Origin of the sequence: Sphingomonas sp. (assembly GCF_026460985.1) — a bacterium.
Lineage (GTDB): Bacteria > Pseudomonadota > Alphaproteobacteria > Sphingomonadales > Sphingomonadaceae > Sphingomonas.
In genome coordinates this window covers 1-57671 of the sequence record NZ_JAPKNM010000064.1, presented here as the reverse complement: position 1 = coordinate 57671, position 57671 = coordinate 1, and the positions used below count along the sequence as shown (strand labels likewise).

Sequence of the window (57671 nt, the reverse complement as noted above, 5' to 3'; positions counted from 1 at the left end):
TCCAGCGCTTGGCGTGGAGGCCCGAGTCGACGACGAGGCGGCAGGCGCGGAAGCCGATCGACTGGAGATAGCCGAGCCGGCCGACGGGATCGTCGTCATAGACGCCCAGCTCGCCGGCCAGCTGTTCGGCATAGAGCGCCCAGCCTTCGGAATAGGCGTTGAACGAGAGCAGCGTGCGGATCAGCGGCAGCTTGAACGCATATTCGCCCTGCCAGACATGGCCGGGGATCGCCTCGTGATAGGAGAGGGTGGGCAGGCTGTAGCGGGTGTGCAGCCCCGTGGTGCGCAGGTTGATCCAGAACTTGCCGGGGATGGTGCCGTCGATCGAGCCCGCGCCGCCATAGGCGCCGGGAGCGCCCGGCTCCTCCTCGGGCGGCATGCGCCGCACCTCGACATTGCCGTCCACCAGCGTGTTGAATGCCTGCGGCATGCGCTTGCGGATGTCGGCGATCCGGTCGTTCAGCAGCTTGAGGATCTCGGCGCGGCCCTGGTCGTTGTCGGGGAAGAGGAAGCGCGGATCCTTGCCGAGCGCGGTCATCCGCGCGCCGACGCTGCCCTGCGTGTAGCCCAGGCCCTCGAGGATCGTGTCCATCTCCGCCTGGATCGTGCGGAGCTGGTCGAGGCCCATCCGGTGGACCTCGTCAGGGCTCATCGTCGTGGTCGTGCCCGCGCGCAGCGCCCAGGCGTAATAGGCGTCGCCGTCCTTGAACTTCCACACGCCCGCGTCCGGAGTGGCGCGCTTGCGGTGGCGTTCGAGCTCGGCGATCTGGCGATCGAGCGCGGGCGCGACCTTGTCGTTCGCCAGCATCCATGCCGCATTGCCGAAATCGCCTTCCATCCCCGCGGTGCGATTGGCGAGCGACGTCACCAGGCCCCAACCGGCGGTGTTGCCGCCGCGGGCGATCTTCAATTGCCTGAGCGCCTTGTCGATCAGGAAGTCGGGCGCGATCACGCCCTTGGCTGCGGCGAGCTGGAGCCGTTCGGTCTCGCTGTCGAGCTGCTCGGCATAGGATTCGACACGGTCGAGATAGGCGTCGGCATCCTCGCGCGTCTTCACTTGGTGATCGGTGTCGAGCATGCGCGGCACGTCGAGATAGGCGCCGACATTCTGGACGACGACATAAGGCGTGTTACGCCAGCTGCCGACCGCGACGTCGCCATAGCCGAAGCCGAAGCCTTCGAGCCCGTTGCCGTACGAGGCCTGCACCACCTCGACATTGGTGCGCATGATCGGGCTCAGCGCCGCCGCGTCGAGCTTCCCCAGGTCGGCGAGCGTCTGGCGGAGATGCGCTGCGATCTTGCGCTGGCCCGCGGCCGAGCGATCGGCGAGCTGGTGCTTGAGTTGCGCGCGCTTGCCCTTGTCGATGCCCAGCGACGTGGCGTTCTCGGGATAGAGCTTGAGGAAGGCCTCCGCGGTGCGCGTGAGGAGCGCTTCGGCGCCCGCATCGGCATCGGCGAACAGCGCCTGCGCGGGACGGGGCAGGGCGGCGGCGGCGAGGGTGCCGGCGGTGCCCAGCAGAAGCTGGCGACGGGTTGTGTGCATGGTTACTCCAAGGGGGATCAGGCGACAACGGGCTCTACGGTGAGCAGGGATCCGGTCGCGCCGACGATGCGTACATGCGCGCCGGCGGGGGTGTCGGGGCCGGAGGCGAGCCACTCGCCGTCGCCGACGCGGACCTTGCCCTTGCCCGCCTCGATAGGTTCGACCACGGTCACCACCTCGCCGATCAGCCGTGCGGCGCGATCGTTGAGCAGCGGATCGGCGCTCGGCACCGGGTTGTTGAGGTACCAGCGCCGTCCGAGCCCCACCGCCGCCGAGGTGGCGACGATGAACACCGCCACCTGGAAGGTCAGCGCGAAGTCCGGGATGATCAGCGTGACCACGCCGGTCACCGCCGCGCCCGCCGCGACGAACACCAGGAAGATGCCCGGCACCATAAGCTCGGTGAGCGCCAGCAATGCCGCGAAGATCAGCCAGGCGAGCCCCGGCGTGGCGAGCAGCGCGTTGAGCGTGGTCATCCTAGCCCTCCTGCGGCCCGAACGGCGTGGGGCGCGGACGCGGCGCCGCCGGCGGGGCGGGGGGCTGCGGGTTCCGACCCAGCGCGTCGCGGGCGAGCTCGCCGATGCCGCCCAGCGTGCCGATCAGCTGCGTCGCCTCGACCGGGAACAGGATCGTCTTGGCGTTGGGCGATGTGGCGAACTTGCTCACCGCCTCGACATATTTCTGCGCGACGAAATAGTTGATCGCCTGGCTCGATCCCTTGGCGATCGCGTCCGACACCAATTCGGTCGCCTTGGCTTCCGCTTCGGCCGAGCGTTCGCGCGCCTCGGCGTCGCGGAACGCCGCCTCGCGACGCCCCTCGGCCTCGAGGATCTTGGATTGCTTCTGCCCCTCGGCGCGCAGGATTTCCGAGGCGCGCGTGCCTTCGGCCTCGAGGATGTTGGCGCGCTTCTCGCGTTCGGCCTTCATCTGCCGGCCCATCGCGTTGACGATGTCGGCGGGCGGGCGGATGTCCTTGATCTCGACGCGGGTGATCTTGACGCCCCAGGGCGTGGTCGCGTGATCGACGACATTGAGCAGCCGCGCGTTGATCTCGTCGCGCTTCGACAGGGTCTCGTCGAGGTCCATCGATCCCATCACCGTGCGCAGGTTGGTGGTGGTGAGCTGGAGCAGCGCCAGATAGAGGTCCGACACCTCATAGGCCGCCTTGGCCGCGTCGAGGACCTGGAAGAACACGACGCCGTCGGTCGAGATCATCGCATTGTCCTTGGTGATGATCTCCTGCCCCGGAATGTCGATCACCTGCTCCATCATGTTCACCTTGCGGCCGACGCGATAGAAGAAGGCGGGATAGAAATTGAGGCCGGGCGAGGCGACCGCGGTGAAGCGGCCGAAATATTCGATCGTATATTGATAGCCCTGGGTGACGATCTTCACGCTCGAGAAGAGGTAGAGCAGCACCGCCGCGACCAGCACGACAAGGAATACGTTCAGCACGTCCATCTCGACTCCCCCTCGCAATTCCGCCGCCTTGCTAGCATAGACTCGTGCCATGACCACAGCCCGTCTGGCCCCGCGCACCGCGCTGTTCCTGCCCGCCTCCAATCCGCGCGCGATCGCCAAGGCGCGGGGGCTCGCCGCCGACATGATCATCCTCGACCTCGAGGACGCGGTGCGCGACGATGCCAAGGCGTCCGCGCGCGCCGCGGCGGTCGAGGCGGCGGCGGAGGGGTTTGGCCATCGCCTGTGCGCGATCCGCGTCAACGGCGTGGAATCGGCCGAACATGCGGCGGATCTCGACGCGGTCGCCCGCTCGGCCTGCGACTTCCTGGTGCTGCCCAAGGTGGAGACGGCGGAGGATGCGGCGGCGGTGGGCGAGGCCGCCGGCAAGCCGCTGCTCGCGATGATCGAGACGCCGCTCGGCGTGCTGGCGGCCGCCGACATCGCCGCCGTTCCGGGTGTCGGCGGGCTCATCGCCGGCGTGAACGACCTGTGCGCCGCACTCGGCATCCCCGCGGGCGCCGGCAATGACGGACTGATGCTCTCGCGGCAGATGATCGTGCTCGCCGCCCGCGCCAGCCGGGTCTGGGCGATTGACGGCGTCTTCAACACCCTCGACGATCCGGGAGGTCTCGCCGCCGAATGCCGGCAAGGGCGCGCCTTCGGCTTCGACGGCAAGTCGCTGATCCACCCGAACCAGATCGACGTGGCGACGGCGGCATATGGCGCCAACGCGGCGGAGCTTGCGGAGGCGCGCGCGCTGGTTGCGGCGGCGACCGGCGGCGCCGAACGCTTCGAGGGCCGGATGATCGAGACGATGCATGTCGAGCAGGCCCGGGCGTTGCTCGCACGAAACCGAGGGTAGCTCCGGGCGTTCCCCTTAATTGTGGGAAGTGGCGCGTATCGCCATGGCGGGAAAAGAAGAAGCCTGAAAAGGGTGACGCAATGTCGGACTTGCGGACGCTGCACGAACAGTTGCTTCAGATGCTGGATGAACTCAAGGACCTGACCGAACGCTCGGCACCCGACGAGGCGGCATTGGCCGCGCTGCGCTATCGGCTGACGCGCGCCAGCGGAGCGCGCCGCAGGCTGGTGGACTCGCTTTGCGTGGAACTGCAGCTGACGCTTCCCAAGGAGGAAGTCGCCGCGGTGCGCGCGCTGCGTGTGTCCAGCATCGCCGCCATGACGTCTTCCTCGGATCATATCGGCACGTGGAGCCTGCGCCAGGTCGCCAGGGACTGGCAGGGTTATTGCGAGGCCTCGCAGCTCATGCGGCAGGCGATGCGCGAGCAGATCGAAGCGGAGAAGGCGACGCTCTATCCCCATCTCTGAGGTCGGCATCGCTGCGACCGCAACCGATATCCAGAATGGCGCCGCCGCGCATTCCCGGTTATCGCTCCGCTTCGATAAGCGGGAGGGGTGCTGGCAGTGAACGGTGGCTTGGGCGTGAGAAAGACAAAATACCGCCCGACTGGCCCGTGGTCAGCAACTCTCATGTGCCGGCTTGCATGCAGCGTGCTGACGGTCGCGGCGTTCGCGCCCCTCGCGTCGCAGGCCCAGGAATCGCGGTCGACTGGCGGCTACGACGTGCCGCACAGCGGCAATCCGCTTCTGCCCGGCTATTTCGCCGATCCGTCGATCCTCCGGCAAGACGGCAAATGGTACATCTACGCCACGATCGATCCCTGGGGTGGCGACCGGCTCGGCGTCTGGGAGTCGGAGGATTTCGCGAACTGGACCTTCCGATCGATCAACTGGCCGACCAAGGCCGCCGCGACCAGCGCCGAGTCGAGCGACGCTATGGTCTGGGCGCCCTCGGTGGTGCGTGCGCGCGACGGGCACTTCTGGATGTACGTCTCGGTCGGAAGCGAGGTGTGGGTAGGGACCGCCGATCATCCACTCGGCCCCTGGCGCGACGCCAATGGCGGGAAACCACTGATCGGCCGGAACTACCGGCCCGGTTTCCACATGATCGACGCCGAGGCCTTCATCGACGATGACGGCACCGCCTATCTCTATTGGGGATCCGGGCTGAACTGGGTCAACGGCCATTGCTTCGTAGTGAAGCTGAAGCCGGACATGGTGAGCTTCGACGGCGAGCCTCGCGACGTCACGCCCGGCCATTATTTCGAGGGGCCGTTCATGTTCAAGGCGGGGAAGCGCTACTTCCTCACTTATTCGGACGGAAAGACGACTTCGGATACCTATCAGGTCCGCTACGCCGTCGGCGACTCGCCGCTGGGACCGTTCACCGAGGCGGGCAACAATCCGATCCTCGCAACCGATCCCGCCAAGCAGATCATCAGCCCCGGCCATCATGCCATCTTCCGCGACCGCGGCACGCCCTATATCCTCTATCACCGTCACGGGCTGCCGTGGCGCGAAGGCGGTCCAGTGCTCCGCCAGGTTGCAGTCGATCGGCTCGAGCTTGGCTCGGACGGCATGCTCCGGCGGGTCATGGCCGATCATGCCGGCGTTCGCCTGGGAGCGCGGTCGCGCGAACGGGGCATAGCCTATCGCGCTTCGGCCTCCGGTAGCGTGGACGGCCGCTTGCCGGCATATGTGGGCGACGACAATTATGCGACATTGTGGCGCGCTCCGGCAGGTGCGGGCGCCTGGATCCAGGCCGATCTCGGCCGTACCCGCACGCTCTCGGAAAGTCTGGTGCGACCGGAATTCGCGACGCGGCGCTATCGGTTCCGCGTCGAAGCCTCCCGCGACGGCCGGATCTGGTCGACAGCCCTGACGGATTTCGAGGGCTCGGGCTCGCCCCTTCGCCTGCCGCATCGCATCGAAGCGCGATATCTCCGCCTGCACGTCGAGGACGGGGCGGGCATCTTCGAATGGGCCATTCGCTAGAGAGCGGCTCCTCTTCCAGATGATCCTGAGCAGTCACCCGATCGTCGCGGCCTGGCATCAGCCACTCGGCCTTTGCGGGCCACAAATTTTCCTTTGCTGCTAATTCCCATCAAATGAGAGGACATTGAACGGGCTATCTGAAGGGGCTCGTTCATGCGTTCGATCACAATCGCCTTGCTCACCAACACCGCGGCCGCCGCGCTGACCGTCGCGCCGCCCGTATATGCCCAGGAAGCCCCGGCGCCTTCCGATCCCGTGCCGGCCGAAACCGCGCAGGACGAAGGCGAGCCGATCGTCGTCACGGGCACGCGCGTCCAGGGCCGGTCGCGGCTCGACACGGCTTCTCCGGTGGACGTGCTGAGCGGCACCGCGCTGCGCAACCAGGGCACGACCGAGCTGGCTTCCGCGCTGGCCAGCGTCGCGCCGTCGATCGACTTTCCGCGCCCCTCCGCCGTCGACGGCACCGATGCGATCCGCCCGGCGACGCTGCGCGGCCTCTCGCCCGATCAGACGCTCGTGCTGGTCAACGGCGTCCGCGCCAACAGCTCGGCGCTGCTCAACATCAACGGGTCGGTCGGCCGCGGCTCGGCGGCGGTCGACCTCAACACCATCCCCACCGTCGCGCTCGACCGGATCGAGGTGCTGCGCGACGGCGCCTCGGCGCAGTACGGCTCGGATGCGATCGCCGGCGTGATCAACGTGCGGCTGCGCGAGGCGCGCTCGGGCGGCGGCGCGACCGCGACCTACGGCTTCTACGCGACCGACATCGACACCGCGCGCGGGCACCGCTCGATGATCGGCGAGCCCGCCTTCACCGCTTCGGCGTGGCAGGGCATCGGCTTCGGTGAGGACGGCTACGTCACCCTCTCGGGCGAGTATCTGAAGCGCGAGCCGACCAACCGCGCCGATTACGACCCGCGCGTGACCCCGACCCGCATCACCGGCCGCTTCGGCGATCCCGAGGTCGAACAATATACCGGCTATATCAATGCCGGCACGAGCCTGGGCGACAATTGGAAGTTCTATGGCTGGGCGGGCTATCAGGACCGCGACAGCCGCAGCGCGGCCTTCCCGCGCCTGCCGGCCGCCGCGGCGGCGGTGTCGGGCATCTACCCGAACGGCTTCCTGCCGATCATCAACACCAAGTCGACCAATGCGAACTCGGCGATCGGGCTGAAGGGCGATGTGGCGGGCTGGAGCATCGATCTGAATGTCGCCTATGGCCGCAACAGAATCGAATATCGCACGCTCAATTCGGCGAACTACGCCTATGGCAATGCGTCGCCGACCGACTTCTACGACGGTGCGCTGATCTACGACCAATGGGTCGCCGGGATCGACGTGACCCGCAGCTTCGATGTGTTCCAGTCGCTCAACCTGGCCTTCGGCGTGGAGGGGCGGCGCGAGGGCTTCAAGATCACACCGGGCGAGCCCGCTTCCTATGGCTATCCGGCCAGCGGCGCGGTCGCCGGCCAGGCGCCGGGGGCGCAGGGCTTCGGCGGCTTCTCGCCGCTCAACGCGATCGAGCGGAGCCGCAAGAACGTCTCGGGCTATGTCGATATCGAGGCGCAGCTGACCGACGCGCTGCTGCTCGGCGTCGCCGGCCGCGCCGAGCATTATACCGACTTCGGCGACACCGCGACCGGCAAGGTCTCGCTGCGCTACGACGTCGCGCCCTGGCTGGCGTTACGCGGCACGGCCTCCACCGGCTTCCGCGCGCCGAGCCTGCAGCAGCAATATTTCACCTCGGTCGCCTCGGTGATCCAGAACGGCGCGCCGGTGCTCACCGGCACCTTCCCGTCGACCAGCCCGGTCGCGACCGCGCTGGGCGGGAAGCAGCTCGAGCCGGAGAAGTCGACCAACTTGTCGTTCGGCACGGTGATCCGCGCGGGCGGCTTCGATCTCACTATCGACGCCTATCAGATCCGCCTGCGCAACCAGCTCGCCTTGTCGGAGAACATCCAGGCGTCGTTCAGTCCCCAGGTGGCGGCGATCCTGGCGCCCTTCAACGTGCCGTCGGCGCGCTTCTTCATCAACGGGCTGCGCTCGCGGGTTCGCGGCGTGGACGCGGTCGCGCATTACCGGCTCGATGCCGCGGACGCCGGCCGGTTCGACTTCACCGTCGCGGGCAATATCAACCAGACCGTCGTGACCGGCGTTCCGACCTCGACCGCGACGGTGAACCCGGCGCCGGTGCTGTTCGCGCGCAGCCGCATATTGACCATTGAAGAGGGCACGCCCGGCGAGAAGGTGAGCGGCACGGTCGACTGGTCGCTCGGCGACCTCGGCATCCTCGCGCGTGCCACCTATTACGGGAACGTCAATCAGCCTGGGACCGCCGCGAACGGATCGGCCGACATCAATACGGGCACGCACACGATCACCGATCTCGAGCTGCGCTACCAACCCCGCAAGGGCGCGCAGTTCGCGCTGGGCGTGAACAACCTGTTCGACATCTACCCGGATGCGACGCCCGCGGCGCTCAACTCCACCGGCGTGGTGGGCTTCCCTTATTACTCGCCCTTCGGGTTCGGGGGGCGTTACCTCTATGCGCGTGCGGGGCTCAGCTGGTGACGCGCGAGGTCCGGCGCCTGCCGTCCTTCGGCGTCCAGGTGCTGATCGGCATGGCCGTCGGTCTGGCGTTCGGGCTGGCCGGGCGTGAGACCGGCTCGGCCGTGCTCGGCGAGACGCTGCACACGATGGGGCAGGTCTTCGTCCAATTGCTCAAGACGCTGGTGCCGCCGCTGGTGTTCACGGCGATCGTCGCCTCGATCGCGGCGCTGCGCGACCTCGAGAACGCCGCGCGGCTGGTCACGCGCACCTTGCTCTGGTTCGCGCTGACCGCACTGATCGCGGTGACGATCGGCATCGTGCTCGGCCTCGCCATCCAGCCCGGGTTACACGCCGGAGTCGACCTGGCGGCGGCCAGGGCGCCCTCGAGCAGCGGTTCCTGGCTCGATTTCCTGAAAGGGCTGGTCCCGGCCAATTTCCTCGGCCTGACCGCGTCGACGACGATCGCGGAGGGCCGGGCCTCGACCGGGCTCGGCTTCAACGTGCTCCAGATCATCGTGGCGTCGATCGCGGTGGGCGCGGCGGCGGTGCGCATCGGCGCGGCGGGCGAAGCCTTCCTCGCCTTCAACGCCTCCGCGCTCGCCGTCTTCCGCCGGCTGCTGCGCTGGGTCATCGCGCTGACTCCGATCGGCACCGCGGCGCTGATCGGCGACGCCGCGATCCGCTACGGTTGGGGCGCCCTGTCGACTCTCGGCGCCTTCGCCGGAGCGATCTATCTCGGCCTGGGGCTCGTGCTGTTCCTGGTCTACCCGCTGCTGCTCGCGGTGAACGGGCTCAGCCCGCTGCGGTTCTTCGCCGCCGCCTGGCCGGCGATCCAGCTCGGCTTCGTGTCGCGCTCTTCGATCGGCACGCTGCCGGTGACCGAGGAAGTCACCGAGGCCGGGCTCGGCGTGCCGCGTGCCTATGCCGCCTTCGCGGTGCCGCTCGGCGCCACCACCAAGATGGACGGCTGCGCGGCGATCTATCCCGCCATCTCGGCGATCTTCGTCGCGCAGTTCTTCGGGCTCCCGCTCCACCTCGCTGACTATGGCCTGATCGCCTTCGTCTCGGTGATCGGCTCGGCCGCGACCGCCGGGCTGACCGGCGCGACGGTGATGCTCACGCTCACGCTCTCGACCCTGGGCCTGCCGCTCGAGGGCGCGGGCCTGCTGCTCGCGATCGACCCGATCCTCGACATGGGCCGCACCGCGGTCAACGTCGCCGGCCAGGCATTGGTCCCGACGATCGTCGCGAAGCGGGCAGGCATCCTCGATCTCGATCGGTTCCGCGGCACCGCGGAGCCGGCCCTGCAACCGGCCTGACTTCAACCAGTGGAGGCACCCATGTCGCTCAAGCTCTTCGACACCGTCCCGGACTTCACCCAGGAATCGACCTTCGGCACGCTCAACTTCTATGACTGGGCGGGCGCGAACTGGGTGGTGCTCTTCTCGCACCCCAAGGACTTCACCCCGGTCTGCACCACCGAACTGGGCGCGGTCGCCAAGCTCAAGCCCGAGTTCGACAAGCGCGGGGTCAAGGTGATCGGCCTGTCGGTCGATCCGGTCGACCGGCATCTCGACTGGGCGAACGACATCGCCCGCACCCAAGGCGCGTCGCTCAACTTCCCGCTGATCGCCGATGTCGACCGCCGCATCGCCGACCTGCTCGGGCTGATCCATCCCAATGCCTCGGACACGGCGACGGTGCGCAGCGTGTTCGTGATAGATCCGGCCAAGCGCGTGCGGCTGACGATCACCTATCCGGCGTCGACCGGCCGCAACTTCGCGGAGATATTGCGCGCGATCGACAGCCTGCAGCTCACCGACAATCACAAGGTCGCCACGCCGGCCGACTGGAGCCAGGGCGACGACGTGATCATCCTGCCCTCGCTCGGCACCGAGGAGGCTCGCGCGCTCTTCCCCCAGGGCTGGACCGAGCACACGCCCTATCTGCGCACTGTGCCGCAGCCACGATCCGCGGGCTGAGCACGTGACGGTTCCTCTCCTCTCGTCACCGTTCACGGCGGAGATCGCGGACGCGGTCTCCGCGCTCAACGCGGCGCGCTCGGCCTGGCGGGAGCGCCAGGCCGGGCGCCAAGCGGTCACACGCTTTCCCGCGCCGGACGCTCTGGCGCTTGCCGTGCAGCATCTGTCGGCGGCTTTGTTCCCCGCAAGGCTCGGCGGCTTTCGCGGCGGCGCGGCGCGCGAGGACGATTTCGTCGCGGACCAGCTCGGACGGGCGCTGGCGATCCTGCGCGAGCAGATCGCGAGCGAGCTCGATTACTGGCAGGCCGAATGCAGCCAGGCTTTCGACGAGGATCAGCCGGACACGATCGTCCGCCTGTTCGCCGCGGCGCTGCCCGAGATCCGCGCGCTGATCGACGCCGATGTCGAGGCCGCCTTTGTCGGCGATCCCGCGGCGCGCAGCGTCGACGAGATCCTGATCAGCTATCCCGGCGCGCTCGCCATCCTCCATCACCGCATCGCGCACCAGCTGTTCGCGCTCGGCGCGGTGATCGTGGCGCGACTGGTCTCCGAGCTCGCCAACGCGCGCACCGGTATCGACATCCATCCCGGCGCGACGATCGGCCCCAGCTTCTTCGTCGATCACGGCACCGGGGTGGTGATCGGCGAGACCGCGATCATCGGGCGCAACGTGCGGCTCTATCAGCATGTCACGCTGGGCGCGCGCAGCCCGCTCGGCCTCGCGCCGGCCGGTCCGCGCGAAAGGTTCCAGCGCCACCCGATCGTCGAGGACGATGTCATCATCTATGCCGGGGCGACGATCCTCGGCCGCGTCACGATCGGGCGCGGCAGCATCATCGGCGGCAATGTCTGGCTGCTCGACAACGTGCCCGCCGGAAGCGTCGTCGTGCAGCCTGGCGCGGTTCGGCTCGACGACGATGCCGGTAACCATGTCTCCGCGCGCCTGAAGGAACATCGCGCCTGAGATCCGTCGCGGCGGGCACGATCGTCCCGCGCGCCACTAGCACATTGCGCTGACCGCGGTTACATGGGCCGCCATCCTCCGACTCAGGACTTTGGCGCACCCCATGGATATTCCCCTCGGCCTCACCTTCGACGACGTCCTTCTCTATCCGGGCGAGTCCGAGGTCGTGCCGAGCATGGCCGATACCCGCACCTTCGTGACGAAGGGGCTCGCGCTCAACATCCCGATCCTCTCTTCGGCGATGGACACCGTCACCGAAGCCGACATGGCGATCGTCATGGCACAGCTGGGCGGGATCGGGGTGCTTCACCGAAATTTCGATATCGAGGAGCAGGTCGAGGCGGTCCGCGCGGTCAAGCGTTTCGAGAGCGGCATGGTGGTCAATCCGATCACCATGGCGCCCGATGGTACGCTGGGCGAGGCGCGCGCACTGATGGAGCGTCACAGGATCAGCGGCATCCCGGTGGTCGAGGCGAGCGGCAAGCTCGTCGGCATCGTCACCAACCGCGACGTCCGCTTCGCCGAGAACCCCAACCAGCCCGTTTCCGAGCTGATGACGCACGACGATCTGGCGACCGTCGCCGCCGGTGTCGGCAAGGACGAGGCGCGCCGGCTGCTGCACCAGCGCCGGATCGAGAAGCTGCTCGTGGTCGACAATGACTATCGCTGCGTCGGGCTGATCACGGTCAAGGACATCGAGAAGGCAGTCAATTTCCCCAACGCGACCAAGGATCCCGCCGGCCGGCTCTGCGTCGCCGCCGCCACGACGGTGGGCGACAAGGGCTTTGCGCGCACCGAGGCATTGGTCGATGCCGAAGTCGACCTGATCGTCATCGATACCGCGCATGGCCACAACAAGGATGTCGGCCGCGCGGTGGAGCGCGTGAAGAAGCTCTCCAACCGCGTCCAGGTGGTCGCGGGTAACATCGCCACCGCGGAGGCGGCCAAGGCGCTGATCGACGCGGGGGCCGACGGCCTCAAGGTCGGCATCGGCCCGGGATCGATCTGCACGACCCGTGTCGTCGCGGGCGTCGGCGTGCCGCAGCTCACCGCGATCCTGGAGGCCGCCGGCGAGGCCGCGAAGTCGGGAGTCCCGGTGATCGCCGATGGCGGCCTGCGCACCTCGGGCGATCTCGCCAAGGCGCTCGCCGCCGGTGCCTCGACCTGCATGGTCGGATCGCTGCTTGCTGGCACCGAAGAGGCGCCGGGCGAGACTTTCCTCTACCAGGGCCGCGCCTATAAATCCTATCGCGGCATGGGCTCGGTGGGCGCGATGGCGCGCGGTTCTGCCGACCGCTATTTCCAGCAGGATATCAAGGACCAGCTCAAGCTGGTGCCCGAGGGAATCGAGGGGCAGGTGCCGTTCAAGGGCACTGCGCGCGACGTCGTCCACCAGCTGGTCGGCGGCGTGAAGGCGGCGATGGGCTATGTCGGCGCCCCGACCATCCCCGAGTTCCAGAAGCGTGCGCGCTTCGTGCGTATCACCGGCGCGGGTCTGCGCGAGAGCCATGTCCACGACGTGACGATCACTCGAGAGGCACCCAATTATCCGACGCGCTGAGCAACCCCGACGCAATCTCGGCTTCCAATGTAGGATTTCTTCTGCTTCGGATTGGCGATGCGTCGCGCGGCAAATCCTGGCCTGCTTTTCGAGCGCACGATGATCCTCGATCCAAAGTTTACGAATGAGGCGCATCTCCCGCAACTTTGGGGGGCTTGCCGGTGACGCCGGCTGCCCGGACCCAGGCGGCGATCGAGCTGCTCGACCGCATCGTGACGGCGGCGCGCGATCAGGGAGCGGCGGCCGACACGCTGATCGCGCGCTGGTTCGCCGAACGCCGTTATGCGGGATCGAAGGACCGGCGTGCCATCCGTGAGCTGGTGTACGACGCGATCCGCTTGTGCGGCGAGCGCCCCGAGAGCGGTCGCGCGGCGATGCTGGCGCTGGTCGCGGCGCGGCCGGAGCTGGCGGAGACCTTCGACGGTTCGCCTTACGGCCCGCCGGCGATCCAGACCGGCGAGCCGGTCGCCGTGCCGGGCCATGCGCCGGGCTGGCTCATCAAGAAGCTGCGCGCGTCGGATATGGGCATCGAGGAGCAGGCCGCGTTGCTCGGCCGCGCCCCGCTGGATGTCCGGGTCAACCGGCTCAAGGCCTCCAGGGACCAAGTCGCCGCCGGGATAGCGGGTGCGGAGGCGCTCGCTTTCGCGCCCGACGCGCTGCGGCTGCCGCATGACACCAAGGTCGATCAACTTCCTGCTTATGGCGCGGGCGAGATCGAAGTGCAGGACGCCGGCAGTCAGCTGGTAACGCACGCGGCTAGCGTTGCGCGCGGCCATCACGTTATTGATTTGTGCGCAGGCGGCGGCGGCAAGACCCTGGCGCTTGCCGCATTGATGGCGAACCATGGCAGCATCCTTGCCTGCGACATTGATCGTGGGCGTCTTCAGCGCCTTCCCCAGCGCGCCGAGCGGGCAGGGGTCACCATCGCCGAGATCCGGCTGCTCAATCCGCAGCGCGAGGCCGAGCAACTCGGCGACCAGCTCGGACGCGCCGATCTGGTCTTCGTGGATGCACCCTGCTCGGGCACGGGAACCTGGCGCCGCAACCCCGAGGCGCGCTGGCGGCTCACCCACGATCGGCTCGCCAAGCTGATCGCGACGCAGCGTTATCTATTGGGGCTGGCCGCCGAGCTGGTGCGGCCGGGCGGCGCATTGGTCCATGTCGTCTGCTCGGTCCTGGACGATGAAGGCGCTGGCCAGGTCCAGGCATTTCTCGATGCCCATCCGGGCTGGAAGGCCGAGCCGCTGGCGCTCGGCGCGGGCACGCCGCGCGGTGCGGGGATACGGCTCACGCCGCTGGCGGACTCGACGGATGGCTTTTTTGTCGCGAAGATGGTCCGGCCGTGATAGCCGTACGCCCCTCAGTTTCGGAGATTTTCATGCGGATCACTGCGATTTCGGCCGCCGCCGCGCTGATGCTGCTCTCGGTTTCGACGTCGTTGATGGCGCAGCGGCCCGACGATCAGATCGATCCCAAGTCGCTCGCGTTGCTCCAGGAAGGGCGTGCCGCCAAGGCCGCCGGCAACCTGGATGGCGCGCAGGACGCGCTCGAGACCGCGCTGGCGGTCGATCCGCGCAACCGCGAAGCCTTCGTCGTCCTCGCGGAGATCGCGCGTGTGCGCGGCCTGCCCGGCAAGTCGATCCGCTTGTATCGTGAGGCGCTGGCGCTGGAGCCCAATGACCTCGTGGCGCTGCGCGGGCAGGGCGAGGCGCTGGTCGCCAAGGGCGCGACCACCAAGGCCAAGGAGAATCTCGCCAAGATCAAGACGATCTGCAACGGCGAGTGCAGCGACTCGACCGCTCTTGCCGCGTCGATCGCCAAGGGCCCCCCGCCCACCGCGACCGCGCAGGCCGAACCGGCCAAGGCCGCTCCCGCCAAGCCTTAACTGAGAGCGCGCGCGAGCGCGACGAACTCGTCGACCGAGACCGTTTCGGCGCGGCGGCTCGAATCGATCCCCAGCTGTTCCATCGCCTCGATCGCGCCGGCCACACCCTTGAGGCTCTGGCGCAGCATCTTCCGGCGCTGTCCGAATGCCGCGCCGGTCAGCGCCTCGAGCACCGGCAGCCGCACCCCTTCGGGCTGCTCGCCGGGAACGAGATGCACCACCGCCGACATCACCTTGGGCGGCGGCGTGAAGGCGGAGCGATGCACCGTCATCGCGATGCGCGGCGTCGAGCGCCACTGCGCCAGCACCGCCAGCCGGCCATAGGCTTCGGAGCCGGCGGAGGCGACGATCCGTTCGGCGACTTCCTTCTGGAACATAAGGGTGAGGCTCGTCCACCAAGGCTGCCAGTCCGAGGACAGCCAGCCGACCAGCAGGGCCGTGCCGACATTGTAGGGGAGGTTAGCGACGACATGGGGCTTGCCCTGGAACAGTCCCGGCGCATCGACTTCGAGCGCGTCGCCCTCGATCACACGGAGCTTGCCGGGGAAGTACTCCCCCAGTTCCGCCAGCGCCGGAATGCAGCGGCGGTCACGTTCCACCGCGGTGACCGAAGCGCCTGCCTCCAGCAATGCGCGGGTCAGTCCGCCTGGGCCTGGCCCGACCTCGAAGACCTCGGCGCCCACCAAGTCGCCGGGCACCTTGGCGATGCGGGCGAGCAGCTGGTGGTCGAACAGGAAGTTCTGTCCCAGCGCCTTGCTGGCGCTGAGATTATGTCTGCGGATGACGTCACGAAGCGGCGGGAGTTCGCTCACGGGGTTCCGACGGTGGCTTCGAGCCGGCGTTCGGCCTGCGCCGCGGCCATCCGGATCGCGGCGATCATCGCGCCCGGATTGGCCTCATCGCGGCCCGCGATGCCGAAGGCGGTGCCATGATCGGGCGAGGTGCGGACGATGGGCAGGCCCAAGGTCGTGTTCACGCCGTCGTCGAAATGGAGCGTCTTGATCGGGATGAGCGCCTGATCATGGTAGAGGCACAGGGCCGCGTCATAGCCGGCGCGCGCCCGGGCATGGAACATGGTGTCGGCCGCGAACGGGCCGACCGCATCGATGCCCTCCGCCCGCAACTGCTCGATGGCGGGGGCGAGGATGTCGATCTCCTCGCGGCCGATCGCGCCGCTCTCGCCGGCATGCGGGTTGAGCCCGGCAAACGCCAGACGCGGCTTCTCGATGCCGAAGTTGCGATGCAGGCCCCGCGCGGTCACCCGCGCTTTGGCGACGATCAGCTCGAGCGAGATGAGGTGCGGCACCTCGGCGAGCGGCACGTGCACCGTGATCGGCACGACGCGCAGCGTGGGGCCGGCCAGCATCATGACAGTGTTCTCGCTGGCCACGCCGCAGCGTTCCGCCACGAACTCGGTCTGCCCCGGATAAGTGAAGCCGATCCGATAGAGCTGCGCCTTCGACACCGGCCCGGTGACCAGCGCGCTGGCCGCGCCCGAGCGAGTCAGCCCCGAGGCCAATTCGAGCGATTGCAGCGCGCAGCGGGCGCTGTCGACATCGGGCGAACCGGGGAGGACCTCTCCCGCATCGCCCAGCGCGATGACCGGGAGCGCATCGGCGAACACGTCCGCGGCTTCGGCGGGGTCGCTGATCCGAACCAGCGGTCCGTCCCATACCTTCTCGACCGCGCGCGGATCGCCGACCGCGAAGAAGGGCGCGAGCGCGTGGAGTTCGCGCGCGCTCCACGCCTTGGCGGTGATTTCCGGACCTATCCCGGCGGAATCGCCCATCGCGATGGCGAGCGGTATGGTCATCCGCCCGCCACGCGCCTCAGCGATATTCGACCAGCGCGTCGCGGCGCAGGTCGCGCAGCATGCGCTGGGCGCGCAGGTTGGTGCGCTGCTCTTCGAGCTGCTCCTGGACCTGCTGAACCGAAGGCTCGTTCGCTTCCTTGGGATCGTCGCGGCCGCACAGCACCAGCACCCGGACGCCGTCTTCGATCGATCCGAAGGGCGGGGTGACCTGGCCGACCTGGAGCGGCAGGATCATGTTCTGGAGCGCGGGCGGAAGTTCCTTGATCGCGATCCCGTCGCGATCGACCACCTCGGCGCCCTGCGCCTGCGCGACCTTGGCGACGTCGCCGCAGCCCTTGATCGTCTGCGTGGCCGCAGCGAACTCGCCTGCGCGCGCGGTGGCCTGTGCCTCGGTGGTGCCCTTGGGGAACGTCACGGCGACCTGGCGCAGGCTCAGCTTGGCGTCCTTCGGGTCGGCGGTCAGGACCTTGCGTTTCTCCGCCAGGTACAGGATCGAGAAGCCGGTGGGCAGCTGGATCGGGCCGGCGACCTGACCGGGCTGCATCTCCTGTGCGGCGCTGGCGAGCTGGTCCGGCAGCATCGACGGCCGGACCCAGCCGAGATCGCCGCCGACCGACTTGGTCGAGGCCTCCGAATAGGTCTTGGCGAGATAGTCGAACGGCGCGCCCTCGCGCATCTGCTGGATCATGCGCTGCATGCCGGCATGGACTTCCTGCGCGCGATCGGGCGTCGCGTTCATGTAGATTTCGTAGACGTGATATTCGTCGCTGCCCTTGGCCTGGCGCATGCGCTCGAGCATCGCGTTCACTTCGGCCTCGCCGACATTGATGTTCACGCGGCGACGCAGCAGGCGGTTCCAGGCGATATCCGCCTCGATCTGCCGGCGCAGCGTACGCTCGGAAGCGCCGACTTCCTTGAGCCAGGCGCGCATCTGCTCGGGCGTCCGCTGGAAATTGCGCGAAACCCGGCCGAAGCTCGATTCGATCTCCTTGGGATCGACGGTGATCTCGTTGGCCTTGGCCTCCTGGATCTGCAGCGCCTCGTCGATCAGCTGACGGAGCATCTGGAGCTTGAGCTGGTCGCGCTCTTCGGGCTTCAAGTTGAGCTTGCTGATGCCGACGACCATCGCGACGCGCTGGTCGACGTCGGTGCCGGTGATCACGGTGTCGTTGACGATCGCGGTCGGCTTACGGATGTTGGGATCGGTCTTGCCGAAGAACTGGAAATTCGCAGGGAGATCGAGGCCGGTGTTCGGCACCTGCTGATCGGGAACGGTCTGCGCCAGCGCGATCGAAGCGACGCCGGCCAGGCCGAACGCCAGAATAGTCTTGCGGCCGAAGCGAGCCGCCTTTGCAACACCCATGTTCACGTGGAGCAATACCCTCATCCATCCCGGGGAGATCGTGGCGCATACTCGCCAATTGTGCCTGAACCAAGGCTTGACGGGATTCGGACTACGCCCCGCCGGACGCCACGCTAGCGCCCCAGATTCTTGAATGCCAGCGACAAAAGATAGCTGTTGCCGCGCCGCGCGTCGCCGGTTGTCTCGTAATCGCGCTTCCAGGTTAGGCCGAGGCGAAGGCAGTCGTCCTCATAAGTGACGCCCAGGCGGTGGCGGACGGGATCGAAGCCGTCGGCCTGCGACAGCGCGTCCTCGTCGCGATTGGTGAGATCGACCAGGATCGATCCCGAAACCGACCAGAAACGCGCGATCTGCACGCGGCCGCCGATACGGGCCTCCTCGCGATCCTGAAGATCCTCGAGCGTCGCGCCGATATTGCGGTTGAGGCGGAGATAGCCGATCTGGAAATAGGTGCTGCGCGAGCCGACGGTCGCGTCGATCTCGTTGCGGCGAATGGAGAAGTCGTCCTTGTCGATGCGGTAGCGATGCGTGAAGCTGATGAAGTCGCGGAACCGCACCACGGTGCGCCCGACGATGTCGGACACGCGGTCGGTGAGGCCGGTGCCGTCCGGGAAGATCGTCGGCCGCGACGACAGGCGATAGCTCTGCCCGACATTCGCGTCGACGGTAAACCCCGGTAAATACAGTGAATAATCGACGCCCCAGGTGAAACGGGTCGAATCCTCGAAGCGATCGTAGCCGGGGAAGCGATTGAGCGCGAAGAGGTTGGAATCCTCCAAATCGACCGCGCGGGCGTCCTCGTTCGGGACGGCGAGGTTCTCGAGCTTGGGCGCCGCGACGATCTGCACGCGCGGAGTGATGCGCTGGGTGCCGCCGAGGAACTCGCCGACCAGCGGCCATTTCACGTCGATCGCCGCCGCCGCGATGCCGCGGAACTGGAAACCCTCGTCGCCGCGATAGCTGGGGACGGTGGTGAGCAGCGTATCGTGGGTATTGTAGGCGTCGGCGCGGCCATAAGCGGTGAAGGTGACTTCCTGGCCCCAGGCGGTCAGCTTGCGCAGGTCCCAGCGCGCGCTGGCGAAGGCGCGCTGCGAATCCTGCCCGTCCGCGCGGCCGATCGCGAGCGTGTTGACCTGGAACTCGAAGCGGCCGCCGAGCAACCCGTCGTCCATTCGCCGGCGATAGTCCAATTCGGGCAGGACGAAGGGCTGGAGGCCCTGGCGCTCGCCCACGCGCAGGGTCTGCACCGCCCAGGCGTTGATCGAGAAATAGCTGTCCTGATCGATCCGCTCGACCCGGACATTGTTGCGCAGCCGATCGTCGCGCGAGATGTCGTAGCGCCGCAGGAAGGTACGGTCGGTGGTGATCCGGAGCGAGGTGCTCGCGCTCCATTCGGGCGAGAGCTGGAAGCGGCCGACGGCATCGAGATAGCCGCGGAAGTTGTTGCTCGACGTGGCCGGCGTGACCGGTACCGTCAGGTCGTCGGCGCGGCGGCTATAGGTGCCATAGGCCGACACGCGATAGGCGCCGAAGCTCTCGAGCGCGCGATAGTCGGCCTGGAGCATCGGCAGCGTGTTGGTGAACACGCGCGGCGTGACGGTAAGATCGCGATTGGGCGCGAAGCTGAAATAATAAGGCAGCGCGATCTGGAAGCCGTTGGTGCGATCCAGGCGCACGTCGGGCGTCAGGAAACCGTCGTCGCTGGTCCCGCCCGCCGGATGCGAGAAGGCCGGGAGCGGGATCGAGGCGAAGCCGAAGACCGAGATGCGCGCGCCGGTGTAGCGGATCCGCTTCCGGTTCGGATCGTAGACCACCCGCCGCGCGGTGATCTTCCACGAAGGCTCCTTGGGGCAGTCGTCCGTGTCGACCACCGCGCAGGGCGTATAGGCAGCGTTCTCGACCGTGATGATGCCGTTGTCGCGACGCCCGCGCTGTGCCGCGATGCGCCCGCCGGCCTCGAGCACGACGAGCATGTTCTCGACCGCGCCGTCCTTGAGCGTGTCGGTCAGTTCGATGCGGTCGCCATAGGCCGCGTCGCCCTCGGGATTGACGATGACGATATTGCCCTCGGCGACGACCTGCCCGGTCTTGCGGTTCCAGACGATCCGGTCGGCGCGGAGGCGATCGCTGCGCCGGTTGAGGCGCACGTCGCCACTCGCGGTGACGACGTCGTTTTCATAGTCGTAGTCGAGTTGGTCGGCAGTGAACTGGACCTCGTCGGGATTGGCCGAGGCGGCCTCGACCGAGGGAGGTGGCACCTGGGTGGCGCGGTCCTGAAGGTCCGGGCTGGGCACAGGCTCGACCCGGGGCAGGGGCGGCGCCGTCTCCTGCGCCTGTGCCTGCGCCGCGAGGCACAGCCCGAGCGCGGCCGACAGCAGCAGCAGTGCCTTGCGCGTAACGACGATTCCCACCTTTTCCTTCACTCCCGGGCACGCGGCACCGCCCGCCCTATCGCAGCGGTTGCGGCATCGCAACGTCACGTGCGTTGGCCCCAACGCTTGGACAGGCTAACAGGGGCCATGCAGGTCGACTTCTACCACCTCACCCGGCTCCCGCTCGAGCGCGCGTTGCCGCAGATCGCCGAGAAGGTGCTCGCGAGCGGCGGGCGCCTGGTGATCGTGGCCGGAGACCCGGCGCAGCGGACCAAGCTCGACCAGTTGCTCTGGACCTATGCGGCCGAGAGCTTCCTGCCGCATGGGCAGGCCGGCGGCGAGGACGATGCCGCCCAGCCGGTGCTGATCACCGAGACCCCGGAGGCGGCGAACGGCGCCCGCAACATCGCGCTGGTCGACGGCATCTGGCGCGACGAGGCGCTGGGCTTCGACCGGGCCTTCCATTTCTTCGACGAGGAGCGGATCGCCGAGGCGCGGGCAGCGTGGAAGGGACTCGCCGAGCGCGAGGGAGTCACGCGGAACTATTGGAAGCAGAACGATTCCGGACGCTGGGAAAAAGCGGCATAAGTTCCACGCTCCGGAGAGCGGAATGCCACGCGATCCGTGCGTTTCGAAGTCCGATGTTCACTTTCTGGCGATTCGCCCTCGGGAAAGTGGAACAAGTGCGTCGCCGATGTTGACACGCGGGGCGGGTATTGAGTGGACGTCGCCCCTCGCGCCCGGACAGCCGGCGCGCATTTTCCAACCCCACGATTGCAAAGAGCGGCCCCGATCGGAGCGATTGGAACATTAGCAGAACATTCGCGTGCAGTAAAGCGCTAGATCGTATCGACATTCGGCTAAATAGCCTCTCCCCTTGATAGGGGAGTGCAGGGTCGGATCGCGCGGGGCGCAGCTCCGCGCGGCTGCTGCGCAGCCGCACCCTCCTCACCCAGCTCCGACTAGGACGGATCGACATTCAAAATCCTCCCCCGCCAGGGGGAGGTGGCGCCGAAGGCGTCGGAGGGGGAGGTAAGCAGCACCCTCTCCAATGGAGTGCAGTGCTTCCGCCCCCTCCGTCACGCTGCGCGCGCCACCTCCCCCTGACGGGGGAGGATTGAAACGCCTCGCTCGCCTGAATGTCGATCCGACCTCGCACTCCCCTTTCAGGGGGCGAGGGAAGATAGAGGTTGAACGTCTATACGCGCAAAGGCGGGGCGCGGCTTGCATAGAGGGCACGCCCGGACTAGGGAGCCCGCGACTTTCCACAACCTAAAGACAGGAGCCGCACGGCCATGGCCGCGACCCGGACCTTTTCGATCATCAAGCCCGATGCCACCCGCCGCAACCTGACCGGTGCGGTCACCAAGATGCTCGAGGACGGCGGCCTGCGCGTCGTCGCCTCGAAGCGCATCCAGATGACCCGCGAGCAGGCCGAGGGCTTTTACGCGGTGCACAAGGAGCGCCCCTTCTTCAACGACCTGGTCACCTTCATGATCTCGGGCCCGGTGGTGGTGCAGGTGCTCGAGGGCGAGAACGCGATGCAGCGCAACCGCGACATCATGGGCGCGACCAACCCGGCCAACGCCGAGCCCGGCACGATCCGCAAGGAGCTGGCGGAATCGATCGAGGCGAACTCGGTGCACGGCTCGGACTCGGACGAGAATGCGGCGATCGAGATCGCCTATTTCTTCAAGCCGGAAGAGATCGTCGGCTGATTGCGCTTCGCCCTTCGGGGCGATGGTGAGAGTGAAAGCGCCGGTGGGGGTCAGACCCCCGCCGGCGTTTTTCGTCCGACTGGGTGCATCGACATTCGGGTTTTCCCCTCCCTTCAGGGAGGGGATCAAGGGGTGGGTAGCATTGGGCGAGGCTCGATGCCTCGTCCGATGCTTCTTCCCGTCGGCAATGAGTCTTTTTGAGCGCGCAGACGCGCGCACCCACCCCCAACCCCTCCCTTGCAGGGAGGGGCTATTGCAGCTGAATGCCGCCCCCGCCCTAAAGCAGGAAGTCCGAGCTGTAGAGGTTGAGCTCGCCGTTCACCTGGAGCTGGAAGTCTGCGACGGCGTCCCCGTCGGCGTCCGCGTACACGAAGGTGTAGCCGCCACTCTTCTCGTAGCGGAGCTGCCCGGCGACGCCGGTGAAGGCGTTCGCGCCCAGGAAGGCGAAATTCTGGTTGCCGGCGAGAAGCAGGTCGGCGTCGATATTGGTCACCGAGATCCGGTCGCCCTGGCCGCGGCTGAAGTCGAAGATCATATCCGGGGTGCCCGCGCTCGAATCGGTGAGCGCGTCGAAGCGGAACACGTCGTTGTTCGCACCGCCGAGGAAGTGGTCCACCCCGGCGCCGCCGACCAAAGTGTCGCTGCCGGTGCCGCCGTCGAGCAGGTCCGTCCCGTCGAGCCCGAACAAGGTGTCGCCGCCGGCGAGCCCCGCGATCGTGTCGGCGTCCGTGGTGCCGGTGAGGGTGTTGCTCGAGGCCGTGCCGGTGAAGGTCGATTCGACCGCGACGTTGGACACCGTCACCGCGAGCGCCTGGGTGACGATGTTGGTGCCGTCGCTCGCGCGCACGATGACGTCGTAGACGTTGTTGCCGCCGGCATCGGCCGGCGCCTCGAAATCGGGCGCGGCGCGGAAGGTCACCAGGCCGTTCCACGGATTGACCGTGAACAGGGCGGCATCGGCGCCGCCCGCGATCGCATAAGGCGGGTTGGGAAGGCCTTCCGGATCGACCGCGGCGACCGTCGCGACGATCACGCTGTTCTCCGAGACCGTCAGCGATGCCGAAGATGCGCCGCCGAAGGACGTGAAGCTCGGCGCCTCGTTGGCGTTGTAGACCCGCACGGTCAGCGCCTGCTCGTCGGTATCGACGCCGTTGCTTGCGGCGACCACGACTTCGTAGCGATTGTCGCCGTCCGCATCGGCGGGGGCCTCGTAATCGGGATCCGCGTTCCAGGCGAAGCGGAGCACGCCCGAGACCGCATCGATCTCGAACAGGGCGGCATCCGCCCCGCCCAGGATCGAATAGACGATGCCCGAACCCACGTCGCCGGTCGCCTCGACGCGCGTGATGTGGCCGACCCGGTTCTCGGTCCAGACCAGAGTGGCGGCATCGGCGCCGTTTTCGGAAGTGATCGTCACCGTTTCTTCCGCGTCGAGCGTGCTGGTGGTCGACAGATCATCCGCGGCCGGTTCCGCAGCCTTGAATGTCCGGCCGCCGCTGACGGCGTCGTTCCGCAGAAACGCCAGAAGTCCAGATTCTTCCGTATCCAAGGAAGACCAATAGTGCATCGCCATGATTACATCCCCCTCTTGCTATCAACGTGCCGCATGCTCGCCAAAGCTTGTTGCTGATTTATGAACGGCGGGGGCGTCACGCATTTCTTCGTCCAAGCGAAAGTCGGGATCTCGCGCGGCGGGCACGTGGCCTGAGGCCCCGGCTTTCGCCGGGGTGACGGGTGTTGGACAAAATCGCGCCGATCCGGATCGATCGCTGCAACCAGCGGATTTCCCGCGCATTTTGCCTCTATGCCGCATTATTACTTCCAGCTGCGGACAAGCAACGCGGTCCCCCATGTCGAGCGGGGCGGGGAGTTTCCCGACCTGACCAGCGCGCTTGCCGAAGCGCATTCGGCGGCGCGCGTCATGCTTCATAGCCGGATACGTGAGGCGCCGCTGGACGTGCATGGCAGCCTGGACATCGAGGACGAGCGGCATCGGACGGTGGCGCGCATCCTGCTCGCGGATGTGGCGCGGCAGATATCGTAGGATGGTCAGCCGTTCTGCATTCCTCTCCCTTAGGGAGAGGTAGCGAAGCTTGGCGGCTTGCCGCCTAGCGTAGCTTGGTGAGGGGTTCCCGGACTATCGGGAGGGTGAAACCCCTCACCCAGCTCCGACTAAGGCCTTGCTTCGCAAGACCTAAGTCTGCGCAACCCTCTCCCTATGGGAGAGGGGAAGGGCGGGAACGCCCGCGCTCAGCTGCGCGGCAGGGTGATCGTCGCGGTGAGGCCGCCGCCTTCGCGGTTGGCCAGGGTGATGTCGCCGCGGGCGTCGGCGACGATCGCCCGGGCGAGCGCGAGGCCGAGGCCGATGCCGCCGGTCTCGCGGTTGCGCGAGGTCTCGAGCCTGGTGAAGGGATCGAAGACGGCGGCGAGCTTGTCGGCCGGGATACCGGGGCCGCGATCGGCGACCTCGATCGCGACGGTGCTCTCGCCGGCCAGCAGCCGCACCTCGGCGCCGCCGCCATATTTGACTGCGTTCTCGATCAGGTTGCGGACCGCGCGTCGCATCAGCGAGGGGCGCAGGTGCATCTTGAGCCGCGGCGCTTCCTCGAACGCGACGTCGTGGTCGAGATCGCGGAAATCGTCGACCACCGCGTCGATCAGCGCGGCGAGGTCGACATCGATGGGCGGCTCGCTGGGCCGACCCAGCCGCGCCAGCGAGAGGATGTCGTCGAGCGTGCGGTTCATCTCGTCGATCGTGTCGGCCATGCGGTTGCGGTCGTCGTCGTCCTCGACCGATTCGATGCGGACGCGCAAAGCGGCGAGCGGCGTGCGCAGATCGTGGCCGATCGCGCCGAGCATGCGGTCCTTCTCGTCGAGCATCGCGTTCACGCGCAGGCTGAGCGCATTGTAGGCGGCGATCACGGCGCGAACGTCGCTGGGGCCGCGCTCCTCGAGCGGCGTGGCGCCATCGCCGGGACGGAAGGCGCGCGCGGCGCCCGCCAGCGAGCGCAGCGGCTTCGAGATGCGGCGGACGATCCACATCACCGGCAGCAGGATGATGACGTAGAGGATCAACGTCTGGAAGGTCAGCGCCGCGATCAATCGGCGATCGGGCCGGACCCAGGGCGCATTGACCGTCAGCCAGCCCTTGCCGGGCTGCTCGATCGCGACGACGAGGACGGCGCCGGGACCGGGACGCTTGCGATCGCGCTTTTCCTCCGCGGCGAGCGGACGGATCCCGGTGTCGATGCTGCGAAAGGAAATCCCGGCCTCGGCCAGCTGGCTCCGCACCTCGTCGGCGACTTCGTTCCGGCGTTCGAGCGCGGGCGGGATCGGGTTGGCGGCGACGCGGCGGACGCGACCGCGGTCCGGCGCGAGCAGGCGACCGCTGATCCGCTCGCGTTCGAGCGCGTCGACGATGCGGGTGGTCGCCTGCTGCGCGGCATAGGCGAGCCGGAACTGCGCGCGGTCGCGCACGGCGATGGTGAAGTTGAGCGCCTGCGCGGTGAAGAGGGCGACCGCGATCAGCAGCGCCATCTGGCCGGCGAGGGAGCGGGGGAGGAAGCGGGTCATGCGATGGGCTTGCCGCTGGGAACTCCCCTCCCTGCAAGGGAGGGGATTAAGGGGTGGGTTCCGCGTCGGGCGGGGCTCGATGCCCCGGCCGGCGCGTTCTGACGAGGCGCGGAATGAGTCTTTTTGAGCGCGCAGACGCGCGCACCCACCCCCCGCCCCTCCCTTGCAGGGAGGGGAGGCTGAAAGGCGAGGGGACTCAAAGCCGCGTCACCTCGGCGGCGAGGGTGTAGCCGCCGCCCCAGACGGTCTTGATCAGGGTGGGGTTCCTGGCGTCGGGCTCGATCTTCTTCCTGAGGCGGCTGACCTGGTTGTCGATCGCGCGATCGAAGGCGGCGGCTTCGCGGCCCTGGGTCAGGTCGAGCAGCTGGTCGCGGGTGAGGACCTGGCGCGGGCGGGTGACCAATGCGTGGAGGAGGTTGTACTCGCCGGTGGAGAGCGGGACCGACACGCCTTCGCGGTCGACCAGGGCGCGCTCGCCGGTCTTGAGCACCCAGCCGGCGAAGGAGAAGCTGCCGGTCTCGGGCGCATGCTGCTTGGCGCCGCCCGCGGCCATGCGGCGGAGGATGACCTTGATCCGCGCGGCGAGCTCGCGGGGACTGAACGGCTTCACGACATAATCGTCGGCGCCCATTTCGAGCCCGACGATCCGGTCGGTCTCCTCGCTGCGCGCGGTGAGCAGGATCACCGGCGTCTCGCCGGTCTCGCGGATGTGGCGGCACAGGCTGAGGCCGTCCTCGCCCGGCATCATGATGTCGAGGATGACGAGATCGATCGCATAGGCCGCCATCCGCGCGCGTGCGCCCTCCGCGTCGCCGGCCTGCGTCACGCGGAATCCCTGCTTGGTGAGATATTGCGCGAGCGGCTCGCGGATCGAGCGTTCGTCGTCGACAAGGAGGAGATGGGGGGCTTCGGACATGCTGCGACCGTAACGTCTCCGGTGGCGAAAAGAAGTGCCGGGCGGCGAGAGGAGGAGGGGCCGCCCGGCACAGGCGGTGGTCAGTTCGCGTCGGGCGCCGCGCCGCGGCGCTCCATCCGGGCGCGCATCTTGTCGCGCGCGGCGTCGCGTTCGGCCTGGTCGATCGTGCCGTCCTTGTTGGCGTCGACCCGCTCGAAGCGGCGCGTGGCCTGGGCGCGCTGCTCGTCGAGCGAGATCGCGCCGTCGCCGTCGGTATCGATCCGGCTCAGCATCCGGCCGCCGCGGCCGGCACCGTCGCCGCCGGGACGTTCGTCCTTGCTGATCTTGCCGTCCTTGTTGGCGTCGAGCTTGGCGAAGCGCGCGTCGACATCGGCGAGCATCTCGGCCTTGGTGACGGCGCCGTCGTTATTGGCGTCGGCGAGCTTGAGCGGATTGCCGCCGCTCATGCGGTCCTGGGGCGCGGGGGTGGGGGCAGAGGTCTGTTGCGCGGCGAAAGCGGCGCCGGCGAGCAGACCCGTGGCGAGCAGCGCGGCTGCGATGGTCTTCTTCATGGTACGAAACTCCAGCATAGTGCACGGTCCGTGCCGCGACTGTACGCCTTTTGCCCCGGGGCTGTCGCACGGGTTTGTCAGTCGGCGTTCAAGTTGTCGCAAATTGTCGCGAAGCTCAGCCGAAGATGGCGACGCGTCCTTTGTGGGGCTCAGCCAAAAATGGCGACGCCCTGTACCGCCTCGGCCACGGGTTCGCCGGCGGCGTTCCAGATCGCCATGCGCTGGCTGCTATAGCCGTGATGCGCGGCGTCGGCGCGGGCGCTGAGCAGCCACCAGCCGTCCTGGGTAGCGGGTTCAGGCGCGAGGAAGTTGATCTGCCAGTTGAGCGAGCTGAGCGGGGTCTGGCGCTCGGCGGCGAGCTTGAACGCGCCGGGCGGGAGCGCGTCGCCGATCGCCATGAGCTCGACCATCGCGTGGAGACCGTCCCGGGCGCGCAGGCGGGCCCAGCGGAGCCATTCGGCGGCGCCGAGCTCGGCCTTGGGGTCCCAGAAGTTGAAGTTGCCGGTGAAGAAGGTCTCGGGGCCGGTGTAGAGCGCGGCGTCGGGCGCGGGCGGCGCCGCAGGGGCGCGAGGCGACTGGTCGTGCGCGATCGCCGAAGGGAGCTCGGCCATGAACACGAAGGTGGCGCGCAGGCCGAGGCCGGCCTCCGACGTCACGTCGGACTGGAGGAAGGCGGCGTTGCGGCCGCGGCGGAGCCTGGTCGCGGTTACGGAGACCTCGCCGGCGAGCGGGCCGATGAACGCGACCTGCGCCGAGCGGAGCGGGGGCAAGTCGGGCTCGAGATCGAGCGCGGCCTGGAGCGCGAGCGCGGCGGAGAGCCCGCCGAACGCAGTGCGGCCCTGCATCCAGTCGGCCGGGATCGCAGCGCGGAAACCGGCGTCGTGGCGTTCGGCCGCGGCGAGGATGTCGGCGATGGGGGTCATAGATGGCGGTCGCGCAGCTCGCGCTTGAGCACCTTGCCGATCGCGCTGCGGGGGAGCTCGTCGACGCGGCGGAGGTCGGCGACGCGCTGGGTCTTGCCGAGGCGCGCGTTGCACCAGGCGAGGATCCCGGCCGGATCGCCGCCGCCGACATAGAAGCCGACCGGGGTCTCGCCCCATTGCTCGGAGGGGATGCCGACCACCGCGCAGTCGGACACGTCCGGATGCTCCGCCAGCACCGCCTCGAGGTCGGAAGGATAGACGTTGAACCCGCCCGAGATGATCAGGTCCTTCTTGCGATCGAGCAAGGTGAGGAAGCCGTCCGCGTCGAAGCGGCCGATGTCGCCGTGGCGGATGAAGCGGTTGCCGGCCGCGTCGTGCCAGGCCGCGGCATCGGTGGCGTCGGAGCGGCCGTGATAGCCGGTCATCATCGCGGGCGAGCGGCCGACGACTTCGCCGGTTTCGCCCTGCGCCACCTCGCGCCCCGCGTCGTCGATCAGGCGGATGTCGTGGCCCTCGATCGGCTTACCGACGGTGTGGAGCTTGTCGGGATGGGCGTTGCAGACGAGGACCGTCGTGCCGCCGCCCTCGGTCATGCCGTAATATTCGACGAGCAGGCCCGGCCAGCGCGCGAGCACGTCCGCCTTGAGCGCGGGGGAGAAGGGCGCGCTGGTGCAGGTCTTGAGGGTGAAGCTGGAGAGGTCGAAACGGTCGAACTCGGGATCGGCCATGATCCGGCGATATTGGACCGGGACGAGCATGGTGACGCTGCCGCGATGCTTCTCGGCCTGGACCAGATAGTCGCGCGCGTCGAACTTCGCCATCAGCACCACTGTGCCGCCCCAGCCGAGCGTGGGGAGGAAGCTGACCAGCGTGGTGTTCGAATAGAGCGGCGTGGCGACCATCGTCACCGCCCGGTCGAAGCCCGGCGGCGCGCGGCTGATATGGACCCAGCGCATCGCGTGCGGCTGGACGATGCCCTTGGGCGTGCCGGTGGTGCCCGAGGAATAGATGATGTTGAACGGGTCGTGCGCGGAGACGGTCACAGGCGCGGGCGTGCCGTTGCCGAGCCACGCGTCCAGGCGTTCGAGCGCGACTTTCCGCACGGGTACGTCGATGTCGTGCGCGGCGTCGTGGAAGAGGATCGGCGCGGCGCAGTCGGCAACCATAGCGGCGAGCTGCGCGGGCGTGGCCGAGGGAGCGAGCGGCGCGGCGACGCAGCCGGCCCGGAGCGCGCCGAGGAAGACCAGGGCGTAATCGAGCGAGGAGGGGCCGAGGATCGCCACCGCCTGGCCCCGCGCCACGCCGTCGCGCTGGAGCGAGTAGGCGATGCGGTCCATCGCGCGGTCGAGCTCGGTATAGCTGATGACGCGGTCGCCGAAGATGATCGCGGGCTTGGCGCCGCGCTCGGCGGCATGCGCTCGGATGAGGTCGGCGAGCGTGGCGAAGTCGCTTGCGAGCATCGCCCCGGCAGTCGTTTCAGGTTCCTCCATGACGCGGAACGCTAGTCGAGGGGTGGGGCGAACGCCATACGCAAGTTTCGAAGATGCAGGCTCAGCTGGTGGCAGGCGCCGTCGCGACCCGCGGCACGACGCGGAAAACCACGATGAGCAGCGCCGCCAGCGCGAGGGTCGCGGCGAACACGAAATTGCCCGCGGGGAAGCCGCGCTCGGCGCCGAAGGCCAGCGCCTGGCTGAGCACCAGCGGCGCGAGGATCAGCGCTACGCTGTTGAGGCTGGCCATGCCGCCCTGCAACGCGCCCTGGTGCTGCGCGTCGGTCATCCGCGAGAGGAGGGCGTTGATCGACGGCCAGGCGAGTGCCTGGAACGCGCTGAGCGGGATGAGCGCATAGACCATCCAGCCCTCGCGCACGAAGACATAGCCGAGGAAGACCGAGCCGCCGGCGAGGATGCCGAGCACCACGGTGCGCTCCTCGCCCCAGCGCTTGATCGCGCGGCCGGTGACCAGCGTCTGGACCAAAGCCATCGCCAGCCCCGAGGCGGCGAGCGACCAGCCGATCGCCTCCTCGTCCCAGCCGAGCGCGATCTCGCTCCAGAAGGCCCAGGTCGACGGATAGACCATGTGCGCGAACTGCCAGAGGAAGGCGGCGAGCAGCAGCCAGCCGGCATTGCCGGCGTGGAAGAGCGGCTTGAAGGCGGCGAAGACGTGCGCGTTGCCCCAGCGGAAGGCGCGGCGGCGCTCGGGCAGCATCGTCTCGGGGAGCGCGACGATGATCCACAGGGCGTTGAGCCCGGCGAGCACTGCGGCGGCGATGAACGGCGCGCGGGTGCCCAGGCCCGCGATCAGCCCGCCCATCGCTGGGCCGAGGATGAAGCCGATCCCGAAGGCCGCGCCCATCAGCCCGAAGGTCGCGCCGCGCTTCTCGGGCGGGGTGACGTCGGCGAGCACGGCATTGGCGGGGCCGTAGGAGGCGCCCGCGACCCCGGCGATCATGCGGCCGACGAACAGCCAGGCGATCGACGGCGCGGCGGCCATGAAGGCGTAATCGGCGGCGAAGGCGAGCATCGAGAAGAGCAGCACCGGGCGCCGGCCGAAGCTGTCGCCGAGCGTGCCGAGGATCGGCCCGGCGAAGAACTGGGTGACGGCATAGGCCGCGAGCATATAGCCGCCGATCCGCGCGGCATCCTCGAGGGATACGTGTGCGAGCTCGACGACGAGGCGGGGCAAGACCGGCATGACGATGCCGAAGCCGATCGAATCGATCATCACGGCGGCGAGCACGATCGGTACCGCGCGGTGGTGGAATGTCATGTCGGGCCCCTTTTCGGGTGGGGTTGTAGCGGCATCTGCCCCGGTTCGTCATCCCCGTTCCCCCAAAGTCGTCACCCCCGCGAAAGCGGGGGCCCATCTCCTGCAGATGCCCACAATGCCACCGTCGTAGTTGTGGCCCGTCCGGGAGATGGGCCCCCGCTTTCGCGGGGGTGACGGGGGAAGGGTTGGGATGACGGAGAAACCTTGACGCCACGCACGCCATACCGCAGTTTCGAATCGAGCCGAAAACGGCAGGAGAGGATAATGGCGACAGCAGCCGAGATCGACGCGCCGGCGGACCCGCAGGACGCGTTCCGCACGGAGGTCCGCGACTGGCTCGCGGCGCATTTCCCGCCTTCGCTGAAGGGCAAGGACAATGCGATGTCGGCGGTCGAGGGGCCGCACGAGAATTCGCCCGAGGAAGAGGCCTGGCAGCAGGCGATGGGCGAAAAGGGCTGGGGCGTGCCGACCTGGCCGAAGGAATATGGCGGCGGCGGGCTGAGCCGGGCCGAGGCGCGCGTGCTCCAGGAGGAGATGGCGCGTGCGGGCGCGTGGAACCCGATCGGCGGGATGGGCGTGATGATGTTCGGCCCGACCCTGCTCGAATATGGCAGCGAGGCGCAGAAGCAGGAGCATATCCCGGCGATCGCCCGGGGGACGGTGCGCTGGTGCCAGGGCTATTCGGAGCCGGGCGCGGGATCGGACCTCGCGTCGCTCCAGTGTTTCGCCGAGGACATGGGCGACCATTATCTGGTCAACGGGCAGAAGACCTGGACCAGCGGCGGGCAATGGGCGGACAAATGTTTCATGCTCGTCCGCACCGACAAGTCGAAGAAGCATGAAGGCATCACCTTCCTGCTCGTCGACATGGACACGCCGGGGATCGAAGTGAAGCCGATCCGGCTGATCTCGGGCTCGTCGCCCTTTTGCGAGACCTTCTTCACCGACGTGAAGGTGCCCAAGACGAACCGCGTCGGCGCCGAAGGGCAGGGCTGGACGATCGGCAAGCGGCTGCTCCAGCACGAGCGCTCGAGCCTGTCGGGCGGTGGATCGACCGCGGGGCGGATGTTCGCGGGAACGCCGCTGGGGCAGATCGCGAAGAAATATGTCGGGGTCGACGAGCAGGGGCGGATCGCCGATGCCGATCTGCGCAGCCGCATCGTGCGGCACGAGATGGATTTGCGCGCCTTCATGCTGACGCTGCGTCGGGCCTCGCTGGAGGCCAAGTCGAACCAGGGGCCGTCGGCCGCCACTTCGATCATGAAGAATGTCGGCGCGCGGATCATGCAGGAGCGCTCCGAGCTGCTGATCGAGATCCGCGGGATGGCCGGGCTCGGCTGGGAAGGCGAGGGGTTCGGGGAGGACGCGCTGAAGGACGTGCGCGCCTGGCTCTTCGGCAAGGCGGTGTCGATCTATGGCGGGTCGAGCGAGATCCAGAACAACGTGATCGCCAAGCGGATCCTGGGGATGCTGGATCATCAATAGCGAACAAGACCGTCACCCCGGCGGAAGCCGGGGCCTCGTGCGGCGAGCGCACGGCATGTGGAGGGAGATCCCGGCTTTCGCCGGGATGACGAGGTGGAAATGGCAGTCCTGACCGAAGAACAGACGATGCTGCGCGACATGGCGCGCGAATGGGCGGACAATGAGGCGCCCGTCTCGGCGTTCCGGAAGATGCGCGACGCCGCGCCGGCCGAATTCTACGACGCTGCCGCATGGCAGGCGCAGGCGGAGATGGGCTGGGCCGGGATCCTGGTCCCCGAGGCGCAGGGCGGCGTGGGGATGGGCTATGTGTCGCTCGGGCTCGTGCTCGAGCAGCTCGGGCGCAACCTGGTCGCGACGCCGCTGGCGGCGACCGCGGCGGCGACCAGCGCGCTGCTGCTCGGCGGCTCCGATGCGCAGCAGGCCGAATGGCTGCCGCCGATCGCGGCGGGCGAGGTCGTCGCGGCGCTGGCGGTGGACGAAGGGCCGCGCTTCGCGCCCGAGGGGATCGCGACGCGCGTCGAGAATGGCAGGCTCAGCGGCACCAAGGAATTCGTCGCCGAGGGCGACAGCGCGCAATTGTTCGTCGTGGCGGCGATCGACGGGCTCTATCTGGTGCCGGGCGACGAGGGCGTGACGCGAAGCCCGCGCAGGCTCACCGATGGGCGCAGCCATGCGCAGGTCCGCTTCGAGAACGCGCCCGCCGAGAAATTGGAGGGCGGGAGCGATCTGCTCACCCAGGTGACCGATCGGGCAGCGGCGGCCTTGTGTGCCGAGATGCTGGGGATGGCCGAGGCGGCGTTCGCGCAGACCAACGACTATCTCAAGACGCGCGTCCAGTTCGGCCAGGTGCTCGCCTCGTTCCAGGCGCTGCAGCACCGGATGGCGAAGATGTTCACCGAGCTCGAGCTGATGCGCTCGGTGGTCGAGGGTGCGCTGGAGGCGATCGACTCCGGGCGCGCCGACGTCCGCCAGGAGGTCAGCCTGGCCAAGGCCGTCGCGGGCGAGACGCTCCACCTCGTCAGCCGCGAGATGATCCAGCTCCACGGCGGCATCGGCATGACCGACGAGCATGACGCGGGCTTCTATTTGAAGCGCGCACGGGTGCTGGAGGCGATGTGGGGCAATGCCGCCTGGCATCGCGACCGCTTTGCCCGGCTGGGCGGGTATTGAGCCGCATCGGCTAGGGCGGAATGACATACAAATCCTCCCCCGCCAGGGGGAGGTGTCAGCCGCAGGCTGACGGAGGGGGCGGAAGCACGGTGCTCAATTGGAGAGTGCGCCGCTTACCTCCCCCTCCGACGCCTTCGGCGCCACCTCCCCCTGGCGGGGGAGGATTGGAAACTCGCGCGGACCTGAATGTCGATGCCTGGGGCAATAAGGGATCAACGTGACTACCCCTCCGTTCGCTCGAAACGAACGGGAAAGGTTTCTGCGTCATGCTCCAACGACTTTCCCGATCGGCTTTCCGAAAGCCGGTTTGCCGGCGCGCCCATATCTGCCGACTGGTGCAAACGGGCAACACCTCGCGGCAAGTCCCACTTTGCAACCTTTGTTACGCTTGACGGTCCCTGACTGAAAGGCTGTTATTCGAGGGTAGGGTATGGAACCGGCAAGCGTTCCGGCCCGTGGTGGGAGAGAAAATGATGATGCGGTTACGCCTTCTGTCGGCCTGTGCGGCGCCGGCGATGATCATGGCGCTCGCAGCGCCGGCTTTTGCGCAGGATGCCCAGAACACCACCAGCCAGGCCGCCGAGCCGGAGAGCGAGGGCGCCAACGAAGTCGTCATCACCGCACAGGGCCGCGCGCAGGTCCTCGCCGACGTGCCGCTCGCGGTCTCGGCGATCAGCGCCGAGACGCTCCAGCAATCGGGCGCCAACGATATCCGCCAGCTGAACCAGGTCGCGCCGTCGCTGCTCGTCTCGTCGACCGGCAGCGAGGCCAATGGATCGGCGCGCATCCGCGGCATCGGCACGGTGGGCGACAATCCCGGGCTGGAGAGCTCGGTCGCGGTGTTCATCGACGGCGTCTATCGCTCGCGCTCGGGCATCGGCCTCAACGAGCTTGGCGAGATCGACCGGATCGAAGTGCTGCGCGGGCCGCAGGGCACCTTGTTCGGGCGCAACGCCTCGGCGGGCCTGATCAACATCGTGAGCAAGGCGCCGGGCCCGAACTATGCCGCGGGCGCCGAGTTCACCTATGGCAATTACGATCAGATCCGCGCCTCGGGCTATATCAACGTGCCGCTGGGCGACAGCCTCGCCGCGCGCGTCGACAGCGTCTATGTGCGCCGCGACGGCTATTACCAGGACGTCGTCAACGATCAGGACATCAACGATCGCAACCGCTATTTCGTGCGCGGGCAATTGCTGTTCGAGCCATCGAGCGACCTGACGATCCGGCTGATCGGCGACTATACCAAGCGCAACGAGAATTGCTGCGCGGCGACCTATGTCAGCCGCGAGATGAACCCCTTCATCGGCAACCTCAACGACCCCACGCAGAACAACATCGTCCGCGTGCTGCAAGGGCTGGGGCAGCCCGCGGCGGCGTTCACCGAGGGCTATAGCCGCGACGTCTACGTGACCCCGGGCCGCAGCTATTTCGGCCGCACCGAGGATTGGGGCGCATCGCTCCAGGTCGACTGGAATCTCGGCGGGGCGAAGCTGACTTCGATCACCGGCTATCGCGACTATTCGAGCGACCAGGGATCGGACACCGATTACAGCTATGTCGACATCCTGTACCGCGCCGCCGACGGCAATTCCTCGCGCGGGTTCAAGACGTTCAGCCAGGAATTGCGGTTGCAGGGCACCGCGTTCGGCGACAAGCTCGACTGGCTGATCGGCGGCTATTACGCCAATGAGGATCTGGAGGTCACCGACAACCTCCGCTTCGGCCGCCAATATGGCCGGTTCGCGACGTGCCGCCTGGTCTCGGGCAGCGGCCTGGCGGCGCTCTACTCGCCGACCTCGGCGGGGTGCCTCGCGGCGCGTCCGGCGGCGTTCGGCGCCGCGTCGCCGGCGATCTACGCGGCGATCGACCGGCTCGACGGGATCAACGATCGCGGCTCGACGCTCGACCGCTACAACCAGAACAGCCGCAACTGGGCGCTGTTCACGCACAATATCGTCCATGTCGCCAAGGGCCTCGATCTGACCCTGGGGCTTCGCTACACCAACGAGCGCAAGCGCTTCGACGCGACCTTCGGCAACGACAATGTCGCCTGCACCCAGAACCAGGCGGCGCTGCTGCCGCTGCGCCCGGTGGCCGCGCTGACCGCGGTGGTGGACGGCATCCTCGGCCTCTCGTGCCAGGGCAATTCCACGGCCGAGCTCAACGGCGTCTCGATCAACGACGAGCGCAAGGAGGACGAATTCACCGGCACCGCGGTGATCTCGTACAAGCCAATGGACGATTTGCTGCTCTACGGCAGCTATTCGCGCGGCTACAAGGCTGGCGGGTTCAACCTCGACCGCTCGGCGCTCAAGGTGCCGATCCTGCCGTTCGGCGGCCAGGCGGGGGCGCAGGCGCTGGTCGGCAACCTCCAGTTCGATCCCGAGATCGTCAACGCCTTCGAGATCGGCCTGAAATATTCGACCGGGCCGTTCAGCCTGAACATCGCGGGCTTCCGGCAGGAGTTCAAGAACTTCCAGCTCAACACCTTCAACGGCACCGTCTTCCTGGTGCAGAACATCAACGGGTGCAGTGCCGACCTGAACGGCGGCGACCGCGACCAGAGCAAGTTCCCGACCGCGCCCAACTACAATGCCGCCGCGTCGACGACGGGCGCGTGCGGGGCCGACGACGTGACGTACGGCGTGCTGTCGCAGGGCGTCGAGCTCGAGGCGTCGCTGGTGCCGCATCGCGACATCCGCGTCGGGCTGGGCCTCACGTATTCCGAGACCAAGTATCGGGAGCAACTGGTCGGCAACGCCTCGGGTGCGCCGCTCGACCAGGCACTGCGGAAGCTGCCGGGCGACAATCTGTCGAACGCGCCGGAGATCGTCGCGACCGCGTCGTTCGCCTGGACGCCGGACATCGGCGGTTCGGGGCTGAGCGGGCTGGTCTATTTCGACACGCGCCTGACCGACGACTATAATACCGGATCGGACCTGTTCCCGCAGAAGGAGCAGGACAGCTATGCGATCTTCAACGCGCGCATCGGCCTGCGCGGACGCGACCAGCTCTGGTCGATCGAATTCTGGGGCCAGAACATCTTCAACGAGAACTACACCCAGGTGGCGTTCAACTCGCCCTTCCAGGAAGGCGCGGTGGCCGCGCCCTTCACCGACCCGCAATATCCGGGCGGGCGGCAGCTCTTCTCGGCCTATCTGGCCGAGCCGCGGACCTATGGCGTGACGTTACGCGCGCGCTACTGAGCGCACGCGAGGGCAGGGGCGGGCTCGCGGGGCGACCTGCGGGCCCGTTTCCGTCGATGCGTTGGCGAGAACGCGGTGGTGGATCGACATTGAGGCGCGCGAGGCGATGTCAAATCCTCCCCCGCCAGGGGGAGGTGGCACGCGTAGCGTGACGGAGGGGGCGGAAGCACTGCGCTCAATTGGAGAGGGGCTCGCTTACCTCCCCCTCCGACGCCTTCGGCGCCACCTCCCCCTGGCGGGGGAGGATATGAGCTGGACCTAACCGGCCGCCAGCACGCGATCGTCGAACAGGCCGAAGGCGAGCGTGGAGGCGTAGAAGGCCACGGCCTTCTCGCGCGGCATGGTGCTTGCCCATTTGCGCATGTCGAAGGCGGCGTTCTGGAGCGCCATCAGTGCTTGCGACGCGACCAGCGGGTCGATCGCGCGGATCGAACCCTGGGCGATGCCGTCCGAAAGCATGCCGGCGAAGCGGCGGGCGATGCGGTTCGAGCGGTCGATCATCGTCGTGCGCACGCGCGGGGGCAGGCCCGACAGCGCGGTGGTGCGCAGCAAGGGGCCGCGCTCGGAGAATTGATAGTCGAGCAGGGTCGCCACGGTGCTCTCGAGCCGCTCCCAATGGCTGCCCTCATGGCTCTCGGCGAGGCGCTGGGCGTCGGCGATGATGTCGAAGCTGCGCTTGTAGCAGGCGATGACCAACTCGTCCTTGGCGTCGAGATGGTGGTAGAAGCTGCCCTTGGTGACGTTCAATTCCGAGGCGATACGCTGCACCGAGGCGCCGCGATAGCCGAGCTCGTTGATCAGCCGCGTCGCCGCGAGCAGGAAGGCCTCGCGGCCGGGTTCGGGCTCGTCATGCTCGAGATCGAGCAGCCCGGGCGTCCAGTCCTGCCCCGGCGCGGCGATGCCGGAGCGGAACACGTCCATCAGCCGCGCCTCGACGCGGGGATATTCGTCGACCTCGTAGCGCGGCAGCCAGGCGGTGAGCCAGAAGGTGTTCTCGAGCAGCACGTGCGCGCGGGCGCCGAACAGGTCGGTCTCGGCGCGGTTGGCGCCGGCGCCCCACAGGCTGCGGGTCTTGCGGAAGATGTTGCGCCAGCCCGTGAGGAGCTGGCCCTTCATCGGATCCTCCATCGCACGCAGGTCCGAGAGGATCGCGAAGTCGCGCTCCTCGCCGCGGCGGATGCGCGCGAGCCGCTCCATGTTGATGTTGAGATAGCGCGCGACGCGGGCCTCGGGCGTCGGCTCCGCGAGCGCGGCGTCGAGCATGGCGTCGAGCCGTTCGAGCGTCTGCTCGAAGGCGGCGGCGGCGAGATCCTCCTTGCGCTTGAAATAGTAAGTGACCGACGTGGTGTTGAGCCCGACGCGGCGCGCGACGTCGGCGAAGGTCATGCCCTTCGCGCTCTGTTCGTTTATGGCGTCGGCCGCCGCGGCGAGGATCGCGTCGCGCTTCGCCTGGAAGCGCTTGGTGCCGCCGCCGCCTTCGATGTTCCCCGGTGCATTCATTGCAATCAGCTTAGCGATTTCGCGGCGCAGCCAAAGCGTTTTTTGAAGGTGCGTGTCCCGAATTTCGCTGCGCCGTTCCCCTTTACCGAATATGCGGTACGGTCTAGGCAGGGGGAAACAACAGTTCGGAGGGTGCTTGCCATGGACTTCACGCTGACCGAGCGGGAGACGCATTTCCGCGACCGGGTGAAGGCGTTCATCGACGGCGAGATCCGCCCCCGCGACGGCGACTATCGCGCCCAGCAGAAAGAGGGCGGCCGCTGGAAGATACTCCCGGTGATCGAGGAGGTGAAGGCCAAGGCCAAGGCCGCCGGATTGTGGAACTTCTTCATGCCGCCGCATTCGGGCGGTCCCCAGGTCGACGACAGCTTCGCGTTCGAGGGCACGCAGCTCAGCAACCTCGAATATGCGCTGTGCGCCGAGGAGATGGGGCGGCTCGGCTGGGCCTCGGAGTGCTTCAACTGCTCGGCGCCCGATACCGGCAACATGGAAGTGCTCCACCGCTACGGGACGCGCGAGCAGAAGGAGGCGTGGCTGCGGCCGCTGATGCGAGGCGAGATCCGCTCGGCCTTCCTGATGACCGAGCCGGCGGTGGCCTCCTCCGACGCGACCAATATCGAGACGCGGATGGAGCGGGACGGCGATCATTATGTGATCAACGGGCGGAAATGGTGGTCCTCGGGCGTGGGAGACCCGCGCTGCGCGATCGCGATCGTGATGGGCAAGACCAGCCCGGACGCCGCGCGGCACGCCCAGCAGAGCCAGATCCTGGTGCCGCTCGACGCCCCCGGCGTGCGCATCGAACGGATGCTTTCGGTTTTCGGGTATGATCATGCGCCGCACGGGCATGGCGAGGTGGTGCTCGAGAATGTCCGCGTGCCGGTCGAGAACGTCATCCTCGGCGAGGGGCGCGGATTCGAGATCGCGCAGGGACGGCTCGGGCCGGGGCGCATCCATCATTGCATGCGCACCATCGGGGTCGCCGAGGAAGCGATCGAGGCGATGGCGAAGCGGCTCGTCAGCCGCGTCGCGTTCGGCAAGCGGCTCTCGGACCATAGCGTGTGGGAGCAGCGCATCGCCCGCGCGCGGATCGACATCGAGATGACGCGCCTGCTCTGCCTCAAGGCGGCGGACATGATGGACAAGGCGGGCAACAAGGCGGCGCAGCTCGAGATCGCGATGATCAAGGTGCAGGCGCCCAGCATGGCGCTGCAGATCATCGACGACGCGATCCAGGCGCATGGCGGCGCGGGCGTCTCCGACGATTTCGGGCTCGCGCACGACTGGGCTGGCATCCGCACGCTGCGGCTCGCCGACGGGCCCGACGAGGTCCACAACCGGGCGATCGCGCGGGCGGAGTTCGGGAAGTGGGGGGACTTCAAGGCGGATCGGGTGAGCAGCGGAGAGATCGGGGTTTCGCGCTGAACCAAAACAATCGTCATCCCCGCGAAAGCGGGGACCCATCTCCGGGACGAGCGGCAAACGCACCGGTGCGATTGTGGATGTTGCGGGAGATGGGTCCCCGCTTTCGCGGGGATGACGATAAAAAAGCGACTACGGAGCAGGAATGAAAGCAGCCGTACTTTTCGAAGCCGGGAAACCGCTGGAGATCGCCGAGGTGCGGGTCGACAAGCCCGGCCCGCGCGAGGTGCTGATCCGCACCGTGGCGTGCGGGGTGTGCCGTTCGGACCTGCATTTCGTCGACGGCGCCTTCCCGCATCCCGTCCCGACCGTGCCGGGGCACGAGGCGGCGGGGATCGTCGAGGCGGTGGGCAGCGACGTCGCGCATCTGAAGCCCGGCGACCATGTCATCACCTTCTTCACGGTGTTCTGCGGCGCGTGCGAGATGTGCGTGAGCGGGCGGCCGTCGCTGTGCATCGATCCCTCGACGCGGCGGCCCGCCGATGCCGAACCGCGGCTGAAGCTCGTCGACGGCACCCCGCTGGCGCCGTTCCTCAACCTATCGGCCTTTGCCGAGATGATGCTGGTGCACGAGAATGCGTGCGTGGCGATCAGCAAGGAGATGCCGCTCGATCGCGCGGCGTTGCTCGGCTGTGCGGTGATCACCGGCGCGGGAGCGATCTTCAACGACAGCCGGGTGCGGCCGGGCGAGAGCGTCGCGGTGATCGGCGCGGGCGGGATCGGGCTCGCGGCGATCAACGCCGCCCGGATCGCGGGCGCCGGACAGATCCTCGCGATCGACCCTGTCCCCGAGAAGCGCGAGCTGGCGATGAAGCTCGGCGCGACCGGTACGCTCGACCCCAATTCGGAAACGATCGTCAAGGACGTGCTCAAGCGCACCAATGGCGGGGTCCATTATGCGATCGAGGCGGTGGGGCGGCCGAGCACCGCCGAGCTGGCCTGGAGCATCCTCCGCCGGGGCGGCACCGCGACGATCCTGGGGATGATCGCGCCGGGCAACAATGTCAGCCTGCCGGGGCCGACTTTCCTCACGGGCAAGAAGATCCAGGGATCGCTGCTGGGGAGCACGCGCTTCCCGATCGACATGCCGCGGCTGGTGCAGATGTATCTCGACGGGCTGCTCGACCTCGACACGATGGTCGCCGAGCGGATCCGGCTGGAGGAGGTGAACGAGGCGATGCAGAAATTGCGCGACGGGCACAGCGTGCGATCGGTGATCGAGTTCGCATGAGCGACCTCGACGAAGCCAGACTGGGCGGTTGGCTGGCGGGCAATGTCGCGGGCTTTGCCGGGCCGTTCCGCATCGAGAAGTTCGCGGGCGGGCAGAGCAATCCGACCTATCGCATTGATGCGGCGAGCGGATCCTATGTGCTCCGGCGCAAGCCGTTCGGGCCGATCCTGCCTTCGGCGCATGCGGTGGAGCGCGAGCACCAGCTGATCGCGGCGCTGCACCCGACCGGCTTTCCGGTCGCGCGGCCCTATGGGCTCTGCGAGGACGCAGCGGTGATCGGCGCGCCCTTCTACCTCATGGAGATGATCGAGGGGCGGACCTTCTGGGACGGGGCGCTGCCCGGCATGGCGCCGGCGGGGCGGACCGCGGTCTATGAGGCGATCGTCGACACGCTCGCGGCGCTGCATGGCGTCGATTACGCCGCGGCGGGGCTGGGCGAGTACGGCAAGCCGGGCAATTATTTCGAGCGGCAGGTGGCGCGTTGGTCGAAGCAGTACCGGATGAGCCAGACCGACGATGTGCCCGAGGTCGAGCGGCTGATCGAATGGCTGCCGCGGACGGTGCCGCCGCAGACGCGGACGAGCATCGTCCATGGCGACTTCCGCATCGACAACATGATCTTCGCGCCCGCCGAGCCGCGGGTGCTGGCGGTGCTCGACTGGGAATTGTCGACGCTCGGCGATCCGCTGGCGGACTTCTCCTATTTCCTGATGAACTGGGTCACCGAGCCCGAGGGACGTTCGGGGGTGAAGGGGCTGACCGGGCCGGAAACGGGCATTCCGACGATCGAGGCGATGGTGGCGCGCTATTGCGCGGCGACCGGGCACGACGGGGTGCCCGACCTCAACTGGTATTTCGCGTACAATTTGTTCCGGCTCACGGGTATCGTCCAGGGGATCAAGAAGCGCATGATCGACGGCAATGCGTCGAGCGCGCAGGCGGCCGAGACGGTGGCGCGGCTGCCGGGGCTGGCGGCCTCGGCGTGGGGGTTCGCCGAGAAAGCGGGGGCGGCGTGAGAAATGCAGGCCGTCATCCCCGCGAAGGCGGGGACCCATCTCCGCAGCTATCCACGCGTCAAACGGCTGTTGCATATGGTTGCTTCGGCACGAGATGGGCCCCCGCCTTCGCGGGGGTGACGGAGGAAGTTTGATGCGGTTCAAGGACAAGGTCGTCATCGTCACCGGCGCTGGCTCCGGGATCGGGAGCGCCACGGCGCGGCTGTTCGCGGCCGAGGGCGCGCATGTGGTCGCGGCCGATATGGCCGGCACGGTCTACGCCACGGTCGAAGGGCTGGGCGATGCGCTGGCGGTGCAGATGGACGCGGGCGACGAGGGCGATGTCGAGCGGCTCGTCGCCACGGCGTGCGAGCGCTTCGGCGGGCTCGACATCTTCTTCGCCAATGCCGGGATTTCGGGCGGGGCGTCGGGCATCTTCGATTCCTCCGTCGAGCTCTGGACCGAGGTGCTGCGGGTGAATCTGATCGGGCCGGCGCTGGCGATCAAGCATGCGGGGCCGAAGATCGTCGAGCGGGGCGGCGGCGCGATCCTGTGCACCGCGAGCGTGGCGGGGCTGCGCTCGGGGGCGGGCGGGCCGGCCTATTCGGCGTCGAAGGCGGGCGTGATCAACCTCGTCCAGAGCGCCGCGCAGCAGCTCGCGACCTCGAACGTGCGGGTCAACGCGATCTGCCCCGGGCTGATCGAGACCGGGATGACCGCGCGCGCCTTCGAATATGCGCGCGAGATGGGCAAGGAGGACAAGCTCGGCCGGCTCAACCCGCTGCGCCGCGCGGGCGCGCCCGAGGAGATCGCGCGCGTGGCGCTGTTCCTCGCCAGCGACGAGGCGAGCTATGTCAACGGCCAGGCCTGGGTCGTGGACGGCGGGCTCTCGTCGAGCCATCCGGTGACGCGGCAGGAGTTCGGCAAGCCCGCCTTCTGATTGACAGCATGGTTCCGGCCCCGCACCTTTCCTTGCGGAAAAGGGAGGGGAATTCCATGCGAAAGCGGATCAAGGCGGCGATCGCGGTTGCGTTGCTGGGCGTCGCGACGCCTGCATTGGCGCAGGAAGTGGTGGTCACCGCGGCGCGGCGCGGCGCCTATCTCAATGCCGAAGTCAACCAGAGCAGCTCGCGCCCGATCATCAACCTGCGCCGCACCGCCGACTTCGCGGTGCAGCCCGCGCAGATCATCGGCGACACGCGCGAGGAGCTGAAGCGGCACGAGGAAATCTACGCGATGCTGCGGGGCGCGATCGAGCTGGCCGACAAGCACGGCGTGGAACTCGCGATCGGCGACTATATCGTCGAGCCGCTCACCCTCGCCAACTACAAGAACCTGGCCCTGGGCGGCGGCGGGCGATCGGATACCAATGTGGCGCGCTTCCTGATCAAGGCGAAGCTGGTCGCGGGGATGGACGCCAAGACGGCGCTCGAGCGGATCACCAAGTTCACCAAGGCGGTGCCGGCGGTGGGGCGCGCCGAGATCGAGAGCCTGGGCGCGCTGACGCTCTCGGTGGTCAATCCCGACCAGTATCGCGCGCAGATCACCGACCTGATCGTCGCCGATGCGGCGGCGACCGCGGCGAAGTTCGGGCCCGACTACGGCGTGCAGGCGACCGGGCTCGATCGGCCGGTCGAATGGGCACGGGCGAGCCTGACCGAAGTCTTCCTGTATCTGCCCGCGGCCTACACCGTCGTTCCGAAGCCGCGCTGACATGCGAGGGATCGATATCGCCCTGATCGGGCTGGGCCTGCTCACCGGCGCTGCGCCCGCACTGGCGCAGGACGAAGGCCAGGAGATCATCGTCACCGCCGCGCGCAACTCGCCGGGCTATACCAGCGACGGTGAGCCGCTGCCCGTCGCGGTCAAGCCGGCGCCGGCGCTGCGGCTGCGGCGGACCGCCGACTTCGCGGTGCAGAGCGTGCGCATCATCGGCGACACGCGCGACGAGGCGAAGCGGCGCGAGGAGATCTATGCGATGCTGAAGGGCGCGATCGCGCTCGCCGGCAAGCATGGCGTCGAGCTGGCGACCGGCGACTATATCGTCGAGCCGCTCACTCCGGCCAATTATCGCAACCTGATCCTCGAGCAGGATGACGATCGGGAGGATGCGGAAGAGGCGACGTTCCTGGTCAAGACGCCGCTGACGAAGGGAGCGGACGCCAAGGCCGCGCTCGACCGGATCACCAAGTTCGTCCAGGCGGTCCCCGCCGTCGGGCGCGCGGAGATCGAGGCCGAAGGCGACCTCACCCTGTCGGTGGTCGGGCCCGACCAGTATCGCGGCCAGATCGTCGACCTGGTCGCCGCCGATGCGGCGAAGGTGGCGGCCAAGTTCGGGCCGGGCCAGGGCGTGATCGTCAACGGGCTCGACCGGCCGGTGGAGTGGTCGCGCGTCGGGCTGACCGAAGTCTCGCTTTACCTGCCGGTGAGCTACAGCGTGGTGCCGAAGCCTTAGGTTTCAGCCACTGTCATCCCGGCGAAAGCCGGGACCTCAGGCCGCGAGCGACATGTCTGTGGAACGAGACCCCGGCTTTCGCCGGGGTGACGGCTAGGATCAAAGCGTCGCTTCGCCGCGCAGGACCGGCACGCAGCTTCCGCCGACGCTGGCGCGGATGCTTCCGTCGGCCGTGCGCCAGGCGCGGACGGCGAGGGTGCTCGGGCGGCCCATCTCGACGCCCTGGGTCACTTCGTAGCTGATCTGGTCATATTCGGTGAAGAACAGCAGCAGTGCGCCGAGTGCGGCGTTGGCGCTGCCGGTCGCGGGATCTTCCCAGGTGCCGGACAGCGGCGAGAACATGCGCGCGCGGACCTGGTTGCCGTCGCGGGAATAGAGGAAGACCGAGAGCCGGTCGCCCGCGCCGAGATGCTCTTCCGCAACCTGGCGGTAGGTGGCGATGTCGGGCAGCGCGCGGGAGAGGGCGTCGGCGGTCACTTCGACCAGGACGAAATCGACCCCGACGCTGGCGCGGGTGGGGACATGGACATTGGTGACGAGGTCCGCAACCGAGAGGCCGATGCACGGCGCGATCGCCTCGGCGGGCAGGGTGCCGAGGACCTGGAGCGGCTGCGGCGCGTCGATCTCGGCGCCGGTCGGGCGGCCCTCGGCGTCGCGCGCGATACGGATTTCGACGAGCCCGGCGATCTCCTCGAAGCGAAGCACGTCACCGGCTTCGGGGCGCAGACCGGCGAGGACATAGCCGGTGCCGACATTGGGATGGCCGGCGAAAGGCATCTCGGCGGTGCGATGGAAGATGCGGACGCGGGCTGTATTCGCGGGATCGGAGGGCGGGAGGACGAAGGTCGTCTCGCTATAGTTCATCTCGGCGGCGAGCGCCTGCATCTCGGCGTCGCTCAGCCCCTCGGCGGCGGTGAACACCGCGAGCGGATTGCCGCCGAAGCGGGTGTCGGTGAACACGTCGAGCGTGACATAGGGGAAGGTGCGCGTCGTCATGCGACGCTCTCTGCCTTTACTCGCGGTCGTTGCGCAAGCGGATCAGCCCCTCCTGCGCGACGCTGGCGACCAATCGGCCGTCGCGGGCGTAGATCCTGCCGCGGTTGAAGCCGCGCGCGTGACCGGCCCAGGGGCTGTCGGTGGTGTAGAGCAGCCATTCGTCGAAGCGGAACGGCTCGTGCAGCCAGATCGCATGGTCGAGGCTGGCGGTCTGGACATCGCCGGTCATCCAGCTGACGCCGTGCGGCAGCAGGCAGGTGCCGAGCAGGGTCATGTCGCTGGCATAGGCTAGCATCGCACGGTGGAGCGCGAGATCGTCGGGGAGCGGGGCGACGACGCGGAACCAGCTATGCTGGTGCGGATCCATCCTGTCGGGGGCGAACCAGTTGCGCGGATTGACCGGGCGGATCTCGATCGGGCGGGCACGCAGGAAGAAGCGGCGGAACTTCTCGGGGACCTGATCGCGGATTTCCTCGCGCAGCTCGCGTTCGGAGCGCAGGCTTTCCGGATCGGGGACGTCGGGCATTGCGTCCTGGTGGTTCAGCCCCTCGGACGGCGTCTGAAAACTTGCCGTCATGTTGAGGATCGGCTTGCCCTTCTGCATCGCGATGACGCGGCGATTGGCGAAGCTGCGGCCCTCGAAATCGCGGACGACGCGGTAGACTATCGGGTGGTTCTCGTCGCCGGGGCGCATGAAATAGGCGTGGAGCGAGTGAGCGATCCTGTTGCCCTCTACCGAGCGCTGCGCCGCCTGGAGCGCCTGCGCGATGACCTGCCCGCCGAACACGCGGCCGACCCCGCCCGGCTGGCGCGGGCCGCGATAGAGATCGGTGTCGATCTCCTCGACGTCGAGGAGCGTGGTGAGCTGGGTTACGAGGTCGGCGGGGGTGGGTTCAGGCATGATTTCCCCCCAAGCCGTCATCCCCGCGAAAGCGGGGACCCATCTCCGGCACATGCCGCGTGCATAACAGCCGTTGTATCTCGTTGCCTCTGCACGAGATGGGTCCCCGCTTTCGCGGGGATGACGATGGATAGGGCAGGGGTGCCATCAATATCCCGCCGCCTGCGCCAGCGCGTCGGCGTGGAAATTGGTGTCGCCGAACAGTTCGGCGAGGACGCGGGCGCGCTTCATGTAGAAGCCGATATCATATTCGTCGGTCATGCCGATGCCGCCGTGCATCTGTATGCCCTCCTGCACCGCGAGCATGGTGGCGAGGCCGGTCATCGCCTTGGCGACCGAGACGGCGTCGGCGGCGCCTTCATCGCCAGCGTCGAGCAATTGCTGCGCCTTGAGCACCGCGGCGCGAGCGACTTCCATCTCGCTGTAGAGATGCGCGGCGCGGTGCTGGAGCGCCTGGAAGCTGCCGATTACCTGGCCGAACTGTTTTCGTTCCTTGAGATAGGCGACGGTCATGTCCATCGCGCCGCCGCCGACGCCGAGCAACTCGGCCGAGGCGCCGGTACGGCCGGCAGAGAGGATGCGGGCGAGGGAGGCGTCGCCCTGGTCGACTTCGCCGACCACGGCATCGGCATCGACCTCGACGCCGTCGAAGGTGAGGCGTGCGGCGAGACTGGCATCGGCGAGGCGCTGGGGATCGGCGGCGAGGCCGCTGGCGTCGGTGGGAACGGCGAAGAGCGTGGTGCCGTGATCGGTCGCCGCGGCGACGAGGACCAGATCGGCGACATGGCCGTGCGCGACGAACTGCTTGGCGCCGGTGAGGCGGAAGCCGTTGCCCGAACGCTCGGCCTGCATCGCGATCTTGCCGTCATGCTTGGCGCGCTCGTCGATAGCGAGCGCGGCGACGGTCTCGCCGGCGAGGATGCCGGGGAACCAGCGTGCGGCGTGCGGCGTGCCCTTGAGCGCCTCCACCGCGGCGACGGCGGTGGTGAGGAACGGCGAGGGCGAGAGGTTGCGGCCGATCTCCTCGAGCACCACGCCCGCCTCGACATGGCCGAGGCCGAGGCCGTTGTCGGTCTCGGGGATGAGGATGCCGGTGAGGCCGAGCTCGGCGAAGGATTTCCACAGCTCGCGGCTGAAGCCGGTGGCGTCGTCGGCGTCGCGTAGGCTCCGCATGTGGCTGACAGGCGCGTGCTCGGCGACGAAGTCGCGCGCGGTGTCGCGGAGCATTGCCTGTTCGTCGGTGAGATAGAGGGGCATTTTCTTCTTCCTTCGTCATCCCGGCGAAAGCCGGGACCTCTTGCCTCAGGCGTCGCGCTCGCGGCCTGAGATCCCGGCTTTCGCCGGGATGACGGTTGTTAGCTCGGCAAATCCAGGATCCGCTTGGCGATGATGTTGAGCTGGATCTCGCTGGTCCCGCCTTCGATCGAATTGGCCTTGGTGCGCAGCCAGGCGCGGGGCGCGGCGCCGTGGTGCGAGGCCTCGCTTTCCCATTCGAGCGTGTCCGATCCGCCCGCCGCCATGATCAGCTCGTGGCGGGCCTTGTTCAGCTCGGTGCCGTAATACTTCATCATTGAGGGCTGGGCGGGGTGCGCCTTGCCGGCCTTGAGCTCGTCGATGAAGCGCTCGGACATCGCCGCGAACGCCTTGGACCGCACTTCGAACAATGCGATCTGGGCGCGCAGGATCGGGTCGACGCCCTTGCGTGCGGCCTCGACCAGCGGGTCCGCGCCGCGGCTGCCGAGGCCCATGCCCGAGATCATCTCGCGCTCGTGGCCGAGCAGGTACTTGGCGACGTCCCAGCCCTTGTTCTCGTCATGGACGCGATTGGCCTTGGGGACCTTCACATTGTCGAAAAAGGTCTCGCAGAAGGGCGAATAGCCGCTGATCAGCAGGATAGGCTTGGTCGACACGCCTTCGCTGGCCATGTCGAACAGCACGAAGCTGATGCCGCCCTGCTTGGTGGTCTTCTCGGTGCGGACGAGGCAGAAGATCCAGTCGGCCTGGTCGGCATAGCTGGTCCAGACCTTCTGGCCGTTGACGATATAGTGGTCGCCGGCGTCATCGGCGGAGGTGGCGAGCCCGGCGAGGTCGGAGCCGGCATTGGGCTCGCTATAGCCCTGGCACCAGCGGATCTCGCCGCGGGCGATCCTGGGTAGATGTTCGATCTTCTGCGCCTCGGTGCCGTATTTGAGCAAAGCCGGCCCGAGCATCGAGATGCCGAAGCTGTTGAGCGGATTGCGGCATTTGAGCCGCGCCATCTCCTCGCGGAGGATCTTGGTCTCGGCCGGGCTCAGGCCGCCGCCGCCATAGGCCTTGGGCCAATCGGGCACGGTCCAGCCGCGCGCGCCCATCCGGTCCATCCAGAGCTTCTGGTCCGGATGCGCGTAGACGGGGTTGCGGCCGCCCCAGGTGGCGTCCTTCTCGCTACGCATCGGGGTGCGCATGGAGGGCGGGCAGTTCTCCTCCAGCCAGGCGCGGGTTTCGATGCGGAAGGTTTCAAGATCCTCTGCCATTTTCCTCTCCTGAACCTCCCCCGGAGGGGGAGGGGGACCGCGAAGCGGTGGAGGGGTAGTCTCCGCGGGCTTTGCCGCTTGTGGCGCACTACCCTCCGTCAGCCTGCGGCTGCCACCTCCCCCTCCGGGGGAGGATTGGGTCACTTCACTTGCCGAACTTCTCGCCCTTTTCCGCCTTCTCGCGGAGCAGCGGAGCGACTTCGAAGCCGTATTTCTCGAGGCCTTCGACGATCTTCTTGAGGCCCTCGGTGTCGGCCCAGAACATCGGGCCGCCGCGATAGGGGGGCCAGCCATAGCCGTAGACCCAGACCACATCGATATCGGACGCGCGCTGGGCCATGCCCTCGGCGAGGATCAGCGCGCCCTCGTTGACCATGGTGTAGAGCGTGCGGACGACGATCTCCTCCTCGGTGACCTCGTGCTGGGCGACGCCGAGCTTGCCGCGCCATTCCTCGATGATCTCGGCCACGCGGGCGCTGTTCGAGGGCTGACGCTTCTCGTCGTAATCGTAATAGCCGGCGCCCTTCTTCTGGCCCCAGCGGCCCTCGGCGGCGAGCGCGTCGCGGACATTCTCGATGCGGTTCGGATCGCGGTGCCAGCCGATGTCGACGCCGGCGAGGTCGGCCATCTGGAACGGGCCCATCGGCATGCCGAAGGCGACATGGACCTTGTCGATCTGCTCGGGGGTGGCCCCCTCCATGAGCAGCTTGTTCGCCTCGATCTGGCGCGGCATCAGCATGCGGTTGCCGATGAAGCCGTAGCAGACGCCCGCGATGACGGCGACCTTCCTGATCTTCTTCGAGAGCGCCATCGCGGTCGCGAGCACGTCGTCGGCGGTCTTGGCGCCGCGGACGATCTCGAGCAGCTTCATGACGTTGGCTGGCGAGAAGAAGTGCAGGCCGAGCACGTCCTGCGGACGGCTCGTCACCGCGGCGATCTCGTCGATGTTGAGGTAGGAGGTGTTCGAGGCGAGGATCGCGCCGGGCTTGGCGATCTTGTCGAGCCGGCCGAACACGTCCTTCTTGACGTCCATGCTCTCATAGACCGCCTCGATGATCAGGTCGCACTCGGCGAGATCATCGAAGTTGAGGGTCGGCTTGAGCAGTCCCATCGCGCCTTCGACCTGCTCGGCGGTCATGCGGCCCTTGGCGGCGGTGGCCTCGTAATTCTTGCGGATCGTGGCCGTGCCGCGGTCGAGCGCTTCCTGCGCCATCTCGACGATGGTCACGGGCACGCCGGCCGAGAGGAAGTTCATCGAGATGCCGCCGCCCATCGTGCCGGCGCCGATCACGCCGACGCGCTTGATGTCGCGGAGCTGGATGTCCTCGGCGATGCCGTCGATCTTGGCGGCCTTGCGCTCGGCGAAGAAGATGTGGCGCAGCGCGGCGGACTGGGTGCCCATGATCAGCTTCATGAAGCCCATGCGCTCGGCCTGGACGCCCTCGGCATAGGGCTTGCCGGCGGTCTGCTCGATCAGGTCGATGATCGTCGCGGGGGCGTCGAGGCCGCGGAAGCGCTTGGCGTTGGTTTTCCGATAGGCCTCGAACACCGCGGGATCGACGGTGACGGGACGCTCGGACGAGCGCGAGACGGGCTTGCCGATGACTTCCTGCGCGAAGGCGACGGCGTCGGCGAGGAGATTGCCCTCGGTCGCGAGGCGATCGACGAGGCCCACTGCCTTGGCCTGCTCGGCCGAGATCGGGTCGCCCTTGGTGGCGAGATCGAGCGCGGTCTCGACGCCCGCGACGCGCGGCATGCGCTGGGTGCCGCCGGCGCCGGGGAGGATGCCGAGTTTGACCTCGGGCAGGCCGAACTTCGCCGAGGGGACGGCGATGCGATAGTGCGAGGCGAGCGCGACTTCGCAGCCGCCGCCGAGCGCGGTGCCGTGGACCGCGGCGATCACCGGCTTGTCGAGCGCCTCGATCTGATCGACCAGCACGGGAAGCGAGGGCTCCTGCATCGCCTTGCCGAACTCGGTGATGTCGGCGCCGGCGAAGAAGGTCTTGCCCGCGGCGATGATCACGACGGCCTTGATGCTGGCGTCGCCCTTCGCTTCTTCGATCCCGGCCTGGAGGCCCTGGCGGACGGCGGCGCCGAGCGCGTTCACCGGCGGATTGTCCGACGTGAGGATCAGGACGTCGCCCTGGCGGCTGATGGTGATGGGGGAGGTCATTTTGGTCTCCAGTTATTGGTTCACGCGAAGGCGCGAAGAAGAAGGTGAGTTCGCGCAGAGGCGCGGAGGGCGCAGAGATTGCGGACCTCGCGGTGCACGATCGCGCCGCGTCAGCGGCAGGATATCTCGCGGCGCGGAGACGAGGGCCGCTGGCGCGGCGGAATGCCCTCCGCGCCCTCTGCGCCTCTGCGCGAACAAGGAAGCCTTCCCGCGCATCAGCCCTCCAGCGCCGAATATATGAGGGTCTTGAGCTCGCGGCGGATCGGGTAGCGCATCGAAGGGCTGAGCTGGGTCATGAACACCATGTGGATGCGCTCTACTGGATCGATGAAGAAGGCGGTCGAGAACATACCGCCCCAATAATATTCGCCTACTGACCCGGGTATCAGTGTCTTCCCGACATCGGTGGTGACCGCGAAGCCGAGGCCGAAGCCGGTGCCGGCATTGGTGGTCTCGCTGAACAAGGACCGCGACAGGGTGGCGAGGTCCGAACTGCCGGGGAGGTGGTTCATCGTCATCAGCGCGATCGTCTTGGGACTGACGAGGCGAACCCCGTCGAGCGCACCGCCGTTCAGGCACATCGTGCAGAAGCGGTGATAGTCGAGCGCGGTCGAGACCAGCCCGCCGCCGCCCGAGACGAGCCGAGGGAAGCGCGACCAGGCTGAAGCTTCGCCGCGATCGTAGAGGACGCGCTTGCCGCTCTCGTCGAGCGTCCAGCAATCGGCGAGGCGATCGATCTTGTCCGCGGGCACCTGGAAGAAGGTGTCGGCCATGCCGAGCGGCTCGAAGATGCGCGTCGCGAGGAAGCGGTCGAGCGCCATGCCCGACACCCGCTCGACCACGGCGCCGAGCACGTCGGTGGAGACCGAATAATTCCATTCCTCGCCGGGGGAGAATTCGAGCGGCAGCTTGCCCAGGGCCACGACGAATTCGTCGAGCGTCAGGTTGCCGTGCCAATTTTCCATCTTCGACTCGCGATAGGCGGCGTCGACATTGGTGCGGTTCTGGAAACTGTAGGTAAGCCCCGAGGTGTGGCGGAGCAGGTCGATCATCCGCATCGGCTCGGCGGTCGGCCTGGTGGCGAACGGCGCGCCGCCCCCGCCGCCGGCATAGACGCCCGCGCCCTTCAGTTCGGGCAGGACATGGTGGACCGGGGTGTCGAGCGCGACCTTCGCCTCCTCGACCAGCATCATGAAGGCGAGGCTGGTGATCGGCTTGGTCATCGAGGCGATGCGGAACAAAGTGCCTTCGTCGACCGACGCGCCGCCGTCGCGCGCGGCGCCCTGGTGCGAGAAATGGACGATCTCGCCGTCGCGGGCGAGCAACAGCTGGGCGTGGGGCAGCTTGCCCGAGTCGAGATAGCGCTCGCGCACGAACGCATCGATCCGCGCGAGCCGCGAGGCGTCGAATCCGTAGCGTCCGGGCCGTGTCATGTGCATCGCGAGCGGCATACCTCCCATTCGAATCCGGTCAGATGCGCCTGATCCGCGGCGCGCTTCCCCTATTGCCTTGAGCGCGACATGAATCAACACTAACGTTGTTTCCGGTTGGGTCGCGATGCCCAAACCCAACATTCAGAAAAGCGAATGGAGACCCTGCTTGGCCACCGATCCGATCGTCCCGCTGGACCCCGCCTGGCCCAGGATGTCGCTGGAGCAGACCAAGGCGCTGCTGACCGCGCCCGGCGCGAAGTTCGAGATGGAGACCGTGGAGATAGGCGGCGTGCCGACTCGCGTCTGGAAGAACGCACCGCCTTCGCTGCGCGTGCTGGCGCAGATGGTGCGGGCCTATGGCGCGCGCACCTTCACCGTCTATGAGGACGAACGCGTCACCTTCGAGGCGAATTACCGCGCGACCGCGCATATCGCGCGCAAGCTGGTCGAGATGGGCGTGCGGAAGGGCGACCGCGTCGCGCTGGCGATGCGCAACCTGCCCGAATGGCCGGCGATCTTCTTCGCGGGCGTGAGCATCGGCGCGATCATGGTGCCGCTCAACGCCTGGTGGACCGGCGGCGAGCTCGAATATGCTATGAAGGATTCGGGCGCCAAGCTGCTGTTCGTCGACGGCGAGCGGCACGAGCGGCTCAAGCATTGCTACGACCAGATGCCCGATCTCGCGCAAGTGGTAGTGAGCCGGGCCAAGGGAGCGCTCGACGCGCCCGCGATCGCTCTGGAGGCGCTGATCGGAACTGCCGGCGAATGGGGCGCGCTCGACGATGTCGGCTTTCCCGACGCCCAGGTGGCGCCGGACGACGATGCGACGATCTTCTACACCAGCGGCACGACCGGCAGTCCCAAGGGAGCGCTCGGCACGCATCGCAACTTCGTCACCAACATCATGTCGAGCGCCTATGTCTCGGCGCGGACGATGCTGCGCCGGGGCGAGACGCCGCCGGCGATGCCCGAGCCCAAGGTGATGCTGCTCGTCATCCCGCTGTTCCACGTCACCGCCTGCTCGGCGGCGATGATGGGGGCGATCGCCTCCGGATCGACCCTGGTGTTCATGCGCAAATGGGATCCCGAGCTGGCGATGGAGATCATCCAGCGCGAGAAGGTCAACGTCACGGGCGGGGTACCGACGATCGCGTGGCAATTGCTCGAGCATCCGGCGCGCGCCAAGTACGACCTGTCGAGCCTCGATACGATCGGCTATGGCGGCGCACCCTCGGCGCCCGAGCTGGTGAAGCGCATCCACCAGGAATTCGGCGCGCTGCCCGGCAATGGCTGGGGGATGACCGAGACCACCGCCACCGTGACGACGCACTCGGGCGAGGACTATCTGAGCCGGCCGACCAGCGCCGGGCCGCCCGTCGCGACCGCCGACCTCAGGATCATGTCGGTGGAGGGCGACCGCGAGCTGCCGCTGGGCGAGGTGGGCGAGCTCTGGGCACGCGGACCGATGGTGGTGAAGGGCTATTGGAACAAGCCCGAGGCGACCGCGGAGACCTTCGTCCAGGGCTGGGTGCGCACCGGCGACCTCGCGCGGCTCGACGAGGACGGCTTCCTCTACATCGTCGACCGCGCCAAGGACATCATCATCCGCGGCGGCGAGAACATCTATTCGAGCGAAGTCGAGGACGTGCTCTACGCGCATCCCGCGGTGACCGACTGCGCGCTGGTGGGGGTGCCGCACAAGACGCTGGGCGAGGAGCCCGCGGCGGTGGTCCACCTGGCGCCGGGCAAGAGCGCGACCGAGGCCGAGCTGCAGGACTGGGTGCGCGCGCGGCTGGCGGGGTTCAAGGTGCCGGTGCGGGTGCGTTTCGTGAAGGATGTGCTGCCGCGAAATGCCAATGGGAAGATATTGAAGACCGACCTGCGGGCGCTGTTTGCGGGGGAGGCGGCGGCTTAAGGGGGCGCACCCCCACCGTCGTCACCCCCGCGAAAGCGGGGCCCCATCTCCCGCACTCTCCCCAACCCACCACCGTGGTATTCGCGGCAAGGCCAGGAGATGGGCCCCACTTTCGCGGGGGTGACGGTTGGGTTTAGCGGTTGAGGTCGTAGAACAAGTCGCGCCAGTCGGGATTTACGCTCTCGATCAGCGCCACCTTCCACGCGCGGTTCCATTTCTTGATCCGCTTTTCGCGCACGATCGCGTCTTCGATGCGGTCATGCTGTTCGACATAGACCAGGCGAAACGCTGAGTGCTTGGCTGCGAAGCGGCTGCCGGTGCCTTCGCGATGCTCTACGGTGCGGCGGGAAATTTCATTGGTCACGCCGGTGTACAGTGTGCCGTTCTTGCGGTTGGTCACTATGTAGACGTAGCCGCCCATCGCTGCCCTCTCGCGCCCGCCTAATCCGGGAGATGGGCCCCCGCTTTCGCGCGGGTGACGATGTTTTGGACAGCTTGCGCCCAGCCCGCGAGGCGCTGCTCGCGCGCATCGGCATCCAGCTTAGGCTCGAACGTCGAGCCCGGACCACGCATCCTGGCCGCTTCCTCCAGCCCGCTGAACAGTCCGCGTCCCACGCCCGCCAGCATCGCCGCGCCCAGCGCGGTAGTCTCGGCGAAGTCGGGGCGGTCGACGGGCACGCCGAGGATGTCGGCGAGGTCCTGCGCCAGCCAGTCGTTGGCGATCATGCCGCCGTCGACGCGCAGGCGTGCCCAATCGGCGCCGTCGGCGGCGAAGGCGGTCTTCAGGTCGTGGCTCTGGTGCGCCATCGACTCGAGCGCGGCGCGGACGATGTGCGCGCGAGTGCTGGAGAAGCTGAGGCCCGAGATCGCGGCGCGGGCGTCGGGCTCCCACCAGGGGGCGCCGAGGCCGCTCAGCGCGGGGACGAGGTAGACGCCCCCATTGTCAGGGACCGAGCGGGCGAGCGCCTCGCTCTCGGGCGCGGTCTCGATCAGGCCGACCGAGTCGCGCAGCCACTGGAGCAGGCTGCCCGCGACGAACACCGAGCCCTCGATCGCATAGGTGCGGCGGCCGCCGAGCTGCCAGAGCACCGTCGCGAGCAGGCGATGCTTCGAGGCGGGCGGGGCGGTGCCGGCGTTGGTGAGGACGAAGGCGCCGGTGCCGTAGGTCGCCTTGGTCTCGCCCTTGGCGAAGCAGGCCTGGCCGATCGTCGCCGATTGCTGGTCGCCGGCGAGGCCGCAGATCGGGATCGCGCCGCCGAACAAGGTAGTGGTGCCGAACTGCCCGGCGCAGTCGACGATTTCGGGGAGGGCGGCGCGGGGAGCGGAGAACATGTCGAGCAGGCCGTCGTTCCAGCCGCCTGCACCGAGGCTCATCAGCAAGGTGCGCGAGGCGTTGGTGGCGTCGGTGACGTGGAGGCCTCCAGTGAGCTTCCAGACCAGCCAGCTCTCGACCGTGCCGATCGCGAGGCGATCCCCGGCGTCGCGGAGCTGCGGCCAGTTCGCCATCGCCCAGGCGATCTTGGTGCCCGAGAAATAGGGATCGAGCAGCAGGCCGGTGCGGGCCTGTACGCCCGGCTCCTCGCCCGCCTCACGCCACTCGCGGCACATCGCGGCGGTGCGGCGGTCCTGCCAGACGATCGCGGGGGCGAGCGGCTCGCCGGTCTGCCGGTCCCAGAAAACGATCGTCTCGCGCTGGTTGGTGATTCCGATCGCGGCGACGGCGTCAGGGCCGCCAGCCTGGTCGACCATGGCCTGGGCGCAGGCGAGGGTATGGCTCCAGATCTCGGCGGCGTCATGCTCGACCAGGCCGGGAGCGGGATAATGCTGGGTGAGCGCGGCGGCCCGGCTGCCGAGGCACTTGCCCGAGGGCGCGAACAGCATCGCGCGGGTGGAGGTCGTGCCCTCGTCCAGGACCAGCAGGAGTTCGCCCATACGGGCCAGCCTAGCCGGCTTCGCGGCGCGCGCAACCGCACGTTGCTCCCGCCCCGCGCGCCTCCTACAAGCGGCGGGAAGGAGTGTTGAGGGTGGAGGAGCAACCCGGAGTGATGGGTGGGGGCGCAAGCGACGAGGGCATGCCGCTCGATACGCCGCGCGAGCCGGTTTCGTCGGAGCCGCAGGAGAGCATGGGCGACGGGCTCAAGCGCGACCGGCTGATGGCCGCGCTGGCGCTGATGATCGGCATCGGCTTGCTCTTTCTCATTCCCTTCGCGCTCAAGGAGGGATCGCCCTTCTTCCTGCCGCTCACCGCGGCGCTGGTGGTCGCGATCGCGCTGGTGCCGATGCTCGAATGGCTCGAGCGGCACCGTCTGCCCGCGCCGCTGGCGGCGTTCGTCTGCGTGCTGCTCTTCCTGACGGCGGCGAACATCGCGCTGGCGTCGATCGTCGTGCCCGCCTGGCAATGGATGCAGCGGCTGCCCGAGAGCATCCCGCAGATCCAGCACAATCTCGAGCCGCTGATTCGCTTCTATTCGAACCTCGAGCGATTCGTGGACAGGACGCTGACCAACTTCGCCGCGGCCCCGGCGCGCCAGCCCGAGACGATCGCGGTGCCGCCGCCGCGCTCGCTGCTCGACCTGTTCACCACCTCGGCGCCCTCGGCGCTGATCGAGATGTTCTTCGCGATCCTGGTGATCTACTTCTTCCTCTCGGGCTGGACGCGGCTGCGGCGCAACGCGATCACGCGGCGCTCGAGCTTCGGCGGCGCGATGGCGACCGCGCGGGTGATCCAGGACGTCGTGGACGACACTTCGGCCTATCTGGGCACGATCACGCTGATCAACGTCACCCTGGGGCTGATCGTGGCGGGCGCGCTCTGGGCGATCGGCATGCCCACGCCGCTGATGTGGGGCGGCATCGTCGCGTTGCTCAACTACATCCCGTATATCGGACCGGTCCTGTCGGCGCTGCTGCTCGCGGTAGGCGGGCTGATGAGCTTCCCCGACATCTGGTGGGCGCTGTTGCCCGCGGCGCTGATGATCGGGGCGCACCTGATCGAGGCCAATCTGGTCACGCCGCTGATCGTGGGACACCGCCTGACGATCAGCCCGATCCTCATCCTCGTCTCGCTGAGCTTCTGGGGCTGGGTATGGGGCACGCCGGGGGCGCTGCTCGCGGTGCCGCTGCTGATCATCATCCAGACCGTGCTCAACGCCGCAGGGAAGCCCGACATCGCGGGATTCCTGTTCGAACACGGCACGCTGATCAGCCATCCCGGCGAGACGCACACCCATCGTCGACAAAGTCGCGACCAATCCGGTTGACACCCCCGAAAGCCGGGGTTAGTGGCCGCCTCCTCGCTTCGAGAGCGGGTGTAGCTCAGTTGGTTAGAGCGCCGGCCTGTCACGCCGGAGGTCGCGGGTTCGAGCCCCGTCACTCGCGCCATGCGGGATCCCTCCAGGGACCCCTATGGTCAACCGAAGCGCTTTCCATAGTGCGGCATGCGTCGCCCCGCCTGGTATCTGCGGGTGTAG

At 67.9% G+C, this 57671-nt stretch carries 47 protein-coding genes and 1 tRNA gene (1 of these 48 running past the window's edge); 25 read left to right on the top strand and 23 right to left on the bottom strand.

The features are described 5' to 3' along the window. The 3 genes in view from MT490_RS10300 to MT490_RS10290 are tightly spaced (at most 17 nt apart) and all read right to left on the bottom strand, a layout consistent with a single transcriptional unit that may run on beyond the window. On the bottom strand, positions 1-1543 hold the 5' portion of the coding sequence (locus tag MT490_RS10300; protein ID WP_297386875.1) for a DUF885 family protein. The gene continues 278 nt to the left of window position 1, outside the view; 1543 of the gene's 1821 nt are visible here — the first part of the coding sequence; its start codon is at positions 1541-1543; the stop codon falls past the left edge of the window. A 17-nt stretch (positions 1544-1560) separates the two neighbouring features. Then, positions 1561-2019: an NfeD family protein gene (locus tag MT490_RS10295; RefSeq protein ID WP_297386872.1), complete on the bottom strand. Its 459-nt coding sequence runs from the start codon at positions 2017-2019 to the stop codon at positions 1561-1563. Between the two features lies 1 nt (position 2020). After that, positions 2021-3004, bottom strand: coding sequence for an SPFH domain-containing protein (locus MT490_RS10290; protein ID WP_297386870.1), 984 nt, complete (start codon positions 3002-3004; stop codon positions 2021-2023). Between the two features lie 49 nt (positions 3005-3053). Between MT490_RS10290 and MT490_RS10285 the strand changes: the two genes are divergently transcribed. From MT490_RS10285 to MT490_RS10240, 10 genes are all read left to right on the top strand, one after another. After that, complete coding sequence (locus MT490_RS10285; RefSeq protein ID WP_297386868.1) at positions 3054-3866, top strand: CoA ester lyase; 813 nt, start codon at positions 3054-3056, stop codon at positions 3864-3866. Positions 3867-3946: 80 nt separating this feature from the next. Then, on the top strand, positions 3947-4333 hold the full coding sequence (locus MT490_RS10280; protein WP_297386865.1) for a hypothetical protein: 387 nt from the start codon (positions 3947-3949) through the stop codon (positions 4331-4333). A gap of 183 nt (positions 4334-4516) precedes the next feature. Further along, on the top strand, positions 4517-5860 hold the full coding sequence (locus MT490_RS10275; RefSeq protein WP_297386862.1) for a family 43 glycosylhydrolase: 1344 nt from the start codon (positions 4517-4519) through the stop codon (positions 5858-5860). 153 nt (positions 5861-6013) lie between these two features. Beyond that, positions 6014-8434, top strand: coding sequence for a TonB-dependent receptor (locus MT490_RS10270; RefSeq protein ID WP_297386860.1), 2421 nt, complete (start codon positions 6014-6016; stop codon positions 8432-8434). Further along, positions 8431-9732: a dicarboxylate/amino acid:cation symporter gene (locus MT490_RS10265; protein ID WP_297386857.1), complete on the top strand. Its 1302-nt coding sequence runs from the start codon at positions 8431-8433 to the stop codon at positions 9730-9732. The genes MT490_RS10270 and MT490_RS10265 overlap by 4 nt, the downstream gene beginning before the upstream one ends. A 21-nt stretch (positions 9733-9753) precedes the next feature. After that, entirely contained in the window at positions 9754-10395 is a 642-nt protein-coding gene (locus MT490_RS10260; protein WP_297386856.1) for a peroxiredoxin, read from the top strand. A gap of 4 nt (positions 10396-10399) precedes the next feature. Further along, entirely contained in the window at positions 10400-11359 is a 960-nt protein-coding gene (gene epsC, locus MT490_RS10255; protein WP_297386853.1) for a serine O-acetyltransferase EpsC, read from the top strand. Between the two features lie 103 nt (positions 11360-11462). Then, a complete protein-coding gene (gene guaB / locus MT490_RS10250; RefSeq protein WP_297386850.1) occupies positions 11463-12920 on the top strand; it encodes an IMP dehydrogenase in 1458 nt (485 codons plus the stop codon). Between the two features lie 161 nt (positions 12921-13081). Further along, positions 13082-14266 carry an RsmB/NOP family class I SAM-dependent RNA methyltransferase gene (locus MT490_RS10245; RefSeq protein ID WP_297386847.1) on the top strand — a complete coding sequence of 395 codons (1185 nt, stop codon included), beginning with the start codon at positions 13082-13084 and terminating at the stop codon, positions 14264-14266. Between the two features lie 32 nt (positions 14267-14298). Continuing rightward, entirely contained in the window at positions 14299-14805 is a 507-nt protein-coding gene (locus MT490_RS10240) for a tetratricopeptide repeat protein (RefSeq protein ID WP_297386844.1), read from the top strand. On the opposite strand, the gene rsmA is transcribed toward MT490_RS10240, so the two are convergent. From rsmA to lptD, 4 genes are all read right to left on the bottom strand, one after another. Further along, complete coding sequence (gene rsmA, locus MT490_RS10235; RefSeq protein WP_297386842.1) at positions 14802-15617, bottom strand: 16S rRNA (adenine(1518)-N(6)/adenine(1519)-N(6))-dimethyltransferase RsmA; 816 nt, start codon at positions 15615-15617, stop codon at positions 14802-14804. The genes MT490_RS10240 and rsmA overlap by 4 nt on opposite strands. Continuing rightward, the gene (gene pdxA, locus MT490_RS10230; protein WP_297386839.1) at positions 15614-16618 is read right to left on the bottom strand and encodes a 4-hydroxythreonine-4-phosphate dehydrogenase PdxA; all 1005 of its coding nucleotides are present in this window, start codon (positions 16616-16618) and stop codon (positions 15614-15616) included. The genes rsmA and pdxA overlap by 4 nt, the downstream gene beginning before the upstream one ends. Positions 16619-16634: 16 nt before the next feature. Beyond that, complete coding sequence (locus MT490_RS10225; RefSeq protein ID WP_297386836.1) at positions 16635-17981, bottom strand: peptidylprolyl isomerase; 1347 nt, start codon at positions 17979-17981, stop codon at positions 16635-16637. Positions 17982-18094: 113 nt separating this feature from the next. Further along, entirely contained in the window at positions 18095-20392 is a 2298-nt protein-coding gene (lptD, locus tag MT490_RS10220) for an LPS assembly protein LptD (protein WP_297386833.1), read from the bottom strand. A gap of 108 nt (positions 20393-20500) precedes the next feature. On the opposite strand from lptD, the gene MT490_RS10215 reads away from it, so the two are divergent. Both MT490_RS10215 and ndk read left to right on the top strand, forming a co-directional pair. Beyond that, a complete protein-coding gene (locus MT490_RS10215; RefSeq protein WP_297386830.1) occupies positions 20501-20941 on the top strand; it encodes a DNA polymerase III subunit chi in 441 nt (146 codons plus the stop codon). 707 nt (positions 20942-21648) lie between these two features. Next, on the top strand, positions 21649-22071 hold the full coding sequence (ndk, locus tag MT490_RS10210; RefSeq protein WP_297386826.1) for a nucleoside-diphosphate kinase: 423 nt from the start codon (positions 21649-21651) through the stop codon (positions 22069-22071). Positions 22072-22348: 277 nt separating this feature from the next. Here the strand turns inward: ndk and MT490_RS10205 are convergent, their stop codons facing one another. Next, positions 22349-23644 (bottom strand): M10 family metallopeptidase C-terminal domain-containing protein, encoded by a 1296-nt coding sequence (locus MT490_RS10205; RefSeq protein ID WP_297386824.1) that lies wholly within the window; start codon positions 23642-23644, stop codon positions 22349-22351. Positions 23645-23875: 231 nt separating this feature from the next. On the opposite strand from MT490_RS10205, the gene MT490_RS10200 reads away from it, so the two are divergent. Continuing rightward, on the top strand, positions 23876-24115 hold the full coding sequence (locus tag MT490_RS10200) for a hypothetical protein (RefSeq protein ID WP_297386822.1): 240 nt from the start codon (positions 23876-23878) through the stop codon (positions 24113-24115). Between the two features lie 206 nt (positions 24116-24321). Here MT490_RS10200 and MT490_RS10195 read toward each other — a convergent pair whose 3' ends face one another. The 6 genes from MT490_RS10195 to MT490_RS10170 form a co-directional block, all read right to left on the bottom strand. Continuing rightward, positions 24322-25644: an ATP-binding protein gene (locus MT490_RS10195; protein ID WP_297386819.1), complete on the bottom strand. Its 1323-nt coding sequence runs from the start codon at positions 25642-25644 to the stop codon at positions 24322-24324. Positions 25645-25840: 196 nt separating this feature from the next. Continuing rightward, positions 25841-26560: a response regulator gene (locus MT490_RS10190; RefSeq protein WP_297386816.1), complete on the bottom strand. Its 720-nt coding sequence runs from the start codon at positions 26558-26560 to the stop codon at positions 25841-25843. A gap of 80 nt (positions 26561-26640) precedes the next feature. Then, positions 26641-27111 carry an EF-hand domain-containing protein gene (locus MT490_RS10185; protein ID WP_297386813.1) on the bottom strand — a complete coding sequence of 157 codons (471 nt, stop codon included), beginning with the start codon at positions 27109-27111 and terminating at the stop codon, positions 26641-26643. Between the two features lie 149 nt (positions 27112-27260). Then, the gene (locus tag MT490_RS10180; RefSeq protein ID WP_297386809.1) at positions 27261-28034 is read right to left on the bottom strand and encodes a thioesterase family protein; all 774 of its coding nucleotides are present in this window, start codon (positions 28032-28034) and stop codon (positions 27261-27263) included. After that, the gene (locus tag MT490_RS10175; RefSeq protein ID WP_297386806.1) at positions 28031-29524 is read right to left on the bottom strand and encodes a class I adenylate-forming enzyme family protein; all 1494 of its coding nucleotides are present in this window, start codon (positions 29522-29524) and stop codon (positions 28031-28033) included. The genes MT490_RS10180 and MT490_RS10175 overlap by 4 nt, the downstream gene beginning before the upstream one ends. Positions 29525-29585: 61 nt before the next feature. Next, positions 29586-30803, bottom strand: a complete 1218-nt coding sequence (locus MT490_RS10170) for an MFS transporter (RefSeq protein WP_297386801.1) — start codon at positions 30801-30803, stop codon at positions 29586-29588. 264 nt (positions 30804-31067) lie between these two features. Here MT490_RS10170 and MT490_RS10165 point away from each other — a divergent pair, with 264 nt between their 5' ends. The 3 genes from MT490_RS10165 (at position 31068) to MT490_RS10155 (ending at position 36667) form a co-directional block, all read left to right on the top strand. Beyond that, positions 31068-32288, top strand: a complete 1221-nt coding sequence (locus tag MT490_RS10165) for an acyl-CoA dehydrogenase family protein (RefSeq protein ID WP_297386798.1) — start codon at positions 31068-31070, stop codon at positions 32286-32288. Between the two features lie 99 nt (positions 32289-32387). Beyond that, on the top strand, positions 32388-33458 hold the full coding sequence (locus MT490_RS10160) for an acyl-CoA dehydrogenase family protein (RefSeq protein ID WP_297386795.1): 1071 nt from the start codon (positions 32388-32390) through the stop codon (positions 33456-33458). A 476-nt stretch (positions 33459-33934) separates the two neighbouring features. Then, positions 33935-36667, top strand: a complete 2733-nt coding sequence (locus MT490_RS10155; protein ID WP_297387043.1) for a TonB-dependent receptor — start codon at positions 33935-33937, stop codon at positions 36665-36667. A gap of 258 nt (positions 36668-36925) precedes the next feature. Here MT490_RS10155 and MT490_RS10150 read toward each other — a convergent pair whose 3' ends face one another. Next, a complete protein-coding gene (locus tag MT490_RS10150) occupies positions 36926-38167 on the bottom strand; it encodes a TetR/AcrR family transcriptional regulator (RefSeq protein WP_297386792.1) in 1242 nt (413 codons plus the stop codon). A 141-nt stretch (positions 38168-38308) separates the two neighbouring features. On the opposite strand from MT490_RS10150, the gene MT490_RS10145 reads away from it, so the two are divergent. The 6 genes from MT490_RS10145 to MT490_RS10120 all read left to right on the top strand — a co-directional run bounded on the left by MT490_RS10145 (position 38309) and on the right by MT490_RS10120 (position 44270). After that, positions 38309-39592 (top strand): acyl-CoA dehydrogenase family protein, encoded by a 1284-nt coding sequence (locus MT490_RS10145; protein WP_297386789.1) that lies wholly within the window; start codon positions 38309-38311, stop codon positions 39590-39592. Positions 39593-39734: 142 nt separating this feature from the next. After that, on the top strand, positions 39735-40820 hold the full coding sequence (locus MT490_RS10140) for a Zn-dependent alcohol dehydrogenase (protein WP_297386786.1): 1086 nt from the start codon (positions 39735-39737) through the stop codon (positions 40818-40820). Continuing rightward, positions 40817-41836 (top strand): phosphotransferase family protein, encoded by a 1020-nt coding sequence (locus MT490_RS10135; protein WP_297386783.1) that lies wholly within the window; start codon positions 40817-40819, stop codon positions 41834-41836. The genes MT490_RS10140 and MT490_RS10135 overlap by 4 nt, the downstream gene beginning before the upstream one ends. 133 nt (positions 41837-41969) lie before the next feature. Continuing rightward, complete coding sequence (locus tag MT490_RS10130; protein ID WP_297386780.1) at positions 41970-42755, top strand: glucose 1-dehydrogenase; 786 nt, start codon at positions 41970-41972, stop codon at positions 42753-42755. A gap of 56 nt (positions 42756-42811) precedes the next feature. Then, entirely contained in the window at positions 42812-43528 is a 717-nt protein-coding gene (locus MT490_RS10125; protein ID WP_297386777.1) for a TonB-dependent receptor, read from the top strand. A 1-nt stretch (position 43529) separates the two neighbouring features. Then, positions 43530-44270: a TonB-dependent receptor gene (locus tag MT490_RS10120; RefSeq protein WP_297386775.1), complete on the top strand. Its 741-nt coding sequence runs from the start codon at positions 43530-43532 to the stop codon at positions 44268-44270. A gap of 99 nt (positions 44271-44369) precedes the next feature. Here the strand turns inward: MT490_RS10120 and MT490_RS10115 are convergent, their stop codons facing one another. From MT490_RS10115 to MT490_RS10090, 6 genes are all read right to left on the bottom strand, one after another. Continuing rightward, positions 44370-45266 carry a PhzF family phenazine biosynthesis protein gene (locus MT490_RS10115; RefSeq protein WP_297386773.1) on the bottom strand — a complete coding sequence of 299 codons (897 nt, stop codon included), beginning with the start codon at positions 45264-45266 and terminating at the stop codon, positions 44370-44372. A 16-nt stretch (positions 45267-45282) separates the two neighbouring features. Continuing rightward, positions 45283-46167 carry an acyl-CoA thioesterase II gene (locus tag MT490_RS10110; RefSeq protein WP_297386770.1) on the bottom strand — a complete coding sequence of 295 codons (885 nt, stop codon included), beginning with the start codon at positions 46165-46167 and terminating at the stop codon, positions 45283-45285. Positions 46168-46314: 147 nt separating this feature from the next. After that, complete coding sequence (locus tag MT490_RS10105; protein ID WP_297386768.1) at positions 46315-47424, bottom strand: acyl-CoA dehydrogenase; 1110 nt, start codon at positions 47422-47424, stop codon at positions 46315-46317. Between the two features lie 98 nt (positions 47425-47522). Beyond that, a complete protein-coding gene (locus tag MT490_RS10100; protein WP_297386767.1) occupies positions 47523-48680 on the bottom strand; it encodes an acyl-CoA dehydrogenase family protein in 1158 nt (385 codons plus the stop codon). A 145-nt stretch (positions 48681-48825) separates the two neighbouring features. Next, a complete protein-coding gene (locus tag MT490_RS10095) occupies positions 48826-50853 on the bottom strand; it encodes a 3-hydroxyacyl-CoA dehydrogenase NAD-binding domain-containing protein (protein ID WP_297386764.1) in 2028 nt (675 codons plus the stop codon). 215 nt (positions 50854-51068) lie between these two features. Beyond that, complete coding sequence (locus MT490_RS10090) at positions 51069-52292, bottom strand: serine hydrolase domain-containing protein (protein WP_297386762.1); 1224 nt, start codon at positions 52290-52292, stop codon at positions 51069-51071. Positions 52293-52497: 205 nt separating this feature from the next. Between MT490_RS10090 and MT490_RS10085 the strand changes: the two genes are divergently transcribed. Further along, a complete protein-coding gene (locus MT490_RS10085; RefSeq protein WP_297387040.1) occupies positions 52498-54201 on the top strand; it encodes a class I adenylate-forming enzyme family protein in 1704 nt (567 codons plus the stop codon). 133 nt (positions 54202-54334) lie between these two features. Here the strand turns inward: MT490_RS10085 and MT490_RS10080 are convergent, their stop codons facing one another. Both MT490_RS10080 and MT490_RS10075 read right to left on the bottom strand, forming a co-directional pair. After that, on the bottom strand, positions 54335-54622 hold the full coding sequence (locus MT490_RS10080) for a GIY-YIG nuclease family protein (RefSeq protein ID WP_297386760.1): 288 nt from the start codon (positions 54620-54622) through the stop codon (positions 54335-54337). Positions 54623-54642: 20 nt separating this feature from the next. Then, positions 54643-56133, bottom strand: coding sequence for a glycerol kinase (locus tag MT490_RS10075; protein ID WP_297386757.1), 1491 nt, complete (start codon positions 56131-56133; stop codon positions 54643-54645). A 191-nt stretch (positions 56134-56324) separates the two neighbouring features. On the opposite strand from MT490_RS10075, the gene MT490_RS10070 reads away from it, so the two are divergent. Together MT490_RS10070 and MT490_RS10065 are read left to right on the top strand one after the other, a co-directional pair. After that, positions 56325-57461 carry an AI-2E family transporter gene (locus MT490_RS10070; protein WP_297387038.1) on the top strand — a complete coding sequence of 379 codons (1137 nt, stop codon included), beginning with the start codon at positions 56325-56327 and terminating at the stop codon, positions 57459-57461. 44 nt (positions 57462-57505) lie between these two features. Continuing rightward, positions 57506-57582 (top strand) — tRNA-Asp (locus MT490_RS10065). Positions 57583-57671 lie beyond the last annotated feature (89 nt).

Coding starts and splice junctions, on each gene's coding strand:
- MT490_RS10295 (WP_297386872.1), bottom strand. CDS start 2,019: ATGACCACGCTCAACGCGCTGCTCGCCACGCCGGGGCTCGCCTGGCTG.
- MT490_RS10290 (WP_297386870.1), bottom strand. CDS start 3,004: ATGGACGTGCTGAACGTATTCCTTGTCGTGCTGGTCGCGGCGGTGCTG.
- MT490_RS10285 (WP_297386868.1), top strand. CDS start 3,054: ATGACCACAGCCCGTCTGGCCCCGCGCACCGCGCTGTTCCTGCCCGCC.
- MT490_RS10280 (WP_297386865.1), top strand. CDS start 3,947: ATGTCGGACTTGCGGACGCTGCACGAACAGTTGCTTCAGATGCTGGAT.
- MT490_RS10270 (WP_297386860.1), top strand. CDS start 6,014: ATGCGTTCGATCACAATCGCCTTGCTCACCAACACCGCGGCCGCCGCG.
- MT490_RS10260 (WP_297386856.1), top strand. CDS start 9,754: ATGTCGCTCAAGCTCTTCGACACCGTCCCGGACTTCACCCAGGAATCG.
- guaB (WP_297386850.1), top strand. CDS start 11,463: ATGGATATTCCCCTCGGCCTCACCTTCGACGACGTCCTTCTCTATCCG.
- MT490_RS10240 (WP_297386844.1), top strand. CDS start 14,299: ATGCGGATCACTGCGATTTCGGCCGCCGCCGCGCTGATGCTGCTCTCG.
- pdxA (WP_297386839.1), bottom strand. CDS start 16,618: ATGACCATACCGCTCGCCATCGCGATGGGCGATTCCGCCGGGATAGGT.
- MT490_RS10225 (WP_297386836.1), bottom strand. CDS start 17,981: ATGGGTGTTGCAAAGGCGGCTCGCTTCGGCCGCAAGACTATTCTGGCG.
- MT490_RS10215 (WP_297386830.1), top strand. CDS start 20,501: ATGCAGGTCGACTTCTACCACCTCACCCGGCTCCCGCTCGAGCGCGCG.
- ndk (WP_297386826.1), top strand. CDS start 21,649: ATGGCCGCGACCCGGACCTTTTCGATCATCAAGCCCGATGCCACCCGC.
- MT490_RS10205 (WP_297386824.1), bottom strand. CDS start 23,644: ATGGCGATGCACTATTGGTCTTCCTTGGATACGGAAGAATCTGGACTT.
- MT490_RS10200 (WP_297386822.1), top strand. CDS start 23,876: ATGCCGCATTATTACTTCCAGCTGCGGACAAGCAACGCGGTCCCCCAT.
- MT490_RS10195 (WP_297386819.1), bottom strand. CDS start 25,644: ATGACCCGCTTCCTCCCCCGCTCCCTCGCCGGCCAGATGGCGCTGCTG.
- MT490_RS10190 (WP_297386816.1), bottom strand. CDS start 26,560: ATGTCCGAAGCCCCCCATCTCCTCCTTGTCGACGACGAACGCTCGATC.
- MT490_RS10185 (WP_297386813.1), bottom strand. CDS start 27,111: ATGAAGAAGACCATCGCAGCCGCGCTGCTCGCCACGGGTCTGCTCGCC.
- MT490_RS10180 (WP_297386809.1), bottom strand. CDS start 28,034: ATGACCCCCATCGCCGACATCCTCGCCGCGGCCGAACGCCACGACGCC.
- MT490_RS10175 (WP_297386806.1), bottom strand. CDS start 29,524: ATGGAGGAACCTGAAACGACTGCCGGGGCGATGCTCGCAAGCGACTTC.
- MT490_RS10170 (WP_297386801.1), bottom strand. CDS start 30,803: ATGACATTCCACCACCGCGCGGTACCGATCGTGCTCGCCGCCGTGATG.
- MT490_RS10165 (WP_297386798.1), top strand. CDS start 31,068: ATGGCGACAGCAGCCGAGATCGACGCGCCGGCGGACCCGCAGGACGCG.
- MT490_RS10160 (WP_297386795.1), top strand. CDS start 32,388: ATGGCAGTCCTGACCGAAGAACAGACGATGCTGCGCGACATGGCGCGC.
- MT490_RS10155 (WP_297387043.1), top strand. CDS start 33,935: ATGCGGTTACGCCTTCTGTCGGCCTGTGCGGCGCCGGCGATGATCATG.
- MT490_RS10150 (WP_297386792.1), bottom strand. CDS start 38,167: ATGAATGCACCGGGGAACATCGAAGGCGGCGGCGGCACCAAGCGCTTC.
- MT490_RS10145 (WP_297386789.1), top strand. CDS start 38,309: ATGGACTTCACGCTGACCGAGCGGGAGACGCATTTCCGCGACCGGGTG.
- MT490_RS10140 (WP_297386786.1), top strand. CDS start 39,735: ATGAAAGCAGCCGTACTTTTCGAAGCCGGGAAACCGCTGGAGATCGCC.
- MT490_RS10135 (WP_297386783.1), top strand. CDS start 40,817: ATGAGCGACCTCGACGAAGCCAGACTGGGCGGTTGGCTGGCGGGCAAT.
- MT490_RS10130 (WP_297386780.1), top strand. CDS start 41,970: ATGCGGTTCAAGGACAAGGTCGTCATCGTCACCGGCGCTGGCTCCGGG.
- MT490_RS10125 (WP_297386777.1), top strand. CDS start 42,812: ATGCGAAAGCGGATCAAGGCGGCGATCGCGGTTGCGTTGCTGGGCGTC.
- MT490_RS10120 (WP_297386775.1), top strand. CDS start 43,530: ATGCGAGGGATCGATATCGCCCTGATCGGGCTGGGCCTGCTCACCGGC.
- MT490_RS10115 (WP_297386773.1), bottom strand. CDS start 45,266: ATGACGACGCGCACCTTCCCCTATGTCACGCTCGACGTGTTCACCGAC.
- MT490_RS10110 (WP_297386770.1), bottom strand. CDS start 46,167: ATGCCTGAACCCACCCCCGCCGACCTCGTAACCCAGCTCACCACGCTC.
- MT490_RS10105 (WP_297386768.1), bottom strand. CDS start 47,424: ATGCCCCTCTATCTCACCGACGAACAGGCAATGCTCCGCGACACCGCG.
- MT490_RS10100 (WP_297386767.1), bottom strand. CDS start 48,680: ATGGCAGAGGATCTTGAAACCTTCCGCATCGAAACCCGCGCCTGGCTG.
- MT490_RS10095 (WP_297386764.1), bottom strand. CDS start 50,853: ATGACCTCCCCCATCACCATCAGCCGCCAGGGCGACGTCCTGATCCTC.
- MT490_RS10090 (WP_297386762.1), bottom strand. CDS start 52,292: ATGCACATGACACGGCCCGGACGCTACGGATTCGACGCCTCGCGGCTC.
- MT490_RS10085 (WP_297387040.1), top strand. CDS start 52,498: ATGTCGCTGGAGCAGACCAAGGCGCTGCTGACCGCGCCCGGCGCGAAG.
- MT490_RS10080 (WP_297386760.1), bottom strand. CDS start 54,622: ATGGGCGGCTACGTCTACATAGTGACCAACCGCAAGAACGGCACACTG.
- MT490_RS10075 (WP_297386757.1), bottom strand. CDS start 56,133: ATGGGCGAACTCCTGCTGGTCCTGGACGAGGGCACGACCTCCACCCGC.
- MT490_RS10070 (WP_297387038.1), top strand. CDS start 56,325: ATGGGCGACGGGCTCAAGCGCGACCGGCTGATGGCCGCGCTGGCGCTG.